At 64.1% G+C, this 55,865-nt stretch carries 56 protein-coding genes and 2 tRNA genes (1 of these 58 running past the window's edge); 44 read left to right on the top strand and 14 right to left on the bottom strand.

Annotated elements, in window-relative coordinates:
- Positions 1–945: helix-turn-helix domain-containing protein (locus NFR41_RS05195; protein ID WP_432762693.1), on the bottom strand; the 945-nt coding region annotated here is incomplete at its 3' end.
- Here NFR41_RS05195 and NFR41_RS05200 point away from each other — a divergent pair.
- The 37 genes from NFR41_RS05200 to NFR41_RS05380 all read left to right on the top strand — a co-directional run bounded on the left by NFR41_RS05200 (position 893) and on the right by NFR41_RS05380 (position 38,258).
- Entirely contained in the window at positions 893–1,075 is a 183-nt protein-coding gene (locus NFR41_RS05200; protein ID WP_251230982.1) for a hypothetical protein, read from the top strand. The genes NFR41_RS05195 and NFR41_RS05200 overlap by 53 nt on opposite strands.
- A 43-nt stretch (positions 1,076–1,118) precedes the next feature.
- Positions 1,119–2,705 carry a YfhO family protein gene (locus tag NFR41_RS05205; protein WP_251230983.1) on the top strand — a complete coding sequence of 529 codons (1,587 nt, stop codon included), beginning with the start codon at positions 1,119–1,121 and terminating at the stop codon, positions 2,703–2,705.
- A 289-nt stretch (positions 2,706–2,994) separates the two neighbouring features.
- Positions 2,995–3,222 carry a DUF4160 domain-containing protein gene (locus tag NFR41_RS05210; RefSeq protein WP_349665469.1) on the top strand — a complete coding sequence of 76 codons (228 nt, stop codon included), beginning with the start codon at positions 2,995–2,997 and terminating at the stop codon, positions 3,220–3,222.
- Between the two features lie 188 nt (positions 3,223–3,410).
- Complete coding sequence (locus NFR41_RS05215; RefSeq protein ID WP_251230984.1) at positions 3,411–3,653, top strand: sodium:proline symporter; 243 nt, start codon at positions 3,411–3,413, stop codon at positions 3,651–3,653.
- Positions 3,646–3,915, top strand: coding sequence for a sirohydrochlorin cobaltochelatase (locus NFR41_RS05220; RefSeq protein ID WP_251230985.1), 270 nt, complete (start codon positions 3,646–3,648; stop codon positions 3,913–3,915). Before NFR41_RS05215 ends, NFR41_RS05220 begins: the two co-directional genes overlap by 8 nt.
- A gap of 156 nt (positions 3,916–4,071) precedes the next feature.
- The gene (polA, locus tag NFR41_RS05225) at positions 4,072–6,699 is read left to right on the top strand and encodes a DNA polymerase I (protein WP_251230986.1); all 2,628 of its coding nucleotides are present in this window, start codon (positions 4,072–4,074) and stop codon (positions 6,697–6,699) included.
- Between the two features lie 224 nt (positions 6,700–6,923).
- Entirely contained in the window at positions 6,924–7,298 is a 375-nt protein-coding gene (rplU, locus tag NFR41_RS05230) for a 50S ribosomal protein L21 (protein ID WP_251230987.1), read from the top strand.
- A gap of 18 nt (positions 7,299–7,316) precedes the next feature.
- Positions 7,317–7,568: a 50S ribosomal protein L27 gene (gene rpmA, locus NFR41_RS05235; protein ID WP_160214241.1), complete on the top strand. Its 252-nt coding sequence runs from the start codon at positions 7,317–7,319 to the stop codon at positions 7,566–7,568.
- Between the two features lie 99 nt (positions 7,569–7,667).
- Positions 7,668–9,062: a GTPase ObgE gene (gene obgE, locus NFR41_RS05240; RefSeq protein WP_160214240.1), complete on the top strand. Its 1,395-nt coding sequence runs from the start codon at positions 7,668–7,670 to the stop codon at positions 9,060–9,062.
- On the top strand, positions 9,059–10,192 hold the full coding sequence (gene proB / locus NFR41_RS05245; RefSeq protein ID WP_251230988.1) for a glutamate 5-kinase: 1,134 nt from the start codon (positions 9,059–9,061) through the stop codon (positions 10,190–10,192). The genes obgE and proB overlap by 4 nt, the downstream gene beginning before the upstream one ends.
- 10 nt (positions 10,193–10,202) lie before the next feature.
- Positions 10,203–11,492 carry a glutamate-5-semialdehyde dehydrogenase gene (locus NFR41_RS05250; RefSeq protein WP_251230989.1) on the top strand — a complete coding sequence of 430 codons (1,290 nt, stop codon included), beginning with the start codon at positions 10,203–10,205 and terminating at the stop codon, positions 11,490–11,492.
- A complete protein-coding gene (gene nadD, locus NFR41_RS05255; protein ID WP_251230990.1) occupies positions 11,492–12,151 on the top strand; it encodes a nicotinate-nucleotide adenylyltransferase in 660 nt (219 codons plus the stop codon). The genes NFR41_RS05250 and nadD overlap by 1 nt, the downstream gene beginning before the upstream one ends.
- A complete protein-coding gene (gene yqeK / locus NFR41_RS05260) occupies positions 12,148–12,795 on the top strand; it encodes a bis(5'-nucleosyl)-tetraphosphatase (symmetrical) YqeK (protein WP_251230991.1) in 648 nt (215 codons plus the stop codon). The genes nadD and yqeK overlap by 4 nt, the downstream gene beginning before the upstream one ends.
- A 36-nt stretch (positions 12,796–12,831) precedes the next feature.
- Entirely contained in the window at positions 12,832–13,284 is a 453-nt protein-coding gene (gene rsfS, locus NFR41_RS05265) for a ribosome silencing factor (protein WP_251230992.1), read from the top strand.
- Positions 13,284–15,794, top strand: coding sequence for an ATP-dependent helicase (locus tag NFR41_RS05270; RefSeq protein ID WP_251230993.1), 2,511 nt, complete (start codon positions 13,284–13,286; stop codon positions 15,792–15,794). The genes rsfS and NFR41_RS05270 overlap by 1 nt, the downstream gene beginning before the upstream one ends.
- Positions 15,795–15,958: 164 nt before the next feature.
- The gene (locus tag NFR41_RS05275) at positions 15,959–17,326 is read left to right on the top strand and encodes a putative manganese-dependent inorganic diphosphatase (protein ID WP_251230994.1); all 1,368 of its coding nucleotides are present in this window, start codon (positions 15,959–15,961) and stop codon (positions 17,324–17,326) included.
- Positions 17,327–17,789: 463 nt separating this feature from the next.
- Positions 17,790–18,161 (top strand): 30S ribosomal protein S12, encoded by a 372-nt coding sequence (gene rpsL, locus NFR41_RS05280; RefSeq protein WP_160214233.1) that lies wholly within the window; start codon positions 17,790–17,792, stop codon positions 18,159–18,161.
- Between the two features lie 120 nt (positions 18,162–18,281).
- Complete coding sequence (rpsG, locus tag NFR41_RS05285) at positions 18,282–18,752, top strand: 30S ribosomal protein S7 (RefSeq protein WP_160214232.1); 471 nt, start codon at positions 18,282–18,284, stop codon at positions 18,750–18,752.
- An 18-nt stretch (positions 18,753–18,770) separates the two neighbouring features.
- On the top strand, positions 18,771–20,873 hold the full coding sequence (gene fusA, locus NFR41_RS05290) for an elongation factor G (protein ID WP_251230995.1): 2,103 nt from the start codon (positions 18,771–18,773) through the stop codon (positions 20,871–20,873).
- 30 nt (positions 20,874–20,903) lie between these two features.
- The gene (rpsJ, locus tag NFR41_RS05295) at positions 20,904–21,212 is read left to right on the top strand and encodes a 30S ribosomal protein S10 (protein WP_160214230.1); all 309 of its coding nucleotides are present in this window, start codon (positions 20,904–20,906) and stop codon (positions 21,210–21,212) included.
- Positions 21,213–21,226: 14 nt separating this feature from the next.
- Positions 21,227–21,847, top strand: a complete 621-nt coding sequence (rplC, locus tag NFR41_RS05300) for a 50S ribosomal protein L3 (RefSeq protein WP_160214229.1) — start codon at positions 21,227–21,229, stop codon at positions 21,845–21,847.
- 31 nt (positions 21,848–21,878) lie between these two features.
- Positions 21,879–22,502 (top strand): 50S ribosomal protein L4, encoded by a 624-nt coding sequence (gene rplD / locus NFR41_RS05305; protein ID WP_160214228.1) that lies wholly within the window; start codon positions 21,879–21,881, stop codon positions 22,500–22,502.
- Position 22,503: 1 nt separating this feature from the next.
- Positions 22,504–22,791 (top strand): 50S ribosomal protein L23, encoded by a 288-nt coding sequence (rplW, locus tag NFR41_RS05310; protein WP_160214227.1) that lies wholly within the window; start codon positions 22,504–22,506, stop codon positions 22,789–22,791.
- 490 nt (positions 22,792–23,281) lie between these two features.
- Entirely contained in the window at positions 23,282–24,745 is a 1,464-nt protein-coding gene (locus NFR41_RS05315) for a L,D-transpeptidase (protein ID WP_251230996.1), read from the top strand.
- Positions 24,746–24,978: 233 nt separating this feature from the next.
- Entirely contained in the window at positions 24,979–25,290 is a 312-nt protein-coding gene (gatC, locus tag NFR41_RS05320) for an Asp-tRNA(Asn)/Glu-tRNA(Gln) amidotransferase subunit GatC (protein WP_160214225.1), read from the top strand.
- Complete coding sequence (gatA, locus tag NFR41_RS05325; RefSeq protein ID WP_251230997.1) at positions 25,290–26,786, top strand: Asp-tRNA(Asn)/Glu-tRNA(Gln) amidotransferase subunit GatA; 1,497 nt, start codon at positions 25,290–25,292, stop codon at positions 26,784–26,786. Before gatC ends, gatA begins: the two co-directional genes overlap by 1 nt.
- Position 26,787: 1 nt before the next feature.
- A complete protein-coding gene (gene gatB / locus NFR41_RS05330) occupies positions 26,788–28,362 on the top strand; it encodes an Asp-tRNA(Asn)/Glu-tRNA(Gln) amidotransferase subunit GatB (protein WP_251230998.1) in 1,575 nt (524 codons plus the stop codon).
- Positions 28,363–28,491: 129 nt separating this feature from the next.
- The gene (locus NFR41_RS05335) at positions 28,492–28,965 is read left to right on the top strand and encodes an ATP synthase subunit B family protein (RefSeq protein ID WP_160214222.1); all 474 of its coding nucleotides are present in this window, start codon (positions 28,492–28,494) and stop codon (positions 28,963–28,965) included.
- Positions 28,966–29,083: 118 nt separating this feature from the next.
- Positions 29,084–29,656, top strand: coding sequence for a YceD family protein (locus tag NFR41_RS05340; RefSeq protein WP_251230999.1), 573 nt, complete (start codon positions 29,084–29,086; stop codon positions 29,654–29,656).
- Positions 29,657–29,834: 178 nt separating this feature from the next.
- Entirely contained in the window at positions 29,835–31,154 is a 1,320-nt protein-coding gene (locus tag NFR41_RS05345; protein WP_251231000.1) for a chloride channel protein, read from the top strand.
- Positions 31,155–31,220: 66 nt separating this feature from the next.
- Complete coding sequence (locus tag NFR41_RS05350; protein ID WP_251231001.1) at positions 31,221–32,699, top strand: ATP-grasp domain-containing protein; 1,479 nt, start codon at positions 31,221–31,223, stop codon at positions 32,697–32,699.
- 22 nt (positions 32,700–32,721) lie between these two features.
- Entirely contained in the window at positions 32,722–34,152 is a 1,431-nt protein-coding gene (locus NFR41_RS05355) for a carboxylate--amine ligase (protein WP_251231002.1), read from the top strand.
- Positions 34,153–34,204: 52 nt separating this feature from the next.
- The gene (locus NFR41_RS05360) at positions 34,205–34,984 is read left to right on the top strand and encodes a lipoprotein intramolecular transacylase Lit (RefSeq protein ID WP_251231003.1); all 780 of its coding nucleotides are present in this window, start codon (positions 34,205–34,207) and stop codon (positions 34,982–34,984) included.
- A gap of 170 nt (positions 34,985–35,154) precedes the next feature.
- Entirely contained in the window at positions 35,155–36,882 is a 1,728-nt protein-coding gene (gene argS, locus NFR41_RS05365) for an arginine--tRNA ligase (RefSeq protein ID WP_251231004.1), read from the top strand.
- Positions 36,883–36,977: 95 nt separating this feature from the next.
- Positions 36,978–37,054, top strand: a tRNA-His gene (locus tag NFR41_RS05370).
- A 76-nt stretch (positions 37,055–37,130) separates the two neighbouring features.
- Positions 37,131–37,206: transfer RNA gene (locus tag NFR41_RS05375), tRNA-Lys, on the top strand.
- Positions 37,207–37,415: 209 nt separating this feature from the next.
- Complete coding sequence (locus tag NFR41_RS05380) at positions 37,416–38,258, top strand: iron-containing alcohol dehydrogenase (protein WP_251231005.1); 843 nt, start codon at positions 37,416–37,418, stop codon at positions 38,256–38,258.
- Positions 38,259–38,315: 57 nt separating this feature from the next.
- On the opposite strand, the gene NFR41_RS05385 is transcribed toward NFR41_RS05380, so the two are convergent.
- Complete coding sequence (locus NFR41_RS05385; RefSeq protein WP_251231006.1) at positions 38,316–39,566, bottom strand: Mbeg1-like protein; 1,251 nt, start codon at positions 39,564–39,566, stop codon at positions 38,316–38,318.
- A 249-nt stretch (positions 39,567–39,815) separates the two neighbouring features.
- Here NFR41_RS05385 and NFR41_RS05390 point away from each other — a divergent pair, with 249 nt between their 5' ends.
- Positions 39,816–40,187 (top strand): hypothetical protein, encoded by a 372-nt coding sequence (locus tag NFR41_RS05390; RefSeq protein ID WP_251231007.1) that lies wholly within the window; start codon positions 39,816–39,818, stop codon positions 40,185–40,187.
- A gap of 63 nt (positions 40,188–40,250) precedes the next feature.
- Here NFR41_RS05390 and NFR41_RS05395 read toward each other — a convergent pair whose 3' ends face one another.
- Positions 40,251–40,667: a hypothetical protein gene (locus NFR41_RS05395; protein WP_160214126.1), complete on the bottom strand. Its 417-nt coding sequence runs from the start codon at positions 40,665–40,667 to the stop codon at positions 40,251–40,253.
- A gap of 112 nt (positions 40,668–40,779) precedes the next feature.
- Positions 40,780–41,406 (bottom strand): helix-turn-helix domain-containing protein, encoded by a 627-nt coding sequence (locus tag NFR41_RS05400; protein WP_160214125.1) that lies wholly within the window; start codon positions 41,404–41,406, stop codon positions 40,780–40,782.
- Between the two features lie 360 nt (positions 41,407–41,766).
- Between NFR41_RS05400 and NFR41_RS05405 the strand changes: the two genes are divergently transcribed.
- The 4 genes from NFR41_RS05405 to NFR41_RS05420 all read left to right on the top strand — a co-directional run bounded on the left by NFR41_RS05405 (position 41,767) and on the right by NFR41_RS05420 (position 45,208).
- Positions 41,767–42,864 carry a cation diffusion facilitator family transporter gene (locus NFR41_RS05405; protein WP_251231008.1) on the top strand — a complete coding sequence of 366 codons (1,098 nt, stop codon included), beginning with the start codon at positions 41,767–41,769 and terminating at the stop codon, positions 42,862–42,864.
- A gap of 207 nt (positions 42,865–43,071) precedes the next feature.
- Entirely contained in the window at positions 43,072–44,190 is a 1,119-nt protein-coding gene (locus NFR41_RS05410) for a nucleoid-associated protein (protein WP_160214123.1), read from the top strand.
- A gap of 135 nt (positions 44,191–44,325) precedes the next feature.
- Positions 44,326–44,763, top strand: a complete 438-nt coding sequence (locus NFR41_RS05415; RefSeq protein ID WP_251231009.1) for a LytTR family DNA-binding domain-containing protein — start codon at positions 44,326–44,328, stop codon at positions 44,761–44,763.
- A gap of 13 nt (positions 44,764–44,776) precedes the next feature.
- On the top strand, positions 44,777–45,208 hold the full coding sequence (locus tag NFR41_RS05420) for a hypothetical protein (RefSeq protein ID WP_160214121.1): 432 nt from the start codon (positions 44,777–44,779) through the stop codon (positions 45,206–45,208).
- A gap of 43 nt (positions 45,209–45,251) precedes the next feature.
- Here the strand turns inward: NFR41_RS05420 and NFR41_RS05425 are convergent, their stop codons facing one another.
- The 3 genes from NFR41_RS05425 to NFR41_RS05435 all read right to left on the bottom strand — a co-directional run bounded on the left by NFR41_RS05425 (position 45,252) and on the right by NFR41_RS05435 (position 47,720).
- Positions 45,252–46,343: a VanZ family protein gene (locus NFR41_RS05425; protein ID WP_251231010.1), complete on the bottom strand. Its 1,092-nt coding sequence runs from the start codon at positions 46,341–46,343 to the stop codon at positions 45,252–45,254.
- Between the two features lie 107 nt (positions 46,344–46,450).
- Positions 46,451–47,176 carry a DUF554 domain-containing protein gene (locus NFR41_RS05430; protein ID WP_251231011.1) on the bottom strand — a complete coding sequence of 242 codons (726 nt, stop codon included), beginning with the start codon at positions 47,174–47,176 and terminating at the stop codon, positions 46,451–46,453.
- Positions 47,177–47,348: 172 nt separating this feature from the next.
- The gene (locus NFR41_RS05435) at positions 47,349–47,720 is read right to left on the bottom strand and encodes a YxeA family protein (protein WP_160214119.1); all 372 of its coding nucleotides are present in this window, start codon (positions 47,718–47,720) and stop codon (positions 47,349–47,351) included.
- Between the two features lie 406 nt (positions 47,721–48,126).
- Between NFR41_RS05435 and NFR41_RS05440 the strand changes: the two genes are divergently transcribed.
- Positions 48,127–48,540 (top strand): hypothetical protein, encoded by a 414-nt coding sequence (locus tag NFR41_RS05440; RefSeq protein ID WP_251231012.1) that lies wholly within the window; start codon positions 48,127–48,129, stop codon positions 48,538–48,540.
- A gap of 593 nt (positions 48,541–49,133) precedes the next feature.
- On the opposite strand, the gene NFR41_RS05445 is transcribed toward NFR41_RS05440, so the two are convergent.
- Both NFR41_RS05445 and NFR41_RS05450 read right to left on the bottom strand, forming a co-directional pair.
- On the bottom strand, positions 49,134–50,621 hold the full coding sequence (locus tag NFR41_RS05445; RefSeq protein WP_251231013.1) for an ATP-binding cassette domain-containing protein: 1,488 nt from the start codon (positions 50,619–50,621) through the stop codon (positions 49,134–49,136).
- A 346-nt stretch (positions 50,622–50,967) separates the two neighbouring features.
- Positions 50,968–51,330, bottom strand: a complete 363-nt coding sequence (locus NFR41_RS05450) for a winged helix-turn-helix transcriptional regulator (RefSeq protein WP_251231014.1) — start codon at positions 51,328–51,330, stop codon at positions 50,968–50,970.
- A gap of 127 nt (positions 51,331–51,457) precedes the next feature.
- Here NFR41_RS05450 and NFR41_RS05455 point away from each other — a divergent pair, with 127 nt between their 5' ends.
- Complete coding sequence (locus NFR41_RS05455) at positions 51,458–52,390, top strand: radical SAM protein (protein ID WP_251231015.1); 933 nt, start codon at positions 51,458–51,460, stop codon at positions 52,388–52,390.
- 1 nt (position 52,391) lies between these two features.
- Here NFR41_RS05455 and NFR41_RS05460 read toward each other — a convergent pair whose 3' ends face one another.
- The 5 genes from NFR41_RS05460 to NFR41_RS05480 form a co-directional block, all read right to left on the bottom strand.
- Positions 52,392–52,766, bottom strand: a complete 375-nt coding sequence (locus tag NFR41_RS05460; RefSeq protein WP_251231016.1) for a DUF1648 domain-containing protein — start codon at positions 52,764–52,766, stop codon at positions 52,392–52,394.
- A gap of 1 nt (position 52,767) precedes the next feature.
- Complete coding sequence (locus NFR41_RS05465; RefSeq protein ID WP_251231017.1) at positions 52,768–53,772, bottom strand: hypothetical protein; 1,005 nt, start codon at positions 53,770–53,772, stop codon at positions 52,768–52,770.
- Between the two features lie 68 nt (positions 53,773–53,840).
- On the bottom strand, positions 53,841–54,401 hold the full coding sequence (locus NFR41_RS05470) for a YdeI/OmpD-associated family protein (protein ID WP_251231018.1): 561 nt from the start codon (positions 54,399–54,401) through the stop codon (positions 53,841–53,843).
- Positions 54,398–55,000 (bottom strand): class I SAM-dependent methyltransferase, encoded by a 603-nt coding sequence (locus NFR41_RS05475; RefSeq protein ID WP_160214112.1) that lies wholly within the window; start codon positions 54,998–55,000, stop codon positions 54,398–54,400. The genes NFR41_RS05470 and NFR41_RS05475 overlap by 4 nt, the downstream gene beginning before the upstream one ends.
- Positions 55,001–55,325: 325 nt before the next feature.
- Positions 55,326–55,865: the 3' portion of a type IV toxin-antitoxin system AbiEi family antitoxin domain-containing protein gene (locus NFR41_RS05480; protein ID WP_251231019.1), read on the bottom strand. It continues 60 nt past the right edge of the window; only the last 540 of its 600 coding nucleotides appear in the window; the start codon falls outside the window, past its right edge — the gene reads right to left on this strand; its stop codon occupies positions 55,326–55,328.

Raw genomic sequence — 55,865 nt, forward strand, 5'->3', positions numbered from 1 at the left:
CGGGAGCAGCTTTCTCAGCTCCACGTGGTTGCGCTCGCAGCGCCCCTTCTGCTGCGATGCCCGCACGTCGCAGTAGAACACGCGCGTGCGCGCGCCTTCCGAGAGCGACCTTTCCATCCCCTCGGCGTCGGCGAACTCGGGGCCGTTGTCGGTGAGGAGGGGGTCGAACAGGCGCGAGAACACGGATGCGCCCAAGGCCCGCTCCAGAGAACCGAGGGCGCGCGCCGTCTCGTCCGCGCTCTTCCTCTCGAGCAGCATGACCAGCTGCAGCCGGCACGGTCTGAGCAGCAGCGTGAGCAGGCAGCGCTCGTCGGCGGCGCGCCCTATGACGGTGTCCATCTCGCAGGCCCTCGCGCACGCCTCCTCGCCCAGGGCGCAGAAGGCCGCATAGGAGCGCTCGGGACCATGGGAGGTGGGCTTGGGGGCGGTGCGCTCCTTCCTCGGCTTGTAGCCGACCTTGCGGCGCAGGTCGAGGTTGGACATCCCGAAGTAGCCGCGCCCGATCCAGCGGTAGAGGGTGGAAGGCGCCAGTCCCAAGTGCGGGTGCGCCATGCAGATCTGCTCCGGCGACATCCCGCGGCAGACGTCGTCGCGTATCGTGAAGGCGATCCGTTCGAAGTCCTCTTCGCGGGCGTTGATGCCGCGTCTGGCATCCGAGAGCGTGGAGTCGGCCAGCGCTTGGGCGAAAATGGCGGAGTACTCGCAACGGTGCTTTCTGCCGCATGGGCGCGGGAAGGCGGAGCAGCCGTTGCACACCCACGGCCAGCGCAGCAGATGCTCGCATCTTCTCTGCTGCTCGGGGATGGAGCCCGCGCGCATGCCCCTGCAGTCCTTGTGCGCCCAGGTCCTGTTGCGACGCACCTCGTCTGTGACGGTGGAAGGGGAGCGCCCTATGGACGCCGCTATCTCCCGGCATCCCTTCCTCGCGCGAAGCCCTGCCTCGATCGCGCGCCTGTCGGCTTTGGTGAGCCTGCCGTATCGTTTCGCGGCCATGCTCTTCATCGGCCTCCTCTCGTCGATGGGGCCGCCGCACGGTCGCTGCGGCCTCCATGCTCAACCGTACGCGTTCGGCTGAGTATGGGAAAAGATGTCGAAAAGAGGCAGGTGTTCGGCTGACAATGAGAATTAACGCTGACTTTTTTAATCTGACCACCTATGCGACTTTCGTGTCGATTGCGACAATCCCTCAATTATGGGCGCTTTCGAATCTCAAATTGAGAAGGAGGATTGCCTCTGTCGGACTTCTATGTGCGCTCTCGGTGCTCTTCCCCGTGGTCGCTTGGGTGTTCAACGGTTTCAGCGATTTCTCTTATCGCTGGCTGTTCGTCTGGTCTCCCATAGTTTCGCTGGCGACAGGCATGGGCCTTGATCTTGTTTTAACCAAAAAGCGATGGAGCTGGAAGGCTACGGCCTGCGTGTGCTCCCTGTTCGCCCTTGCAAGCGTGGCGACGCTTCCTGTCTTTTTGCCTGTAGGGGACGACTCCGTCTTCGGGCGGGCGAAAAGGGTAACATTTGCGCTGCTCGTGGTGGTCTCCTATGCGCTTCTTCTCAGTGGGTTGATTTTTACGCGAAAACAGACGGGCTCGCATGCCCGAAGGGGTAGTTTGGCGGCGTGTCATTTTGCCAAAGCGGCGCTTCTCTCCTTTGCAGCCCTTTTGTTTGTCCTTGAGATGGGCGTTGCGTACAGGAACTGGCCCGATTCGAGAAGCTATTCGGAGCAGTTTTCCAACATGGTCGAGAACGGGACGGGTTTTTTCGACTCGGATTTGGAGACTGTTCGTGGCATACGCCTTGCCGATGATTCGTTTTACCGAATCGAAAAGGACCACGGTTCGGTTGTTGTCGATTGGGGCGTACCGTACGAATCAGACAACGACTCCATGGTTCAAAACTATTTTGGAACGCATAGTTACAATTCCATGAACTCATCAGGCGCTATAGACTTCTTGCGTGCAGCGGGCGTCTTCGTTGCGTTTCCTGCAGCAGACCTCTCTTTGTGCGAATCGCCCTACGACGTAAGCGGTCCGAATCTAAACTACATCAATGGGGTTGGGAATCGTTATAAGCTTATGGCTCTGCTGGGCGTCAAGTACTACATTACCATAGGCGGCGCGCCTGATCTGCCCGATTACTTTGCTTTCGACGAAGACCTCTCGAGCGAATCGCGCTCTGTGTGGAGAAACAAGGGGTCCTATCCCTTTGCATCCTTCTTCGAAAGTGCGATTTTGGAATCTGATTACAGGATGATGTCCTACGAGGAAAAGGACGACGCGCTCCTTTCGTCCGTCGTACTTGAGGATAACGCCGCGCTTCTTTCGGAGCTGCAGCAAGCTGGCGAGGGTGATCTGTCTGATCGGGATGTCGTCGACAGTGCTATAAAGCAGAACGACATCGTGAAAATAGAAATGCTAACCGAAGGCGACTACGTCGTCGATCTCGATGCTCCCAGCAGGGGCGTCCTGCTCGTCGCGACTCCCTATGAAAAGGACAATTGGTCGATACTGGTCGATAGTGAACCTGCGGAGGCGATTTGCGTTGATTGTGGGCTTCTCGGCGTTGCCGTTGATTCTGGCGAGCACGTCATTCGGGTTCGGTACCTTCCTCGATGGTTCGGTATGGGGGCGACCGTGTCTTGTGTTTCTCTGATCGGGTTGCTCCTCTACGGTTTGCGCTGCAGGTTCTTTTGTGGGAGCGGTTGTCCCTAGCAATTGACCCGCTTTTTGCGGCTCCTTGTGCCGCACCATCGCGCTCGGATCTGGCTGGAGGAGCTCGTCTGGCGTTGCTTCCCGACAGAGCAGTGCATGTGCGGTGTGTTGTTTTCAGCTGTCTTTTCTTGCCGACACATTAACCAAAGCAGGCTGTCATTGCTTTCGCTTCTGTGGTCGCTGGCATCTCGTTGCTTTCGCGTCTGTTGCGTCGGTCTGGTATGATTGAGGCAAGCAACCGATTGCCGGAGGGCGATGTGCTGGAGACGCCCTTTTCGTGGGCGTTCGTGTGGCCATGTGTTACGGCAACTGTGGTCCGCTCCGTTTCCATGCCGAGTGCGCCAGGTGCAGGGCGCTCGTCGACATCATGTGCGGCTGCCTGTTCGAGGGTATTCTCTCAAACAGGCAGTTTAAGTACGTGCTGGCATGGGCGAAGCTGCACAAGGACGAGCTCATGCAGGATTGGGGGCTTGCTGCGGACGGCCGTCCTTTGAATTCCATTGCCCCTTTGATGTAGGGGGCTCTCTTTGGCGCCATGCAAGACTCCTTCTGGGAGAACGCATGGGTTTCGTGTCTGCGAGTCGGGTTGTACATGCGGGGGACTCGTGCTATTCTACCCTAATAAAGCACCTAATTCGGTACTAGAAAGAGGTAGCCATGAAGGCAATATATCCGTCGACCGCTTTGAAGACGAGGCAACGCGAGATGAAGGCGCTTGCCGACGAACAGATCGTTTACATCACCGAGAACGGCCATGGCGCCTATGCGTTCATGTCCGAAGCGGTGCTCGACCGCTATGTCGCCGATGCGGTGGAGGAGGCGCTCTACGAAGCCCGCATGCACGAGGCGCTTGCGCAGTCGCGGGCGGATTTCGAGGCAGGGCGCAGCTATGACTCGCTCGAGGGGCTGCTGAGCGCTGTCGAGAAGAAACGCGCCTCCCGTGGCTAGGCTGCTTTTCTCGGAGCGGTTCGCCGACGATCTGTCCCGAGTGGAGACCGCGAAGCTGGAGCAGCGCGTTCTAGAGAACCTGAAGAACATCGAGCGCTTCAGCGATATCGGGTCGAGCCTCGTTCCGAAATCCATCAAGAGGGACTTCGGGAGCAATGTGCGCAAAATCGCGGTGAATCCCTTCGACCTTGTCTACACCTACTACCCCGAAAGCGATACGGCTTACATCGAGGCCCTCGTCCATCAGCGCGCCGCGTTCTGAGCGCTTCGGGTGACCAAGGAAATTGCAAGGGTATTCGGGCTTTGGGGCACCTGGGATAGCCGTGCCCGCTATCATGGGCGGAAAGTGTGAAAGGCTGGTTGCCGGGCTCCTTGCGAGGGGCGGCGGCCGTGCCGACGCGTAGGCAAGGAAGCACCTATGACCAAGAAGATCGCCGTTATCGACGGAAACTCGCTTATGCACCGGGCGTTCCATGCGGTGCCCCCCACCATGAACGCACCGGACGGCACGCCCACCAACGCCGTGTTCGGCTTCATGTCCATGTTCATGAAGTTTGTCGATACGGCCCATCCCGACGCGGTCATCTGCGCCTTCGACGCGGGGCGCCCGGCGTTTCGCATGGAGGCGCTCGAGCAGTACAAGGCCCAGCGTCCGCCCATGGACCCCGACCTGAAGGCGCAATTTCCCATCATCGAGGAGCTGCTGGAATCCATGAACGTGCCCGTCATCCGCATCCCCGGCTGGGAGGGCGACGACATCCTGGGCACCATCGCCGCGCGCGACGAGGAGTTGGGCTTCGAGACGCTGCTGGTGACCGGCGACAAGGATGCCTATCAGCTGGCGAGCGACCTTACGAAGATCGTCACCACCAAGAAGGGGATCACCGATGTGGCCATCATGGGCCCGGCCGAGGTCCAGGAGCGCTACGGCGTGCGGCCCGACCAGGTGACCGACTTCCTAGGGCTTAAAGGCGACCCTTCCGACAACATCCCCGGCGTCCCCGGGGTGGGGGAGAAGACCGCCGCCAAGCTGCTGGCCACCTACGGCACGCTGGATAGCCTCTACGCCCACACCGACGAGCTGAAGGGCAAGCAGAAGGTCAACATCGAGGAGAACAAGGAGTCGGCCTACCTCAGCAAGAAGGTGGCCACCATCGTGCGCGACCTGGATTTCCCCCTCGATTTGGAGGACGCGAGCTTCCCCGACTTCGACCCGGTGAACGTGGAAGCCGCCTTCAAGCGCATCCGCTTCGATTCCCATCTTGCGCGGGTGCTGGCGCTGCAGGGCGCCCAGGCCGTGCGCGAGGAGGCGAAGCTGGTGCTCGATCCGGTGCTCGACGGCGCCGAGGCTGCGGCATCCTTCGAGGGGCTGCTTGCCTCGGGCACGCGGGTGGGTGTATCCGCCGCGGCCCCGGCCCAGCAGTCGCTGTTCGAGCCCGAGCTGTTCCTGGCCGTGGCCTCCGAAGAGGGAGTGCTGCTGTTCCAGGGTGACGAGGCCAAAGGCGCTCTTGCCCGCCTCGTGGCTGCGGGGTCCATCGCTACGCTGGATGCGAAGGCCCTGATACGGCACGTGTTCCCGAACGATACGTCCCTTGATGCCTTGGTGAAGCCCGAAGAGGTGCTGGGCGCGGACGTGCTCGACCTGTCGCTGGCCGGCTACGTGCTGGACTCGTCGGTGTCCGAGTACAGCTACGACGTGCTGCTCGACCGCTACGTGGGAGGGGTCCTGCCCGAGGCCGCCGACGCCCCGCAGGCTGCTATCGCTCAGGCTGCGGCGGCTTTCGCCCTGGCAGAGCCGTTGCGCGCGGCCCTCGAGGCGGACGGGGCGCATAAGCCCTACTTCGGCATCGACCTTCCCCTGGTGGGGGTGCTCTGCCTTATGGAGCGCGTGGGCGCCGCCATCGATTTTGCGCACCTGAAGCGCATCGGCGAGTCCACCCAGGCGGACTTGGCCGAGCTGCGCAGCCAGATCTTCGCCATCGCCGGCGAGGAGTTCAACCTTGACAGCCCTAAGCAGCTGGCCGTCATCCTGTTCGAGAAGCTGGGGCTCAAGCCCCTCAAGAAGAACCAGCGCGGCTACTCCACCAACGCCGCCGTGCTCAAGGAGCTAGCTTCCGACAACCCCATCTGCGACCTGGTGCTGAAGTACCGAGAGCTCGCGAAGATCTCGTCCACCTACATAGACGCGCTGCCGCGCATGAAGGCGGGCGACGGGCGGGTGCACACCACCTTCAACGAGACCGTCACCACCACCGGGCGCCTGTCGTCGTCCGATCCGAACCTGCAGAACATCCCGGTACGTACCGACTTCGGGCGCCATATCCGCGAGTGCTTCGTGCCTCTGGCGGAGGGCGAGAAGTTCTTGGGGGCCGATTACTCCCAGATCGAGCTGCGGCTGCTCGCGCACCTCTCCGGCGACGAGCATCTGGTGGCCGCCTTCAACTCCGGTGCCGACTTCCATGCGGCCACGGCCTCGCACGTGTTCGGCATCCCGGTGGACGAGGTTACGCCCCAGCTGCGCAGCCGCGCCAAGGCGGTGAACTTCGGCATCGTCTACGGTCAGCAGGCCTATGGGCTGGCCCAGAGCCTGGGCATTCCGTACCCCGAGGCCAAGGAGATGATCGAGCGCTACTTCGAAGCGTACCCCGGCGTGCGCGCCTACCTGGACTCCACGGTGGAGCAGGCCCGCGAGACCGGATACGCGCTCACCATGTTCGGCCGAAAGCGCCACGTGCCCGACATCCGCTCGAAGAACAGCGCCACCCGTGGCTTTGGCGAGCGCACCGCCATGAACCATCCCATGCAGGGAAGCGCCGCCGACATCATCAAGTTGGCTATGAGCGAGGTGCAGCGGCGGCTCCTGTCCGAGGGCTTTGAGGCCAAGTTGCTCCTGCAGGTGCACGACGAGCTTGACTTCAGCGTCCCCGAGGCCGAGATCGAGCGGCTTTCCGCCATGGTGCGCGAGGTCATGGAGGGCGTCGTGGAGTTGAAGGTTCCGCTTGTGGTTGATGTGAACTGGGGCGACAACTGGGCTCAGGCCCATTAGGCGCCGGGTGCGTGCTCGCGGCGGCTCCGTGGACGATTTGTGAGTGCGCGCCCATGGGAAAAGCAAACGCTTGATTCGCGAACGGGTTCTGATACCATGTATCAAGTTGCGCCCAAAAGGGCGTGACTCAGGAATAAGCGCGATGATACGCGTCGGTCGTGCGGATAAGCGCCATGACCACGCCTACAAGCTATCGCCTTACGTTTATTCATAGGAGAGCAAGCATGTACGCAATCGTGAAAACGGGCGGCAAACAGTACAAGGTTGCCGTCGGGGACAAGCTCAACGTGGAGAAGCTTCCCGTCGAGGTTGGCCAGAAGGTCGAGCTCACCGCCATCTGCGTGGTGGACGGCGACAAGGTGGAGGCCGATCCCGAGAAGGCGGCCAAGACGGTCGTGACGGCTACCGTCGTCGAGCAGTTCAAGGGCCCCAAGCAGATTGTCTTCAAGTTCAAGAAGCGCAAGAACTACAAGCGCCTGCGCGGTCATCGCCAGCAGCTGACCCGCATTCAGATCGATTCCATCGGCAAGAAGGCCTCCAAGAAGAAGGCTGCCGAGAAGCCTGCCGCCGACGCGGTTGTCGCCGCCGACGCCGAGTAGAACGAAGGAGGAGCTTCAATGGCACACAAAAAAGGTCTCGGATCTACTCGTAACGGCCGCGATTCCCACGCGCAGCGACTGGGCGTGAAGATGTTCGCCGGCCAGAAGGTCCGCACGGGCAACGTCATCGTCCGTCAGCGCGGCACCCACTTCCACCCCGGCGAGAACGTCGGTCGCGGCAAGGACGACACCCTGTTCGCCCTGTGCGACGGCACGCTGAAGTTCACCCGCGGCGTGAAGCGCAAGATTCACGTCCTGCCCGAGGAGTAGGGAAGACGTATTCATCGCTCGGCTTCGGCCGGGTGCCCGGATACGCAGCCATGGTGCCCTCTGATTGCCAGAGGGCACTTTTGTATAGGTGGTGAGGCTATGTTCATCGACAAGGTACGCATCCATGTGAAGGGCGGCGACGGCGGTGCCGGCTGCATGTCGTTTCGCCGCGAGGCCCACGTGCCCAAGGGCGGTCCCGACGGCGGCGATGGCGGTCACGGCGGCAACGTGGTGATCGAGGCTGACGCCAGCCTGTCGTCGCTGATCGACTACCGTTTCAAGCATCACTTCAAGGCGGCCCGCGGCACCCACGGCAAAGGCAGCCGCATGCACGGCGCCACCGGCGAGGACCTGGTGCTGAAGGTGCCTGTGGGCACCGTGGTGCGCGAGTACTTCGAGGAGACGGGCGAAGTTGGCGAGCTTGTAGCCGATCTGACGCGGGACGGCGAGCGCGTGGTGGTGGCCGAAGGCGGCCACGGCGGGCGCGGCAACATCCACTTCGTCACCTCCACGCGGCGTGCCCCGGCCTTCGCCGAGCTGGGAGAGCCGGCTCAGGAGGGCTGGGTTGAGCTCGAGATGAAGCTCATGGCCGACGCGGCGCTGGTAGGCATGCCCTCGGCGGGCAAGTCGTCGCTGATCGCGAAGGTGAGCGCCGCGCGTCCCAAGATCGCCGACTACCCGTTCACCACCTTGGTGCCGAATCTGGGCGTGGCGCGGTCGGGGGATTTGTCCTTCGTCATCGCAGACGTGCCCGGGCTCATCGAAGGGGCCCACGAGGGCCGCGGATTGGGCCATGAGTTTTTGCGGCACATCGAGCGCACGGCTCTTATCGTGCACGTGGTTGACCTGACCGGCGACTGGGAGGGCCGCGACCCGCTGCAGGACTACGAGATCATCAACCGCGAGCTGGCCCTGTACGACGACGCACTGGCGAAGCGCCCCCGTATCGTGGTGGCGAACAAGATAGACGTGGCCGGCACCGAGGAGGTGGCCCGCAAGCTGGCCGAGCGCGTGAAGGCCGATTCGGTGGCGGCAGCCGGCGGCGACGAGTTCGCTCCGAGCCCCATCGACCCGAAGCTCTACCGCATCAGCGCCCTTACGGGCGAGGGAGTGGAAGGTTTGAAGGCCGCCATAGCCACCAAGGTGCACGAGCTTCGCGAAGAGGCGCGCGACCGCGAGGCTGCAAACGTGCAGTACGAGCACGTGTGGGAGCTCAAACGCGAGGAGCGCGACAAGCGCTTTACCGTCACCCCCTTGGGCGGCGGGGTGTTTCGCGTGGAGGGCGCCCAGGTGGAGCGCTGGGTGGTGCAAACCGACTGGGAGAACGAGGAGGCGGTCACCTTCCTGCAGCACCGCTTCAAGCGGGCGGGCATCGACACCGCCATCGAGAAGGCCGGCGCCAAGGACGGTGACGAGATCCGCATCGTGGGCCGGGCCTTCCAGTTCGAATCGCCTACGGCCCACGAGGACGTTTATCAGGAGCTCGACCTATGACGGGCGAAGGCGCTGCTGGGCGCCGCTTGGTGGTGAAGATCGGCTCGTCCACGCTTACCACCTCTGAAAGCTCCATCGACTACGCTTTTCTGGACGACCTGGCGGCGCAGGTGGCCGCGGTGCGCGAAGCGGGCTGGCAGCCGGTTATCGTGACGTCGGCCGCCATCGCCTGCGGGTTGGAGGCCTTGGGCGTGGCGAAGCGCCCGACCGACATGCCCAGCCTGCAGGCGGCGGCTTCGGTGGGGCAGAGCGCGCTCGCCACCGCCTACGCCGAGGCCTTCGCCAAGCAGGGCATCGTCACCTCCACGGTGCTGCTCACCCGGCGCGATACCGCCGACCGCACGGCCTACCTGCATGCGCGGGACACCTTCGGCAAGCTTCTGGACTGGGGCGTTGTTCCCGTCGTCAACGAGAACGACACCGTTTCCGTCGAGCAGATTCGCTTCGGCGACAACGACACCTTGGCGGCCCTTGCGGCCTGCCTCATCGACGCCGACCTCATGGTGATCCTCTCGGACATCGACGGCCTGTACACGGCCAACCCTGCCCGCGACCCCGATGCCAGGCTGGTGGAGCGGGTCGACCGCATAGACGGCGCCATTTTGGCGTCGGCCGGCGGCGCGGGCTCGTCGGTGGGGTCGGGCGGCATGCAGACCAAGGTCAAGGCTGCACGGGTGCTCATGGCGGCCGGCATTCCCATGGTCATCGCCTACGGTCGCCGTCCGAACGTCGTCGTCGATGCCGCTGCAGGCAAAGGTGTCGGCACGCTGTTCGCCGCCCCCGAGCGGCCTCACGAGATAACGCCGCGCAAGCTGTGGATCGCTCTTGGCGATTCCGCCCGCGGTACTGTGAAGGTGGACGAGGGGGCAAAGAATGCCCTGGTGGAGCACGGGAAGTCCCTTCTGGCTGTAGGCGTTCGGTCCGTGGAGGGAAGCTTCGGGCTGGACGATATCGTGGACGTGGCAGACTTCTCCGGGCATGTGTTCGCCCGCGGCCGGGCATCGGCGGGAAGCGATTTGCTGGAGCTTGCGGCCGGGCGCACCCGGGAGGAGATCGCCGCCAACGCCATCCTGGCCCCCTTGGCGGACGGCCCCGTCATCCACCGCGACGAGCTCGTGCTCTTCGAATAGGAGGTTCGCTATGTCTTTGCAGGAAGAGGTGCGCGCCATCGCCGAGCGGGCCAAGGAGGCCTCGGTCGCCCTGGCCGGCGCGTCCGGCGAGCAGCGCAACGCGGCTTTGCGCGCCATGGCCCAGGCACTGCGCGACAACGCCTCGGCCATCGTGGAGGCCAACGAGGCAGATGTGGCCTCCGCTCGCGAGGCGGGCACCAAGGAGAGCCTGATCGACAGGCTGTCGCTTGATTCGGACCGCATCGCCGCCATGGCCGACGCGCTGGACGACGTGGCGGCGCTGCCCGATGCGGTGGGGCGCACTCTCGAGCGACGCACGCTGGAAAGCGGCATCGAGCTCGAGAAGGTGAGCGTGCCCTTGGGCGTGGTCGCTGTCATCTACGAGGCGCGGCCCAACGTCACCGCCGACGCGGCCGGCATCTGCCTGAAGTCCGGCAACGCCGCCATTCTGCGCGGCGGTTCCATGGCAGGCTGCAGCAACGAGGCCGTCGCCGGCGTGCTGGCCGACGCCGTGGCCTCCGTCGGGCTTCCCCGTGCCTGCGTGAGCTGCGTGCCCTTCGCCGACCGTGCCGCCACCGACGAGCTCATGGGCTTGCGCGGTTTGGTTGACGTGCTCGTTCCCCGCGGAGGAGCCGGGCTCATCCAGCATTGCGTGGAGCATGCGAAGGTGCCCGTCATCGAGACCGGTACCGGCAATTGCCACGTGTACGTGCACGCCTCGGCCGACCGCGAGATGGCGCGGGCCATCATCCGCAACGCCAAATGCCGCCGCTACGGCGTATGCAATGCTGCGGAGACGCTGCTCGTGGACGAGTCGGTGGCCGCCGAGCTGCTGCCGCCCGTCCTTCGCGACATGGCCGACGAAGGGGTGCTGCTCCATTGCGACCCGCTGGCCTTGGCCGTAGCCGAGCAGGCGGGGCTGGCGGTGACCGGCGAGCGTGCCCAGGCGGTTTCCGCTACCGAGGCGGACTGGGCCACCGAGTACCTGGGCCCGGAGCTTGCGGTGCGCTGCGTCGGGTCGGCGGACGAGGCCATCGCGCACGTGAACCGCTACGGGACCAAGCACTCCGAAGCCATCGTGGCTATGGACGAGGCGGCCATCGACGCCTTCCTCGCCCAAGTGGATGCTGCTGCCGTCTACGCCAACGCTTCCACCGCCTTCACTGACGGCGGCCAGTTCGGCTTGGGCGCGGAAATCGGCATTTCTACTCAGAAGCTCCATGCGCGCGGCCCCTTCGCTGCCGAGGCCCTCACCTCCTACAAGTACGTGCTGCGTGGCAGCGGGCAGGTGCGCTCCTGATGGGGGAGGCTTCGACCAAGGCGTCCGGCGCCCCTCTAGCCGACCGCCCGCTTCGCCTGGGCATCATGGGGGGTACCTTCGATCCTCCGCATCTGGGGCATATGCTCGCCGCCGACCAGGCGCAGCAGGCACTCGGGCTCGATCGGGTGGTCTTCATGCCGGCAGGCACGCCGTCCTTCAAGCAGGACAGCTGCCGCGTTCCCGCTGACGACCGCCTGGTTATGACGCGCCTGGCCGTGAGGGACGTGGAGGGCTGGGAGGCAAGCGATATCGAGGTCGCCCGTCCCGGCATCACCTACACGGCCGACACCCTGCGCCAGCTGCGACAGACGTTGCCCGCCGACGCGCGCCTGTTCTTCATCGTGGGAACCGACGCGGCCGCCTCCATGCCGCAGTGGAAGGAGCCGGAGGCCGTGGCGCAGCTGGCCGAGGTCGCCCTGGTGCAACGCCCGGGCCAGGCCGACGCCCAGGAAGTGGCCGAAAGCTTGGAGGCCGCGGGCTTTCGCGTGTCCGTGGTGCCGGCAAGTACCGTTGACGTTTCGTCGAGCCAGGTGAGGCAGCGCTTGGCCGAAGGCAGGACCGTGCGCTTCCTGGTGCCCGACGATGTTATCGCCTACATCGAAGACCGGGGCTTGTACCGAAGCGAAGGAGATGCATGATGGGCTGGCAGGAGAAGGACCTCTTCACCCTCGATGACGCGGATGCGCTGTCCGACGAGTTCTTCCGCGCGCGCAAGGATGACCTGTCCCGCCGCGTGGGCAAGCGGCGCTTCCGCCATAGCGAGGGCGTGTCGGGTACGGCCGTGCAGCTGGCGCGCGCGTACGGGGCCGATGTCGCCAAGGCGCGGCTTGCCGGCATCCTGCACGATTGGGACAAGGGCTACTCCGACGAGGAGGTGACCCAGCGGGCGCGCGACCTGGCGGTGGACGTCGACCCCTACGTCTTGGAGTCGATGCCCAAGGTGCTGCACGGCAAGACCGCCGCCGCGGCCCTGGCCCGCAGCTACCCCCAGATTCCCGCCGACGTCATCCAGGCGGTGAGCCGCCATACCGAGGGTGCCTGCGACATGACCGACCTTGACATGGTGGTCTACGTGGCCGACGCCATCGAGCCGGGGCGCGACTATCCCGGAGTGCAGGAGATACGGGATGCCGTGGGGCGTGCGAGCCTGGAGGAGCTTTTCGTCATGACCATGCGCGAGGTGCTCAGCTCGCTGGTGCTTCGCAGCAACCGCGTGCATCCGGCGAGCGTGAACGTGTGGAATCGCTACATCGAGCGGGCGCGAAGGGCGTCTGCGTACTAAACTGTGCAGTCCGAAAGAACACGATAGGAGAGAGCTATGGCTGAGGATATCCTGGAGGAGGCGACCGACGTCCGTCCACTGACGTCGAGGGAGTGCGCGCTCATCGCCGCCCGTGCGGCCGATTCCAAGAAGGCTACCGACATCATGGTGCAGGAGGTGCGCGAGCTCATCGGCGTGACCGATTACTTCGTTATCGCCACGGCGGCCAACAACCGCCAGGTCGACGCCATCATCGACGAGATCGAGGAGCAGTGCCGCGTGAAGGGCCACATGAAGCCCGTGCACCGCGAGATCTCCAAGGACGGCACCTGGTCCCTTCTGGATTACGGCAGCTTCGTCGTGCATGTGTTCCAGCCCGAAACCCGCGACTACTACCGCCTGGAGCAGCTGTGGAACGACGCCCCCATCGTCGATTTGGCCGCCGAGGAGGGCTTCGACAACCTGGAGTACTCCGAGCGCATCGCCGAGTTCCTGGAGCGCAGCCGATAATGGCCATCGACCTGGAAGGGCTCAACACTGCCCAGCGCGAGGCCGTGGAATGTACCGAGGGCCCGCTTCTGGTGCTGGCTGGGGCCGGCAGCGGCAAGACGCGCGTGCTCACCTACCGCATCGCGAACCTCATAGAGAACAAGGGCGTGGCACCCTGGCAGATCCTGGCCATCACCTTCACCAACAAGGCCGCCGCCGAGATGCGCGAGCGTCTGAGCAGCCTGGTGGGGCCGCGCTCGCGCGGCATGTGGGTGTCAACTTTCCACAGCATGTGCGTGCGCATGCTGCGCGCCGATGCCGATCGGCTGGGCTTCTCGCCGTCGTTTACCATCTACGACACCGACGACCAGAAGCGCCTGTACCGCGAGATCATGGCCGAGCTTGACATCAACCCCAAGGTGTTCCAACTCAACGCCGTCATGGGCCGCATCTCCCAGGCGAAAAACGAGCTGCTGACCCCGGCGCGCTTCGCCGAGAAGGCAACCGACCCTTTGGGCAAGGCGGCCGCTCGGGTGTACGCGAAGCTGCAGGAGCGCCTGAAGGCGGCCAACGCCTTCGACTTCGACGATCTGCTGCTGTACGCGTTTCTGCTGCTGAAGCACCATCCGGACGTGCTCGAGGCCTACCAGGAGCGCTTCCGCTATCTGCTGGTGGACGAGTACCAGGACACCAACCGCGCCCAGTACGCCATCACCCAGCTTCTGGCCGATAAGTACAAGAACATCATGGTAGTGGGCGACGACGACCAGTCCATCTACAGCTGGCGCGGCGCCGACCTGCGAAACATCCTGGAGTTCGAGCAGGACTACCCGCAGGCCCACACGGTGAAGCTGGAGGAGAACTACCGCAGCGTGGGCAACGTGCTGGCCGCGGCCAACGCCGTCATCGCCAACAACCGCCAGCGCAAGCAGAAGAAGCTCGTTGCCACCCGCGAGGACGGCGAGAAGCTTCAGGTGTACGCGGCTTCCGACGAGCGGGACGAGGGCCGCTGGATCGCCGGCGAGATAGAGAAGCTCACCGGCGCTGGCTTCAGCTACAACGACATGGCGGTGTTCTACCGCACCAACGCCCAGTCGCGCATGCTGGAGGACATGCTGCTGCGCGCCGGGGTTCCCTATCGCATCGTGGGGGGCACCCGCTTCTTCGAGCGCGCCGAGATCCGCAACGTCATGGCGTATCTGACCTTGGCGGTGAACCCGGCCGACGACATGGCCGCCACCCGGGTGATCAACGTGCCCAAGCGCGGAATCGGCAAAACCACCATCGAGCGCATAGCACAGAACGCGACCGAGTGGAACATGACCTTCCTGCAGGCCGCCGAGCAGGCGATCGTGGATCCGGAGATCCGGCCTGCCACCCGAAACGCCGTGGCGTCGTTCGTGCAGCTGATCAAGGAAGCCCACGACTACGGCGGGGACCTGCGGCGTGTGGTGGAGACCATCGTGGACAAGAGCGGTCTTCTCGAGGAGCTGCGGGCCCAGGGCACCGACGAGGCCCGCGGGCGCATCGAGAACATCCAGGAGTTCATGGGCGTCGTCGACGAGTTCACCGACACCCACAGCGCCTCCGATACCGAGTTCGCCGCGCCGACCGCGTCGGATGGGGCCGAGCAGGACGCGGACGCCGACGGGGGGCAGCCGCCCGTGCGCGTGCTGCGGGGCGACTCGCTTGCGGACTTCATCGAGTGGGTGCGCCTGCGCACCGACCTTGACACCGTGTCCGAGGACGGCCAGGCGGTCACGCTCATGACCGTGCACGCCAGCAAGGGCCTGGAGTTCGACTGCGTGTTCGTAGCCGGCATGGAGGAGACGATCTTCCCGCACCTTACCTTCAACAGCGACCCCTCCTCGGTGGAGGAGGAGCGACGCCTTGCCTACGTGGCTATCACCCGTGCGCGCAAGAAGCTGTATCTCACCTGCGCGAACACCCGCCAACTGTACGGACAGACCTCGTCGAACCCCGTCTCGCGCTTTATTCGCGAGATCCCCTCCGAGCTGCGCCAGACCACCGGTTTGGGCTCGGCCGGCTTCGAGGGCACCGGCTGGGAGAAGCGCGGCAGCCGCCGGGGCATCTCGGGCAGCGGGTCGGAAGCCGGCGGCGGGCGCGTGTTCGACCGCTCCAGCAACGCGTTCACCGCCGGCCGGGCCGACGGACGCCGGTCGGGCGCGGCTGGCAAGAGGGGAGGGTCGTTCGCCAGCTTCATGGAGGAGGACTCCGGCCGCGTGTTCGGCTCGTCGGGGCGTGAGGGCGCTTCCGCATCCGAACGCAGCGGATCGTTTGCAGCTGGCTTCGGCAGCGGCTTGGGCTCGAAGGCAGCCGCCCGTTCGCGGCCGCAGCCGCCCAAGCAGGCATCGGCAACCTTCGCTGCGGGCGACAAGGTGGACCACAAGACCTTCGGCCGCGGGCTGGTGGTGAAGGTGGACGGCGACACGCTGCATGTGCGCTTCGAGAAGTCGGGCCAGACCAAGAAGCTTTTGCGCGACTATGCGCCCATCGTGAAGGTGGGCTAGGCCGCAAAAAGCCGCTTGCGGGTGCTTTCTGGGGTTTCGGCGATAAGGCACGGCGCCTGTCGGCGAATCGTTTCGGGGACGCTATACTTGTTCGCTGGTTTTCAGCACACCCATAGATTACGAAAGGACCTGCCCTGTGCAGGTCCTTTGGCGAAGGAGCTTTCATGGCGGCACCCATCATCGTCGTAGGGCACAAGAACCCGGACAACGATTCCATCTGCGCCGCCGTGGGCTACGCGTACCTGAAGAACCGCCTGGCCGAGCGCGAGGCGGAAGGCGGCGAGCCGGCGGCGGTCTACGTGCCGGCGCGGTTGGGGCCTCTGCCCCCGGAAAGCGCCTGGGTGCTCCAGCAAAACGGCATACCGGCGCCCGAAGTGCTGGCCCACGTCCACGCGCGGGTCTCCGACGTCATGACGTGCGATCCTATTTCCATCGGCCATGACGACACGTTGCTGTCGGCGGGTCGGCTGCTGCGGCAGCACAACGTGCGGGCGCTCGTGGTCACCGACGACGACGGCGCCTACCGCGGGCTCATCACCACGCGCATGATCGCCGAGCGCTACATCTCGGCCACCGACATGCTGGAGGAGGGCGCCGCCAACGAGATGGCGGTGGCCGGCAACCTCATCGCGTCGCTGGGCCAGAAGGTGAGCGAGATCACCGAGACCGACGTGCTGGTGCTGGACAAGGAGGGCCTGCTCAAAGAGGCTGTGGAGGACCTTATGGCCAGCGCGCTGCGCGAAGCGGTGGTCCTCGACGACGAAGGGCACGCCATCGGCATCGTCACGCGCTCCGACGTGGCGGTGCATCCCCATCGCAAGGTGATCCTCGTCGACCACAACGAGACGCGCCAGGCGGCCAACGGCATCGAGGAGGCCGAGGTGGTGGAGATCGTGGACCATCACCGCATAGCCGATGTCATGACGGCCAATCCCATCAAGTTCCTGAACCTGCCCGTGGGCTCCACCGCCACCATCGTGGCCATGGAGTTCGACCGCCACGGGGTGGAGCTGCCTCCGAACATCGCCAGCGTTCTTCTGTCGGCCATCATGACCGACACCGTCATCCTGAAGTCGCCCACCACCACCTACGTGGACCGCGACCAGGTCGAGCGCCTGTCGCGCATCGCGGGCGTCGACCCCATGGAATTCGGTCTGGCGGTGTTCAAATGCCGCGGCGGCGAGGACGACGTCCCGGTGGAGAAGCTGGTGGGCGCCGATGCCAAGGAATTCATCATCGGGGATGCCACCGTGCTCATCGCCCAGCGCGAGACGGTGGACCTGCCGGCGGTCATGCATCGCGAGGCCGAGATCCGCGAGCACATGCGCCGGCTGCTTGCCGACCACGGCTACGAGTTCGTGCTGTTCATGGTCACCGACATCATGGCCGAGGGCAGCCAGTTCCTCTGCGAGGGGAACCGCCGCATCGTCAACCGCGTCTTCGGAATCGACTGCAAGGGGGAAGGCGGCACTTGGATGCCCGGCATCCTGTCGCGCAAGAAGCAGGTGGCGGCCCGCATCCTGGGCGTGTAACCAGGTTCGTGCGCTTGCATGCACGAGCGTGTTGCAGGTGCGCATCGCTTCGAAGGCTTGAGAAGCCCGCATAATCGGCAGGTTGGGGAGGAAAAACGCGCGAACCTGCCGATTTTGCGGGCTTCCGTTCGGCGCCGGCCTTCGGGCCTCCTCAATTATCGAGAAGCTGTGGAGGTTTCGGCGACGCACGTTGCGACCGAACCGGACGCTTGTAGAAATCCCAGCTCAACCTGTATTTTTCTAAGGAGTGCAAGTATAGATACGCCCGGATGCGTGGCGTTTGACACCCCTGGTGAGCGCTGGTATAGTTCCACCTCGCGCCTTGAAACCGAGGTGCATTGCTCGTGCGCGTTTCAGCTGGACGCACACGCGCGAATGCTGACCTTGTCAGCGGTAAGGCAATGGTGTCGTCGCCAATCTCACGCGGCGGCCGGCACCGAGGTACGAAGAAGGAGATAGAGCTTTGCCTACTATCAACCAGTTGGTCCGCAAGGGCCGCAAGCGGTCGGTGGACAAGAAGAAGACGCCGGCTCTGAAGGGCAACCCGCAGAAGCGCGGCGTGTGCACCCGCGTGTACACCACCACGCCGAAGAAGCCGAACTCGGCCCTGCGCAAGGTGTGCCGTGTTCGCCTCGTGAACGGCATGGAGGTCACCGCCTACATCCCCGGCGAGGGCCACAACCTGCAGGAGCACTCCATGGTGCTCATCCGCGGCGGTCGTGTGAAGGACCTCCCCGGTGTGCGCTACAAGGTGATCCGCGCCGCTCTGGACTGCTCGCCGGTGAACAACCGCAAGCAGGCCCGCAGCCGCTACGGTGCCAAGCGCCCGAAGTAAGTAAGCCGTTAAGCCGCGCGGGCTTGCGCGACGCGGTTCGCTGAAGGAATGCGAACCACGGCAAGCCTAATGGGCGGGTGAGAGCCGCCTCGAAGCGCGCAGGAGAAGAAGGAGACGTAAATGTCCCGTCGTGCAGCAGCAGTCCGTCGCGAGGTTCAGCCGGACGCGAAGTACAACAACCGCCTTGTCACGCAGCTGATCAACAAGATCCTGCTTGACGGCAAGAAGTCCAAGGCCGAAGACATCGTCTACGGCGCCTTCCAGATCGTGGAGGAGAAGACCGGCCAGGACCCCCTGACCGTGTTCAAGAAGGCCATGGACAACGTCCGCCCCACGCTGGAGGTCAAGCCCAAGCGCGTCGGCGGCGCCACCTACCAGGTGCCCATGGAGGTCAACGCCCGCCGCGCCACCACGCTGGCCATCCGCTGGATCGTGGACTTCTCCCGCAAGCGCAAGGAGCACACCATGAAGGCGCGCCTTGCCCAGGAGATCATCGACGCTTCCGAGAACACCGGCGCCTCGGTGAAGAAGCGCGAAGACCTGTACAAGATGGCCGAGTCCAACCGTGCGTTCTCGCACTATCGTTTCTAAAGGAGGGCAGACGCTACAATGGCAAAGACCCCTTTGAGCCAAACCCGTAACTTCGGCATCATGGCCCACATCGATGCCGGCAAGACCACCACGACCGAGCGCATCCTGTACTACACGGGCAAGACGCACAAGATCGGCGAGGTGCACGACGGTGCGGCCACCATGGACTGGATGGTTCAGGAGCAGGAGCGCGGCGTGACCATCACGGCTGCTGCCACCACCTGCTTCTGGAAGAAGGACGGTGTTGAGTACCGCTTCCAGATCATCGACACCCCCGGCCACGTGGACTTCACCGCCGAGGTGGAGCGCTCGCTGCGCGTGCTCGACGGCACCGTGGCGGTGTTCGACGCCGTGGCCGGCGTGCAGCCCCAGTCCGAGACCGTGTGGCGCCAGGCCGAGCGCTACGGCGTGCCCCGCATCGCCTTCATCAACAAGTACGACCGCGTGGGCGCCGACTTCTTCCACGCTATCCAGACCATGCGCGACCGCCTGGGCGCCAACGCCGTGGCCGCCCAGATCCCCATGGGCTCCGAGGACCGCTTCTGGGGCATCGTGGACCTGGTGACCATGACCGCCTGGGACTTCAAGGCCGACGACAAGGGCATGACCTACCCCGAGCCCATGGACGCCATCCCGGCCGAGTTCGCCGAGGATGCCGCCCTGTACCACCAGGAGCTGCTGGAGGCCGCCGCCGACTGCGACGACGACCTCATGGAGAAGGTGCTCATGGAGGAGGAGGTTTCGGTCGAGGAGCTGAAGGCCGCCCTTCGCAAGGGCGTCATCGACTGCAAGATCAACCCCGTGTTCGTGGGCAGCGCCTACAAGAACAAGGGCGTGCAGGAGCTTCTCGACGCCGTGGTGGACTACCTGCCCAGCCCGCTGGACATCCCTGCCATCAAGGGCGTGAACCCCGAGACCGGCGCCGAGGAAGAGCGTCCCGCCGATCCGAAGGGGCCGTTCTCCTCGCTGGCGTTCAAGATCATGACCGACCCCTACGTGGGCAAGCTCACCTACCTGCGCGTGTACTCCGGCTCGCTTGACGCCGGCAGCTACGTGCTCAACGCGGTGAAGGACAAGAAGGAGCGCATCGGCCGTTTGCTGCAGATGCACTCCAACCAGCGCGTGGACGTGGATTCCTGCTCCGCCGGCGACATCGTTGCCGTCGTGGGCCTGAAGGACACCACCACCGGCGACACCCTGTGCGCCGAGAACGCGCCGGTCATCCTGGAGTCCATGGAGTTCGCCGACCCGGTTATCGACATCGCCGTGGAGCCGAAGACCAAGGCCGAGCAGGACAAGATGGCCGTGGCGCTGCAGAAGCTGGCCGAGGAGGACCCCACCTTCCGCGTGTCCACCAACCACGAGACCGGCCAGACCATCATCGCCGGCATGGGCGAGCTGCACCTCGAGATCATCATCGACCGCCTGCTGCGCGAGTTCAAGGTGGAGGCCAACGTGGGCAAGCCCCAGGTAGCCTATCGCGAGCGTCCGGGCCACGAGGTGCTGGGCGCCGAGGGCAAGTTCGTCCGCCAGACCGGTGGTCGCGGCCAGTACGGCCATGCGGTCATCAACATGTACCCGCAGGAGCCCGGCGCCGGCTACCTCTTCGAGAACAAGATCGTGGGCGGCGTGGTTCCCAAGGAGTACATCCCGTCCATCGACAAGGGCATTCAGGAGGCGCTGAACTCCGGCGTTCTGGCCGGCTACCCGGTCGAGGACGTGCGCGTCGAGCTGATCGACGGCAGCTACCACGACGTCGACTCCTCCGAGGCGGCGTTCAAGGTGGCCGGTTCCATGGCCATCAAGGACGCGCTGCGCAAGTCCAACCCGGTCATCCTGGAGCCTGTGATGGCCGTCGAGGTGGAGACTCCCGAGGAGTACACCGGCTTCGTCATGGGCGACATCCCCAGCCGCCGCGGCATGATCCAGGGCCAGGAGAAGCAGGGCAACGCTATCGCCATCCAGGCCAAGGTGCCCCTGGGCAACATGTTCGGCTACGCGACCGACCTTCGCAGCGGTACGCAGGGTCGTGCGACCTACACCATGCAGTTCGACTCCTACGAGCCGGTTCCCAAGAGCGTGTCCGAAGAGATCATCAGCAAGGCCGGCGGCAACGCGTAAGCGCGCAGGCGAAATTTGGAGGTATGACAAGTGGCTAGTCAAAAGATTCGCATCCGCTTGAAGGGCTATGATCACGAGATCGTGGACCAGTCCACGAAGCTCATCGTGGACACCGCCCAAAAGACGGGTGCCAAGGTTTCCGGACCTATCCCGCTGCCTACGGAGCGCAACATGTACTGCGTCATCCGCGGGCCCCATGTGAACAAGGACTCCCGCGAGCAGTTCGAGATGCGCACCCACAAGCGCCTCATCGACATCCTGGAGCCCACGCCGAACACGGTTGATTCCCTTATGCGCCTCGACCTGCCGGCCGGCGTCGACATCGAGATCAAGCTGTAAGGGGTGTAGTAGATATGATTAACGCCATTTTCGGTAAGAAGATCGGCATGACGCAGATCTTCGACGAGAACGACCGCGTGATCCCGGTCACCGTCATCCAGGCCGAGCCCAACAAGGTCTGCCAGGTGAAGACCAAGGAGACCGACGGCTACGAGGCCGTTCAGATGGGCTTCGGCGCCGTGAAGCCCAAGAAGGTGAACAAGCCCATGGCGGGCCACTTCGCCAAGCTCGGCACCGAGCCTACCCGCTACCTGCGCGAGGTGCGCGTGGAGAACGCCTCGGAGCACTCCGTGGGCGACCTGCAGACCGTGGCGGCCTTCGCCGACGTGAAGAAGGTCGACGTGACCGGCACTTCCAAGGGCAAGGGCTTCGCCGGCGTCATGAAGCGCTACGGCTTCGCCGGCGGCCCCGGCGGCCATGGCGCGCACTTCCACCGCGCTCCCGGCTCCATCGGCCAGTGCGCCACGCCCTCCCGCGTGTTCAAGGGCCTGCGCCTTCCCGGCCACATGGGCTGCGACACCGTGACGGTGAAGAACCTGGAAGTGGTTCGCATCGACGAGGATCAGAACCTCATCCTGGTGAAGGGCGCCGTACCCGGCGGCAAGAACGGCATCGTCCGCGTCCGCATGGCCTAAGCGCCGGCAGGACCTGTAAGGAGTTACTTTCATGACGACTATCGAGATCAAAGACGCGAAGGGCGAGGCTGCGGGTACGCTCGAGCTTCCCGCCTCCGTGTACGGCATCGAGCCGAACGTGCCGGTCATGCACCAGGTGGTGCGTTCCCAGCGCGCTTCCTGGCGTGCCGGCACCCATGACACCCGCACCCGCGGCGAAGTGCGCGGCGGCGGCAAGAAGCCGTGGCGCCAGAAGGGCACCGGCCGTGCCCGCCAGGGTACCATCCGCGCTCCCCACTGGACCGGCGGCGGTGTGGTCTTCGGCCCGCATCCCCGCTCCTACGCCTTCCGCGTGAACAACAAGGAAGTGAAGCTCGCCATGCGCAGCGCCCTGTCCGCCAAGCTGGCTGACGGTCAGCTGGTGGTGGTGAAGGACTTCGACTTCGAGAAGCCCCGCACCAAGGACGCCGTGGCCGCTTTGAAGGCTCTGGGGCTGGACCGCCGCACCACGGTGATCATCCCCGACGACGCGGTGGAGACCTTCCTGTCCTTCCGCAACATCCCTACGGTGAATGTGATGCCTGTGTCGGCCATCAACACCTACGAGCTGATCGACAACAAGGCTCTGGTCATCTGCGAGTCTTGCCTGAGCTACATCGAGGAGGTGCTTGCTTAAAATGCAGAAGGATCCCCGCGAGGTCATCATCCGCCCCATCATCACCGAGCACAGCTACGACATGATGGAGCACAACGTCTACACCTTCGAGGTGGCCAAGGACGCAAACAAGATCGAGGTGCGCCAGGCTATCGAGGCGATCTTCGGCGTGAAGGTCGAGAAGGTCAACACGCTGAACGTGAAGTCGAAGCCCAAGCGCGTGCGCTACCAGCTGGGTCGCACCCGTACCTGGAAGAAGGCCATGGTTACGCTCAAGGATGGCGATACCATCGAGCTGTTTGCCAGCTAGAGAAGGCGGCAAGCGACATACCGCGCTGACGTTGGGGCCCTGCCGAGTTCGGCGGGGCCCTTTTTCGGTTCGAGCGAGCGGAAACGGCGGTAGGAGGAATGGCGTTTCCGCGCGCACGGGCTATAATGCGCGGATAAGGTATATGCGAGGGGAAACGGACGGCATCTTGTACACGAACGAGCAGGGGAATGGCAGCGCACCGCGTGCGCGCTATCCGCAGCGCGAGCCCGGGCGCGCCGGCGCTGGGCAGGTTCATCGGCGCCCCTCGGTCAACGACCGCGGTCGCCGCTCACCCGTAGCGGCTGCGGGCAGCGGGACCCCGAGGAGGCCCGGCGGTGCGCCTGCGCCAGGGCGGGCTGTCGCCGCGCCCACGGTGGGACGAGCCGCCGATGCGGCGGGTGCCCGCCGGGGCGGCCCGGGGCCGGTAGCGGGCGCCCGAGGCCGTGCCCACGGCTCCTCCCGCGCCGACCGGGAGGAAGCAATCCTGCGCATGCGGCGCGCGAGCAGGATGTACACGCTGCGCATCGTGGCAGTCGTTGCGGCCGCCGTGCTGCTGATCGCCGGCTACGGGTGGGGGACGGCGAAGTATCGCGGCAGCTTCTATCCTGCGACCAGCGCTTACGGGGTGGGCTTCGGCAGCGTGGACGTGCAGCAGGTGCATCCGCTTGCGCAGGAGGCGCTTTCGGCGTACTCCCTCCACGTGAGCGGGCAGGGGCTCGACCTGACTATCCCGGGCAGCGACATCTCCTTGGCGTTCGCCTCGGACGACATCGGACAGGACGTTCTCGACGCCCAGGGGACGCTCCTCTGGCCCGTGTCGGCCCTGCTGCCCCATGACGCCTCCGAGTTCTTCGAGGTGGTTTACGACCGCGAAGCGCTGCTGGACATCCTGCGCGAGGCCGTCGCCTCGGGAAACGAGGCGGCGCAGCAGGCCGCAGACCCGGACATCGCGTTCGACAAGGCCCGGGGCCAGTGGGTGTACGAACCGGCCGAGGCCGGTGCCGTGATAGACGCCGACGCGTTGGCCGCGGCGTGCGAGGGCGCGATCTCGTCCTACCAGCCCGAGCTTGCCGTCCCAGCGGAATGCGTCGCGCAATCGGAGCTTTCCGCCGATGCCGAGAAGAAGCGGCAGGCCGCGCAGCGCGCCAACGAGCTGTGCGCCGCCTACGATGTGAGCTTCACGTTGGGGGACTCCGCATCGTTTCGCGTGGGGGCTGCTCAGGCGGCGCAGTGGATAACCTTCGGCGAGGACTACGAGGCGAGCATCGACCAGGGCAAGGTCGACGAATGGCTGGACACCCTGAGGGGGCTGCTGTCGGGAGCGAGCACGCGCACCTACGTGCGGCCCGACGGCAAGGTGTGCACGGTGGAGGGAGGCGACTACCTCTGGCGCGCCCAGGACGCCGACGGGGCCGTGGAGGCCGTGCGGGCGGCGCTTGAGGGGGACGCTTCGGATACGAGCATCCCCTGCAGCGTCGTCGGCAACGGCTTCCTGGGAATTCCCGGAGCGGACTGGGGTCCCCGCTACGTCGACGTCGACATGACCGAGCAGCATGCGCGCTTCTACGACGACGGCGGCGATCTGGTGTGGGAGAGCGACATCATCACGGGCGTATGGGGCACGCAGTACGAAACCCCCACCGGGGTGTACACCGTTACCGAGAAGCTCAGCCCCGCCCAGCTGCGAAGCGTGGGCACCTTGGAGTACATCGACGAGAACGGGAATCTGCAGGTGGAGGAGGACCACCTGTTCGGGCGCGACGTGGACTACTGGATGCCCTTCATAGGCACGTTCATCGGATTGCACGACGCCTGGTGGCAGACCGAGTTCGGGGGCGAGCTGTACAAGGACGGCTACTTTGGCAGCGGCGGATGCGTGAACCTTCCCACGGAGAAGGCCGCCGAGCTCTACGGGATGTTGGAGCCGGGGGACGTGGTGGTGACGCACTACTAGGTACTTGCTGAAGGCAGGCTGCGAGCCGACGCGGGAGGACCTGTGCGAGACGGCTACCTGCGGATGCGCACCGGCGCCCATGCGGCGAAGTGCCGCAATTCTGCTCTTAGGGGGGAGGGGCGGCGCGAAGGCGGCCGCATTGCAGCGCATGAGCTATCATGGTGCCTGACTTCGTCTGGGGCGCAGGCAAGCGCATTGTCCTCGCCCGTCCAACCGGAAGGAAAGCGAACCCCATGGCCGACCAGCTAACCGCCCACGACGTCCGCGGTATCGCGGAGTACGTGCGCATCGGATTGACCGACGAGGAGGTGGCCGCCATGACGCGGGACCTCAACGCCATCATCGAGAGCCTCTCGCCCATCACCGAGTACGACCTGGAAGGGGTGGAGCCGACGTTCCATCCCATCGGAAGCCTCTCCAACGTCATGCGCGACGATGCCGAAGTGCCCGGCTTCACCCAGGCCGAGGCGCTGGCCAACGCGCCGCGTCAGCAGGACGGCAGCTTCCTCATCCCGTCGATCCTGGGAGAGGGGGGCGACAGATAATGACGAGCAAAGCCTTTGCGGAGATGGGCGTGGCCGAGCTGCAGCGCGGCTTGGCCGCCAAGGAGTTCAGCGCCCGCGAGGTGGCCGAGGGCTCCCTTGCCCGCATAAGCCTGGCCGATCCCAAGGTGCATGCGTTCTTGGAGGTTACCGAGGAGCTGGCCCTCAAGGCCGCCGACCGCGTTGATGCGGCCGTGGCTGCCGGGAACCTGGCGTCGGCGGGTGCGCTGGCCGGCGTCCCCGCGGCGTTCAAGGACAACATGAACCTGGTTGGCACCCGCACCACCTGCAGTTCTCAGATGCTGGAGAACTACCGGTCGGCCTACACGGCCACCTGCGTCAAGCGCATCATCGACGCGGGCGGCATTCCCCTGGGCAAGCTGAACATGGACGAGTTCGCCTTCGGAAGCTCCACGGAGACTTCCGCTTTCGGACCCACCTGCAACCCGTGGGACGCCGAGCGCGTGCCCGGAGGCTCCTCGGGCGGAAGCGCCGCTGCAGTTGCCGCCGGCCTTGCTACGGTAAGCCTGGGGTCGGACACGGGCGGATCGATCCGTCAGCCCGGCAGTTTCTGCGGACTGGTGGCCGTGAAGCCCACCTACGGCGTGGTGTCCCGCTATGGCGTGGTGGCCTTCGGCAGTTCCCTTGACCAGGTGGGACCCTTCACCCGAAGCGTCGAGGACGCGGCCTTAGCCTTGAACGCCATGGCCGGCCACGACCCCATGGACTGCACGAGCCAGGCCGTCACCACCGATTTCACCGCCAACCTGGCCGAGGGCGTTTCCGGCATGCGCTTGGGCGTGGTGCCCGCCTTCATGGAGGCCGAGGGCCTGCAGCCCGAGGTGAAGGTCAAGGTGCAGGAGGCCATCGAGCAGCTGCGCCGCCTGGGGGCGCAGATCGTGGAGGTGGACCTGCCCAACGCCCAGGCGGCCATGAGCGCCTACTACGTGCTGGGCCCCTGCGAGGCGTTCTCGAACCTGGCGCGCTTCGATTCCGTGCGCTACGGTTACTGCGACGCGGGCCACGGCGACCTGAACGGCCAGTACGAGGCCAGCCGCGCCAAGGGCTTCGGCCCCGAGGCGCGTCGCCGCATCATGCTGGGAAGCTACCTGCTGTCCGCCGGCGTCTACGACACCTACTACTACCCGGCGCAGCAGGTGCGCACCCTGATCACCCGTGATTACCAGCACGCCTACGAGCAGGTGGACTGTATCGTGGCTCCGGTGAGTCCGCGCACGGCTTTCCGCTTCGGCGAGGTGACCGACCCTACCGAGATGTACTTGTCCGATATGTTTACCATCTCCATCAACATCGCCGGCAACGGCGGCATGTCCATGCCGGTGGGCCTGGGCGCCGACTCGAAGCTGCCCGTGGGCGTTCAGCTGATAGCCCCGCAGTTCAAAGACGAAAACATGCTGCGGGTTGCCGCGGCTTTGGAAACGGTGTACGGCCCGGCTCCCGTGGCCCCGGCCTTCGCCGACGGAAAGGTGGGGAACTGATATGCGCTCCCTGGAAGAGGTGCTCAAAGACTGGGAGGCGGTCATCGGCCTGGAGGTGCATGCCGAGTTGACCACCTTGAACACCAAGATGTTCTGCGGCTGCAAGCTGGAGTTCGGCGCCGCCCCCAACACCCATACCTGCCCGGTGTGCCTGGGGCTTCCCGGCGCCTTGCCAGTGCCGAACAAGGCCGCCATCGAGTCCATCGTGCTGGCGGGTCTTGCCACCAACTGCGACATCGAGAAGCACTCGATGTTCTACCGCAAGACCTACATGTACCCCGACATGGCCAAGAACTTCCAGACCACCCAGGGGCCGGTGGCCTTCTGCATGCGCGGCTGGCTGGATTTGGACGTGGACGGCAACGCAGCCAAGGAGCGCTACAACCTGGGGGCGCTGTCGGTGGGGGAGGCCTTCGAGAACATCGAGCGCACCGAGGCCGGCTACAAGGCCCACGTGGGCATCACCCGCATCCACATGGAGGAGGACGCGGGCAAGATGGTGCACATCGGCGGCGAGGAGGGCCGCATCGCCGGCGCCACCCACAGCCTGGTGGACTACAACCGCGCCGGCACTCCGCTCATCGAGCTGGTGACCGAGCCCGACCTGCGCACGCCCGAGGAGGCGCGTCTGTTCATGCAGACCCTGCGCCAGATCTATTTGGCCATAGGCATCTCCGACTGCTCCATGGAGGAGGGCTCCATGCGCTGCGACGGCAACATATCCCTTCGCCGGCGCGGGTCGAAGACGCTGGGCGTGAAGACCGAGCTCAAGAACCTGAATTCCTTCAAGAGCCTTCACGACGGGCTGGCCTACGAGATCTGCCGCCAGGCCGAGGTGCTGGAGGAGGGGGGCCAGGTGTACCAGGAGACCCGCCACTGGGACCCCTCCGCCAAGCGCACCATCGTCATGCGCGTGAAGGAGACCGCCGACGACTACCGGCTGTTCCCCGACCCCGACCTGGCGCCCTTCGACCTGTCCGACGAGTTCGTGGAGCGCGTTCGGACCAAGCTGCCGGAGCTGCCCCATCAGAAGGCGGCGCGCTTCGGCGAGCAGTTCGGGCTGTCCGCCTACGACGCGCGCCATCTGGTGGACCATCGCAGCACTGCCACCTTCTTCGAGGCGGTCATGGCCGATGCGGGCGGCGACGCCGCGTCGCTGGCCAAGCCGGTGGCCAACCTGATCATCAACGAAGTGAGCGCCTACATGAACAGCCACGAGGGCTTCAATGTGAACGAGAGCCCCTTCACGCCCGAGCGCTGTTTGTCCTTGGTGCGCCTGGTGGCCAGCGACGCCATCTCGTCGAAGCAGGCCAAGCAGGTGTTCGCCGCCGTGATGGCCGAGGATGCCGAGCCGGAGGCCATCGTGGAGGCCAAGGGCATGCGCCAGGTGTCCGATGCAGGCGCGCTCGAGGCCGTGGTGGATGCGGTGATCGCCCAGAACCCCGACAAGGCGGAGCAGTACCGGGGCGGCAAGACGGGCCTCATGGGATTTTTCGTGGGGCAGTGCATGCGCCAGACCGGCGGCCAGGCCAATCCCAAGTTGCTCAACGAGCTGCTTTCGGCAAAGCTTTCGTAACGGGTTTTGGTCATTGTACGAACGGTGCTTGCAAACAAGGCGCCCATGATACAATAATGCGACTTATGCGCGCCTAAAAACGCCGCCACACACAGCACAAACGCAGCAAGGTCGGTTGGAAGGAACAACATGGACGAAACAGGAGTCTTGGGTCTGCTCGAGGAGCTCACCATTCTGCTGGAAGACTCTAAGCCGGTTTTTGGCAAGAGCAACATGCGCCAAGTGGACATCTCCCAGGTCTTCGAGATCATCGACGAGATGCGCGAGACGTTCCCCTCTGAATTCGCCCAGAGCCGCCAGATCGTCCGCGAGCGCCAGGTGCTGCTCGACGACGCCCAGGCCGAGGCCAACCGCATGATCGAGGATGCGCGCAGCCAGGCGCTCATCATCGCCTCCGAACAGGAGATCGTCCGCATCTCCCAACAGCAGGCCGACCAGCTGATTGCCGATGCGCGCGAGACCGAGCTCATGACCCGCGCCGGTGCCGAGGACTACGCCGACGAGGTGTTCGGCCATGTGGAGCAGAGCCTGGACACGCTGCTGAACAACGTGCGCCGCTGCCGCGACCGCCTGAACGCCAACTCCATGGCGGCCGGGCGCTAGTCACGGCGTCGGCCCTTCGCCAACCTGCACCCCGAAGCGCGCCCAGCTCATCGCCGGGCGCGCTTTTTCCTACCGGCCCTTCCGATTCGGCCAACCTCTACGAAAGGAGGCCCGTGCCATGGACACGACGCTTCGAATCCCCGTTCCCTACGAGCTGTTCTCCCCGACGGAGACCGCGCATTTCGAAGGCCATGCGGACTTGGGCGTGCTTGCCGCCGGCCCCGACGAGTACGTGTTCGCAGAACCGCTTTCCTACGCGGTGGACTTCACCAACACCGGCGACGCCGTTTTGGTCGCCGGCACCGTGGACGGGGTGGCGACGACCGCCTGCGCCCGCTGCCTCGAACCTGTGGAGGTGTCCCTGCGCGGAAGCGTCGAAGGGTATTTCCTGCTGGCGCCCGACGCGGCGTCCCAGGAGGGCATGGAGGGTGACGAGTTCGACGTGCTGCCCGCCGACAAGGTGATCGACCTGGAGCCGCTCATCGTGGCCGCGCTGCTGGTGGAGGTGCCGCTGGTTCCCCTGTGCTCCGACGACTGCAAGGGCATTTGCCCGGAATGCGGCGCTAACCGAAACGTCGAGCAGTGCGCTTGCGGCACGGCCGTCGCCGACGACGCGCCCTACATCATGGCCGACGGCCGCCCGAACCCCTTCGCGGCTTTGAAGGACTTTCCCTTCGGCAAGCAGGAGTAGGGGATGTCCGTCGGCGGCACGAAGCGTTTTCCCTTTGCGAGCAGCGCCTACGGGCGCTGCTTTCGCGTTACGCCCCGTTAGCATGTCCGTTACAGGGGGCTTGGGCCCCGCAGCTTCGGCGTGATTGGAAACTACCATGGTTGCAGCAGCGGACCGATGAGGCGGAAGGCAGGTGGCTATGGGCGAAGATCGCAAGGGATCGGACGGTTCCTTGGACGACGAACCGTCGCCGGTCACCTTCTCCACCTTCGGGCAGTGGATCGGCACTCTCGACTGGGGCCAGGTGGCCCGCCACTGCCTTTTCGCCCTGGTGGTAGGTGTTGCGGGGGCTGCCGGCTCAATCGTGCTGTGCCTGGTGGTGGATGCAGCCGACCGATTTGCGCTCTCCCATAGATTCGTGCTCTTCGCGCTGCCGGTTCTGGGCGTGCTGGGGCTTTTGCTGTACAAAGCGCTCAAGATACCCGCCCACGAGTCCACCGACGACGTGGTGCGAACGTTTCGGGAGAACCGGCCCGTGAGCGCGAAGCTTGCCCCGGGCATCCTGGCGGGCACCGCGCTCACGGTGCTGGGCGGCGGGTCGGTGGGCAAGGAGGCCGGCGCGCTGCAGATGGGCGCATCGCTGGGCGAGCTCGTCTCGCGTCCGTTCGGCTTGCGGGCACTGCATCGGGAAAGCCGGGCGCGCCTGAACGGCTACGCGGCCGCCTGCGGCATGGCCTCGTGCTTCAGCGCCCTGTTCTTCTCGCCCCTGGGGGCCACCATGTTCGTGTTGGAGCTGTCGCGCTTCGACCGCACTGTGGTCCATCGGCTGCCCACCATGCTGGTGGGGGCGTTCATCGGCTGCGCCATCGCGCGGGCTGCGGGTATCGGGGACGTCATCCCCGCCGTGGCCGTGCCGGAGGTGTCGGTGGAGCTGCTGGGCGGATGCGTGCTCGTGGGGCTTGCCTGCGGCGTGGCCGGCACGGCGTTCTCCTGGGGCATCAAGGGCGTGAAGCGATTTCTTCGCTCGCGGGTGGGAAACCCCTACCTGGCGGTGTTCGCCGGAGGTGCGCTGTTCGCCGCCTTGGTGTTCGCCTTCAGGTGGTTCGGTTACATGGGCACGGGGGACGCGCTCATGGGCCGGGCGCTGGCCGGCGACGTCGCCGGCTGGGATTTCGCGGTGAAGCTGCTGCTGACGGTGGTGGCGCTGGGCTTCGGGTTCAAGGGCGGCGAGATCATGCCCATGTTCTGCATCGGGTCGCTGCTGGGGTGCGCTTTGGGGGCCGCCGTGGGGCTTGACGCACCGCTGCTGGCCGCTGCGGGCTTGGCCGGGTTCTTCTCTGCTGCGAGCCGCTGCCCGCTTGCGGCCTTCCTCATCGGTTGCGAGGTGTTCGGGTGGCTGGCGGCCCCGTATCTGGTCGTGGCGGTGGCCGTGGCGTTTCTGTGCGGCGCCGATGCGGGCATCTACGGGCATGGGGCCTTTAGGGGCATAGTTCGTCTGAAGAATGAGCGCCGTTCCTAGAGCGCTTCGGGCTTTTATGTCACTATGGGCTGAATCATCAGCGAATCGAGCGGTCGGGAGTTGAGCATGGCGAAAGACGTCGATCTTACCGAGGAGTACCTGGGCTACATCGCCGAGCTTGGGGGCGATAGCCAAGGCCGTGCCGACGCGCGCGACTACATGGACCATTCCACGGCCACCTATGCCGGCAAGGTGGTGAACACCTCCTACATCCCGAAGCTGTTCGACCTGCGCACCCGCGAGGTGATGCGCCAGGCTGCCGAGACTATGCACGGCATACTCTGCAAGGTGGTGGAGCACTACCGCGCCGATGCGGGCTACCGCGCGCTGTTCGACATGGACGAGCGTTTGGAGGCGCTCATGATGCTTCCGAGCGGCTACGCCCAGCCCATTCCCTTCGCTCGCTACGACGCCTTCGTGAACGAGGACACCGGCGAGGTGCGCTTCTGCGAGTTCAACACCGACGGCTCCTCGGGCATGAACGAGAACCGCGAGGCCACCAACTCGCTTTCAGGCTGCGAGCCACTGCGCCGCTTCAGCGAGCGGCACATGGTGCGCGATTGCAGCCGCCGGCTCTTCGAGGGATGGGTGGAGGAGTTTTTGCGCATCTACCGCGGCTCCGACTACGCCGCTCGGTTGCGCCGCGTAGCCGAGCAGGCGGCCGCAGGCGATGCTCGGGCGCTCTCGCAGCCTGCGGACAAGGCGGCGGGTGTTGATGCTGCCGAGCGCCCCCATGTGGCGGTGGTGGACTACCTGGAGAACTCGGTGGTCACCGAGCTTGCCATCTACGCGCGCCTGTTCGAAGACGCCGGTTGCGCCTTTAGCGTCTACGACATACGCGACCTGCGATTCGACGGGCAGCGCTTGAGCTGCCCGAAGGCTCATCTGGGCCACGAGGGGCTGCCCGTCGACGCCATCTGGCGGCGCAGTGTGGCCTCCGACGTGCTGGCCCATTGGGACGAGAGCCGCGCCTACCTGGACGCGGTGCGGGCGGGCGCCGTGTGCCTGATCGGGCCCTTCGCCACCAACGTCGCCCACGACAAGCAGATCTTCGCGCTGTTGCGCCATCCCGCCACCCAGGAGCTGCTCACACCGGCGGAGCGCGACTTCGTGGAGCGCACGGTGCCCTTCACCGCGGTGCTTTCCGACGACCTGCCCAACTTCGGCGACATAGTGGCGAACCCGGCGCGGTGGATCGTGAAGCCCACGGACATGTACGGGTCGCTGGACGTGTTCGCCGGGCCCGACTACGCCCGCGACCCTGCGGCCTGGGAGGCGGTGGTGAGGTCCCATGTGCGGGAGCGTGTGGAGAAGCCCTACCTGGTGCAGGAGTTCGTGACCCCGTGGAAGAGTCCGGCCGTGGCCCTGCGGGGCGAGCCGGGCGATGCGACGGCGCCGGTGGAGTTGTACAACAACCTAAGCGGCCTCTACGTGATCGACGGGCGCTTCTCGGGGGTGTTCAGCCGTTTGGGGCCCGAGCCCATCATCCTGGGCTCCCACGGGGGGCTGACGGCGGCGAGCCTGTGGGTGGACGATGTGCAGTGATGCGAAGCGGAAGGGCGGTGCGATGACTGGCGGAACCGAAAGCGGGGCCGGTACGGCTACCGGCAATCGACGATTGACTGCGGAGTACCTGGACGTCGTCCGCAGCCTCGGCGGGGACGTGCCAGGCCGGCGCGCAGCTGCGGCGTTCATGGAAGCGTCCACGGCGGTGGTGCACGGGACGGTTGTGGAGAGCTCGTTTCTGCCGAAGCTCTTCGACGACGCCTCCTTCCGCATTCTGCAGCACGCTGCTGCGACCATGTACTCGATCATGGCGAAGGTGACCCGTCGCTACGTGGACGACCCGTCCTTCCGGGAGCTCTTCCGGCTGGACGCGCGCCTGGAGGAGCTGATCGCGCTTCCCCGGGGCTACGACGCGGTTATCCCTGTCTGCCGGGTGGACGTGTTCTTCGACGAGGACGCGGGTACGGTGAAGTTCTGCGAGCTGAACACCGACGGCACCTCCGGCATGAACGAGAACCGCGAGATCACGCTCTCGATACTGCCTTCGGAGAGTCTGCGCGAGTTCGCAAGGCGCCACAGGGTGGAGCCTTGCGAGCTGGTGGATTCATGGGTCCGCGCGTTTGCGGAGGACTACCGGCAGTGGGCGGTGAGCCACGAGGGGGCGCCCGCGGTGCCCGCCATCGCCATCTGCGACTACCTGGAGAAGGCCACGCTTTCGGAGTTCGAAGTGTACCGCCAGGCGTTTCGCGAAGCGGGGTTTTCCTGCGTCATCTGCGATATCCGCGATCTTCGCTTCGAGGGCGGGCGGCTGCTGGACGCCGAGGGCGGCGTGGTGGACGCGGTATGGCGGCGCGCGGTCACGTCCGACGTGCTGGCCCGCTGGGACGAGTCCCGTGCGCTGCTTGAGGCCGCAACCTCCGACGCCGTGTGCCTGATCGGCAGCTTCGCCGGCAGCCTTACCCACGACAAGCAGGTGTTCCGGGTGCTGCACGACCCGCGGGCTAAGGCCATCCTCACCGACGAGGAGCGCGCCTTCGTGGAAGCCACGGTGCCCTTCACGGCGTTTCTGGCTGCGGATTCGGTGGACCTTGCCGCAGTGAAGGCGAGCAAGGACCGATGGGTGATCAAGCCGAGCGACCTGTTCGATGCCACAGACGTGTTTCTGGGCTGCATGCAGGACCAGAAGACGTGGGAGGCGCTGGTTGACCGCTTTGCCGACGGCGCTTCGGGCGTCCCCTTCCTGCTGCAGGAGTTCGTGACGCCCTTCAAGACCGAGGTGCTGCCCCCCGACGCGGGCATCCTGGAGGCCGACGAGGCGCAGGCGGCCCGCGTCTGCCCGCAGCTTTGGAACAACCTGAGCGGGTTGTACCTGTACAACGGCGAGTTCGCGGGGGTGTTCAGCCGCCAGGGGCCGCGCCCCATCATCACGGGGAACATGACGGCGGCCACGCTATGGGTGGACAGGTGCAAGGGCGCCTCCGAGGCGTCGTAAGCGAAAAGGGTAGGGCTCGCTTGGCGGGCGGATGTCGAAGGGAAGGTGCCCTATGGGCGTTGCAGGACGAATAGCTGCGGTGGTGGGGACGGTGCTTCTGGCCGTGTGCCTGGTGGGCGGCGGCTATGCCGTCGTGGCCATGACCGACGGGCCCACCGTGCTGCTTTCCACGGCGTTCTCGGGCAACGACAACCCGCACACGCCCTTCAGCAAGGACGAGCTGGTTTCCATGGCCGTGGCGGGGAAGCGCTACTCCTTCGACGACAACGACCGCGCGGCCCTGGATGCGGTCCAGCGCTCGATCAACGAGGCCGCTGCCGCGGACGGACGCGCCGGGGAGGGCGCACCAGACTTCGCGGAAAGTTCCGGCTCGGCCGATGCCGCCCTGGCCTCGGCTGACGAGGCCTACGTGCTGACGCCGGACGCCCTGTCCCATCTGGATGACTGCTACGCCGTGGCGTCGACGGCGCGCACGGTGCTGCTCGCGTGTCTGATAGGGGCCGTGGTCTGTCTGGCGCTTGCCGGCGCGACCGGGGGGCGGCGGCGCGTGGGCGCCATGGCCGTTGCGGCCGGATCCGCGGTGCTTGCGATCTTCCTGGCGTTGGGGCTGTGGGCGGCCCTTGACTTCGGCGGCTTGTTCGCCGCCTTCCACGGGCTGTTCTTCACGGCGGGCACCTGGACGTTTTCCTGGGAGAGCCTGCTCATCACCATGTACCCCATCGCCTTTTGGATGGGCATGGGCGCTATCTGGGTGGGTGTCACCGCGCTGCTGTCGGCACTGGCCATCGCCTGCGGCGCGCTGTTGCGCCGCCGCGCCAAGCCCGCCCGCTGAGCCGGCGTCGGCCGCCCCTGCCGCCCTGCGCATCCACGTGTGGAGTAGGTGCAGGTGGTGACGGAAAAGCTGCGACGGTGGTACAATCCGCGGATATGCACAGGGGCGCCCGTGCGCCTGCCAGACGGATTCTGGCTCTGCTGAGCCTGCATGGAAGGATGAGAGACACTATGGAAATTCGCGAGCAACTCGAGTCGTTGGTCGGCGCGGCCCTGACCGCCGCCGTGGAGGATGGCTCCCTTGCCGTCCAGGAGATTCCCGATCCCTCGCTGGAGCGCCCCCGCGACGAGAGCAACGGCGACTGGGCGTCCACCGTGGCGCTGCGCCTGGCCAAGCAGGCCCACAAGGCCCCGCGCGACATCGCCCAGGTTATCGTGGAGCATATCCCGGCCAATACCGTGATCGCCTCCACCGAGATCGCCGGCCCCGGCTTCATCAACTTCCGCCTGAGCGACAGCGTGCTGCAAACCGTCGTGCGCACCGTGCGCGAGGAAGCCGAGGGCTACGGCCGCGGCACCGTGGACGAGGGGATGCGCAAGGTGAACCTGGAGTACGTTTCCGCCAACCCCACCGGGCCCTTGCACGTGGGCCATGGCCGCTGGGCCGCCCTGGGCGATGCCATGGCCCGCGTCATGCGCCACGCTGGCTACGACGTGTACGAGGAGTTCTACATCAACGACCACGGCACCCAGATGGACGTGTTCGGCAACTCCGTGTCGGTGCGCTACATGCAGCAGCTCGGCCATGACGTGGAGATGCCCGAGCAGTGCTACGGCGGCAGCTACGTGGGCGACATCGCCGCCGAGATCATCCAGCGCGACGGCGACAAGTACGAGTCGATGTCCGACCAAGAGCGCATGGGGGCCTTCCGCGAGATCGCCTACCGGGAGATGCTGGACCTGCAGAAGAACATCCTGGGCCGCATGGGCACCACCTTCGACCGCTGGTTCTCGGAGCGCAGCCTCTACGTGCCCGACGAGACCGGCGAGACGGCCGTGTCGCGCAGCCTGGCCGCCATGGCCGACAAGGGCTACGTCTACGAGAAGGACGGTGCCACCTGGTTCAAGTCCAGCGCGCTCGGCGACGAGAAGGACCGCGTGCTCATCAAGGCCAACGGCGAGATGACCTACTTCATGAGCGACGTGGCCTACCACTACGACAAGATGCAGCGCGGCTTCGACCATCTGATCGACCTGTGGGGCGCCGACCACCACGGCTACATCAAGCGCTGCGAGTGCATGCTGGAGGCCTGGGGATGGCCCGGGGCCCTGGAAGTGGTGCTGGGCCAGCTGGTGAACCTGTACCGCGACGGCGAGGCCGTGCGCATGTCCAAGCGTACCGGCGAGATGGTCACGCTGGAGGAGCTCGTGGACGAGGTGGGCGTGGACGCCACCCGCTACCTCATGCTCTCCCGCAGCTCCGACCAGCCCATCGACTTCGACATCGAGGTGGCGAAGAAGAAGGACAACTCCAACCCGGTGTACTACGTGCAGTACGCCCATGCGCGCATCTGCTCGCTGCTGCGCAAGGCCGCCGACCCGGCCGACGCCCGCGCCGTGGAAGCCGGCGAACTTTCCATGAACGAGCTGGCTAAGAAGCTGGTTCCCGAAGGGGCCGACCTGTCCAGCCTCACCCATCCGGCCGAGCTTGCCCTTATGCGCAAGATGGACGAGTTCGCCGCGCTGGTGGCCCAGGCCGCCCGCGACCGCGCGCCCTTCCGCCTGACCCACTACGCCCAGGACCTGGCAGCCCTGTTCCACTCCTTCTACACCAGCTGCCATATCCTAAGCGAGGAGGAGCCCGTGCGCGGCGCCCGCTTGGCCCTGGCCGACGCCACCCGCATCGTGCTGGCCCTCAGCCTGAACCTGCTGGGCGTGTCGGCTCCGGAGAAGATGTAGGCGGCGTAGTGAAACGTTGAGGGAATATGGCATCTTCGGAAAATTGCATCTTGTGCAGGCTTTCAGGATGCCATATACTATCTCCTTGCGTTATGGTGGGTGTGGCCTAGTTGGCTAAGGCGCCAGATTGTGGCTCTGGAGATCGAGGGTTCAAGTCCCTTCACCCACCCCAGCTTTTTTGACAATTCATCTTGCGAAGGCATTGCATGTTGGCTATACTAGTCAACCGCTGCTTGAGCAAGCGAATCGCTCCGTTAGCTTAGTTGGTAGAGCAGGGGACTCTTAATCCCAAGGTCCGGCGTTCGAGTCGCCGACGGAGCACCACGAGAAGACAGCCCGACGGTTACCCGCCGGGCTTTTTCGTTGCATGTTGCAGCCATGCTCGGCTTGTGTTCTTTGCCGCCCATTCTTTATCGGTTTGGTCATGTTCCTTATATTGTTGACAGCTCAACAATATAAGGAGAAAGGCTGAAGATGGAAGATGTTCTAGAAGGGGAGTTCGACGTATCGCCGGCGAAATCCCAGGGCGGGCCGTGCGCGCGGCCAAGCCGAAGAAGACGCTGGGGCAGGTGAAGGGCATCCTGCGGGTGCACTGCCGCCTGCCGCTGCTCATGGCGGTGCCCACCACCGCCGGCACCGGCAGCGAAACCACGCTGGCTGCGGTCATCACCGACGTCGAAACGCGCCACAAGTACGCCATCAACGATTTCCCGCTCATCCCGCGCTACGCGGTGCTGGACCCGGACGTCACCTTGAGCCTGCCGCCGGCGCTTACCGCCTCCACGGGCATGGACGCGCTCACTCACGCGGTGGAGGCCTACGTAGGCCGCTCCACCACCAAGGACACTCGCGCCGACGCGCTCGAGGCCGTACGGCTCATCTTCGAGAACCTGGATACGGCCTATCGCGACGGATTGAACGAGCAGGCCAGGCGCAACATGCTGGTCGCGTCGTTCAAGGCCGGCTGCGCCTTCACGAAGTCCTATGTGGGATACGTCCATGCCGTGGCCCATTCCCTGGGCGGCGCCTACAACGTGCCCCACGGCTACGCCAACGCAGTCATCCTGCCGCTTATGCTGCGCCGCTACGGCAAGGCGGTCGAGAAGCCCCTGGCCGATCTTGCGCGGGCGGCGGGCGTGGCGACACAGCGCGTTGGCGACGGGTTCGCAGCCCGGGCCTTCGTCGACGCCATCGACGCTATGAAGCACCGTTTCGCCATAGGGGACACCTTCCCCGAGCTTCGCCGCGAGGACATCCCGAAGCTCGCGCGCATCGCGGCAGCGGAGGCGAACCCGCTCTACCCGGTGCCCGTGCTCATGAGTGCCGACGAGCTGGAGGCGATCTACGAGCAGCTGCTGGACCTCCGGGCGGCGTAAGGGTCGGAGCACCCGGTACGAACGGGAGGCGGCCCTCTTCGGAGAGCCGCTAGCCCTCTACTCGCTGCTGTCCGAGACTGCTTTGCGCGCGAACATCTCGGGCACCTTCTTGCCTCCCAGCACCACGAGCTCCTTCACCGCCTGCAGGATGAGCGCGCGCGGCTCGTCGTCCATGCGGATGGCGCTTGAGATGATCTCGGGCACGGCCTTCTGCCAGTTGTCCCGCATGCCGGCCATGGTGGTCTGGCCGGCAGATTCCACCAGGGCGTAGACCGAGTCGACCACCTGCTCGCGCTCCCGGGCGGAAAGCGACTGCACCCATTCGTTGAGCGTGAGGTCCAGGTACTTCGCCGCCGGGGTGAGCGAGCCTTCCGCCACGAAGGCGCCGTCTTCGACCACCCAGGAGTAGGGGTCATGCTGGAAAGCGCTGAAGGTGGAGCTGCGGACCACCTGGTAGTCCTCCTGATGCTCCAGCAGCATGCCCACGATGGACGACTGGGGCAGCGTCTTGCGCACCCGATTGCGCACGCGCTCGATCGAGCCGTCCTGGAAGACGGATTCGGGAAAGCCGGGTCCGTCGTGGGAGAACACGCGCTCGATCCGGGCGCGCACGGGCTCGTTGCAGGAGAAGGCGGCGTAGACGGCGAGGTTGCCGCCCTTGGAGTGGCCGCCCAGCATCAGACGCCCGCGCGCGTGCCCCGCGGCTTCCTCGAGGTAGCGGCAGGCCTCTTCCTGGGAGGGCACCGGGTAGCGGAAGGCCATGTTGAAGTCCTCCTTCCACCCCAGGATGGTGTTGTCGGTGCCGCGAAACGCCACGAATGCCTCCTCGTCGGAAAGCTGCAGGGTAAGCGCGCCGAACTGCTTCTCCTGGGCAGGGTCGCTGCGCACGCGGTAGCCCATGACGCGGATGTCGCGGAAGCGCGGGCTGGCGGCCAGGGCGGCTAGCAGCCGGGCGCTGGAATCCGGGTCCCACAGCATACCGTACATGTCGTCGAAGCAGTCGGCCCGGTAAAGCTCCACCAGGCGCATGCCCTCCCAGCTGTTGGTCCGAGCGAGGCGTTTCGGCAGGTGGAAGTAGGAGAGGACGGACAGCACCAGGCTGTCAACGTCGGAGAGAGGCTTCTGGCTAAACATGGCGAACTCGGTCTGCACGTAGTCCACGATGTTCGGGGCGCGTTTGCCCGTCTTGCGGGCGGACTGCTTGTCGGCAGAAGCGGCAGGGGCTGCCGGAAGCGCTGCGACGGGCGCCTGCGGGGGTTTTGCGGCGGCAGGCGTCTCGTATGCCTCGGTCTCGGTGCGCTTGCTCACGGCGGCTCCTGGCTGTAGCGGGTGTTCGAACTGCGAAGTCGCAGTTCGCGGACCGTTCGAGTATAGCAAAGCGCCTGCGAGGCGGAAGGCGCGGGTCGGTGCGTTGCGAAGGCGTTGACCCGGCAGCGGCTGCCAAGGTTGCGCTTGGCTGACGATACGGTGCCGGCGGACGGTGCGGGTCTATGATGGGCGCAGTCGAGGAAGCGGGCCCAATCCCTTGCGGCCCGCAGGAGAAAGGAGGGTGCAGCCATGGCCCAAAGCAAGCAGGAGTCGCGCAGGGAGCGCAGGGCGCACGAGTCCTTCGCCGAGCGCGACCCTCTGGCCGCCGAGCAGCCCGACGTGCTGGAGTCGTCGGCAAGCGATCCGGAATTCCCCGCCATGCAGGAGTTCGAGGTAGACAGCGGCGGCCCTGAGGGCAGCACGAGCAAGCATCCCGGGCTCATCTGGCTGTTGCTGGCCGCCGTGGCCGTGGCGGCGCTCATCTTCGGGATGATGGCTCTGGGCGACTGGATGACGCCGTCGGCCGCCGAGCGCCAGGCCCAGGTGCAGTTCGACGAGGAGACCATCCCCGAGGACATGGGCGCCAGCGAGAACCCCGAAGCGGAGAAGAGCCTGCCCTAGCAGGAAAGTGGTTTGCGGGAGCGCACCGGTTCTCGTCCGGCGGGCGTTGTCTTCCCGGCGGCCTTACTGGCGGTCGAAGTAGTCGCGGTCGGCGAGGTAGTAGGTGCGCAGGTGTCCGTCGGGGGACACCACGGCGAACTCCCCGGTGCGCTCCAGGAAGTAGGCGGTGTCGCCGTCTGCCTGGGTCTTGCTGAGGGCCTGCTCGTTCGCCACCAGGTCGTTCGCGGCTGCCAGGTACTCCTCGGCGGTGGAACATCCCACCTCGGCGCCGTGCTTCTCGAAGTGGTCCTGTAGCTTCGAGGCGCTGCGGAAGGCAAGCTGCGGCTGATTCTCGCCGCCTATGCTCGCGCTGGTGCCGCCTTGGTCGGGGCTGTCCGCCTGGGGGATGCCGGCGGTGCCGAATCCGATGCCCAGGCATAGGACGAGCGCGGCCAAGAGGCCGAGGACGCTGTTTCGGGTGCGGGGGCGAAGGTCGGTCATGGCGTCTCTCCCGGTTCACGGCGGGCGCTTCGTGAGCAAGGTCATCATAGCCCTTTCGGCGCGGGGCTGCCGGTTCGTTTCCTAGCGGTGGGAATGCGCCATGCGGCGGCCGTTAACCGAGATGCTGCACGACCGCATCGGCTACCAGGAAGAACGCGAGCGCGATGCCTGCCGACACGGTGGCTTTGAGGGCCATGTCGGCCCAAGGATGCTTGCGCGAGAAGTCGGTGGAGCGGCGCTCGATCTGCGAGCCGGTCCTGCCTTCCATGAACTCGCTGATCTCGCGGTAGGTGACCACGTTGTTGCGGCGCTTTATGCGCTCGACGGCGCAGGCGGCCCCCAGGCTTGCGGCGTAGAGCGGCACGAAGACGGCCACGGCGGCGATGTTGCCCATGCTCATGCGGCCGATGCCCGAGGGCTCCTGCCATGCAAGGGATAGGCCTAAGGCGAACAGCGCTCCCAGCGCGACGCCTCCCGCCATGACCCAGGCGTAGATGTTCATAGCCCGGGAGTCGGCGAGGGCGGAGGCTCGCATTTCGGCCATGTCTCCCTGCACGAGCTCTTCCACCGTGGTGTCCAGCGCCTCGCTCAGCAGGATGAGGCTCTGCACGTCGGGGTAGGTCTTGCCCGTCTCCCAGTTCGAGATGGTTTGCCGAGATGCGTAGATCGCCTCGGCCAGCTGGTCTTGCGAGAGCTGCTTCGCCGTCCGCTTCAGCCGTATCTGCTTGGAAACCTCCATCGGTCCTCCGGTGCTCGTCTCGTGCTGCGGCCGGGCGATCCGGGCCGCTCTTTCGGCGCAATCCTACCATCGCTTGGGGCCGGCGGTGGTCGCGGTGGCAGAAAAGTCGCTGCCGAAAGGTTTTGACACGGCGTTGATCTGGCATTCCGCTCGGCGTCTGTTGCGGGGGGCGGGAAGCGCGGCCGTTTCTGGCGGTTCGGTGGGCCTGTGCCGGGCGGCGCTGCGGAGGCTTGGTTGCCGAAGCGCAACGGAAGGGAAACGAACCTTGAACCTACGGCGGCGCCCTCGTGGCTATAATCGAGCTGAAGGCGGCAGGGCGGCGCATCGGCGCGCCCGGGTGATTCGTCGGGAGGTGGGAGCATGGACAGGGAGCGGCAGATCGTCAAGGGCAGCCTCATCGGCATCGCCGGCAACATGGTGCTGGTGGCCTTCAAGCTGGTGGTGGGCTTCGCATCCCATTCCATCGCCATCGTGCTCGACGGCGTCAACAACGCCACCGACGCGCTGTCGTCCATCGTCACCATCGTGGGCACGAAGCTCTCGCTGCGCCAGCCTGACCGCAAGCATCCCTTCGGCTACGGGCGCATCGAGTACCTGACCTCGGTGGTGATCGCGGTCGTCATCCTGGTGGCGGGCCTTGTGTCCCTGCGCGAATCGGTCGTGAAGATCGTCGACCCGGGCGAGCCCAGCTACTCCGCCGTCACCATCGCGGTCGTCGTGGTGGCCATTATCGGCAAGATCGCCCTGGGCATCTGCTTCAAGCGCTACGGCGAGAGGACGAACAGCGAGGCGCTCATCGCCTCGGGCATCGATTCGAACTACGACGCGGTGCTTTCGGCGGGCACGCTGGTGGTGGCCGTCGTGCAGAACGTTTGGGACGTCAACATCGACGGCATCGTGGGCGTGGTCATATCGCTGGTGGTGTGCAAGGCCGGCGTGGACGTGCTGCGCGACGCGCTCGGCCCTATCATCGGCTTGCCAGAGAGCAGCAAGCTGGTGGACCAGATAGGGGACTTCGCCCGCAGCTTTCCCCCTGTGCTCGGCGTCCACGACGTGGTGCTCGACGACTTCGGCCCCCGCGAGACGTTGGGGCTGCTTACCGTGGAGGTGCCCGACAATCTGACCGCGCGGCAGATCCACGGCATCACGCGCGCCATAGCCGAGGGTCTGAAGGAGAAGTTCGGCATCCTGGCGGCGGTGGCCATCTACGCGAAGAACACCACCGACGCCTTCGAGCCCATGCGCGCCCTGCTGCGCAAGACGGTGGCCGAGGACCCCTCCATCCTGTCGGCCCATGGGTTCTACGTCGACGAGCAGGAGAAGCGCTGCTACTTCGACCTGGTGGTCGATTTCAAGACCGACGAGCAGGCTGTTCGCAACCGGGTGGTGGGCGCCATGGCCAAGGCGTATCCGGGCTTCGACTTCAACGTGCAGCTGGAGCGCGACTACGAGCGGTAGATGCCATCATCCCCGTCCCCTTGACATGCGCCCTTGGCATGCGGCATGCCGGACATGCCAAGGGGACGGGGATGATGGCATGGGCTGTCGTGCTCCTGTGGCTTTCGGGCGAGGGCCTGTGTTTGCCGTCGGTTGCCCTATAATGGCTGCAGCGTACGTTCGCGGTTGCGCCTTTTTGGGCAGCCGCGTTTTCGTCGGAAGGGCCCCATGAACATCAACAACGCCATCCTTCACGTGCTGGACTTCGAGTCCTGCGCCAACGTGTTCGCGCAGACGCCGCTTTCCCTGGCGAACAAGACCGCCAAGCGCTACGTGACGTCCCAAGCGAAGCGGACGCTGTCGAACATGGACCGGCGTCGGGGAACCTTCGAGGAGGGGAGCAGCTTCGAGGCGCAGCTTCGGGCCTACCTGCGGGGTGAGCGCGACTTCGTGGGGCTGTCCACCGACATCGCGCAGTTTCTAGCCCGCGAGCTGGGGTCCATGGAGAAGACCCCGTCCACCGACGTGCTGGTCGTCGACTTCACGGGCGACGCGGTCTGCGAGGCGCTGCCGTGGGAGGACGAGCCGGAAGAGGTTGAGCCGCAGGATGCCGCAGACGGCGGGGCGTCGGATGTGCGCGAGGCGGCCGCCCGCGCGAGCGAGGGCGTCGGTCCTCGGTACTTTGCCGTCATCTTGCTGGAGAGCCATCCGGCCTACATGCACGAGGTGGGCTCGAACGATTTCGGCGACGTGGCCACCACCGTCGCCCGCCATCACGCCATCCTGCCGAACCCTTCCCAGAAGGTGGCGTCGTTTGCGCTGGTTGAGCTTGACGCCATGAGCGTCTGGTTCGTGGACAAGGTGCGCGAGATAGCGGGGGAGAAGCGGCTCCTTCTGCCCGACGGGCTGCTGCAGTGCACGTCCCAGGCGTCGAGCAAGGAGGTCATCCAGGCGGTGACCAGCGTGGTCGAGGAGGTGGCCGAGCAGTTCGGTGCGAACAGTGCCGTGGCCCTTTCGAAGGCGAAGGCCTACGTGGCCGAGAGCGCTTCCGACGACGAGGAGCTGGACGTGCGGGAGCTGGGCGAGCGCGTGTTCGCCGATCGCCCCCAGGTGCGCGAGAGCTTCGAGCGGGCCATCGAGGAGAAGGCAATGCCCGAGCAGGTGTCCGTGGAGCGCGAGGTGGCTCGCAAGGTGACCCGCAACCACAAGATCCGCACCGACACCGGCATCGAGGTGACGTTCCCGGCCGAGTACGGCGACAACTCCGACTTCATCGAGTTCTTCAGCACCCCCGACGGCCGCATAGAGATAGCCCTCAAGAACATCGGCGCCATCGAGAACCGCTAGGGCTTTCGCGCGGGAGAGTGGGCGTCGGGGCGCGTGCCTGTGCAGGCCGGAGCCTTCGAATTGCAACTTGTCTCCTATGCCCTTGTGCCTGCGGCGCGCTCCTTCCATACTGGTCGCAAGAAAGGAGCGTGGCCTATGAGGCTGAGCGTTAGGGAAGATCCCGCCCTGGACGACATCGAGGTGACCATCGCGTGCCCGCAGGTGGACCGCCGCGTGAGGCGCATCGTCGAGGCGGTCGAGATGGACGGCATGCGCCTTGCCTGCACGGTTGACGGGTACATGCGCATGGTCGATGTCGGTCATGTGCTCTACGCAGAGACGGTGGACGGGCGAACCTTTCTCTACCTTGAGCGCGACGTGGGCGAAACGGGGCTTTCGCTGGCGCAGCTCGAAGAGGGCTTGGCGGGTACGGAGTTCGTGCGCGCCTCGCGCCAGGTGCTTGTGAACCTGGCCCATGTGCGGGGAATTCGCCCGTACCTCAACGCACGGCTGGAGCTGCTGCTTTCCAACGGCGAGCGGCTTGTGGTCTCCAGGCAGTTCGCGCCTTCCGTCAAGACGCGCATCGGATTCTAGGAAAGGAACCGGCATGAACGGGTTCGTTAAGAAGATCGCTCTCTCCGCTTGCGTGATGTTCACCATCTGCATGGTTGCTGGCTGCGTTGCGGCCATGGCCTTTGTCGGGCCCCAATACGGGCTGGTGATGACGCTGACGCTGCTTGCGGCCTCGGTGGCGCTTTCGGCTCTGCGGGGTCTGTGGTTCACCGACGGGATTATCCGCAGGCTGGCCTATCCGGCGCGCATCCTTGGGTTCGGGCTGACGGCGTTTGCGGTGCTTTGCCTGTGCGCGTGGTTGGGCGGGTGGTTCCCGATGGACAACGTCTGGGCCTGGGCGAGCTTCGCCGCCATCTTCCTGGCGATCCTTGGGGTGATCTGCGTTATCTACCAGGTGTACTTCAAAGCCACGGTGGGCAGCTTCGACGCAGCGCTGCGCAAGTACCACGAGCGCATGGGCCGCTAGAGGTCAGGCAAGGGGCGGCAAGGGTGACAAAGGGTCACGTCTTTTATGCCGGCTCCTGCTCGGACCCGAGGTCCGTCGGTTCGGGGGCGGGGTCTGGCTCGGCTTCCGTTGCTGGGACGAGGTCGTAGGGCATCTTGCGGGCGACCAGGTAGAAGAGGGCAAGCGGCAGCGCGGTGTAACGCAGGAAGGCCATCAGCGCGAAGAGAACCGCGGCGCGGGCGACGTAGAAGGTGGCGCGGCAGCTGCCCGCTCGCGCCGTCGATTCGCAGGACATCCGGTAGAACATGCCGGCCGGGGTGCATCCGTCGTGCCTCCAGGGAACGACAACCTCCACGACGGCGAAGGCGATGACGAAGCAGACGGTGGATATGGCGAAGTTGAGCTGGTGGAGGAGGGGGTCGTCGGGGGCGAACCCGTCCCCCAGCGCCACCTTCATGCCCGTGGCGATGACGATGCGCGGAGCCACTGAGCAGACGTCGATGATCACGAAGTCCGTCAGCAGCGCCACGAACCGCCTTGCGAAACCGGGATTGCGGGTGACGGGCGGCAGCTCGGTGTCCTCGCGGCCCACAAGCCTTACGGCCAGCTGCCCCAGTCCCCAGCCGACGACGCCGCCCAGCGTGTTGCAGATGAGGTCGTCCACCTCGAAAGTTCGGTAGGCGAAGGGGTAAATGCCGAAAAGGCCTGTGAGCTGCGCTGTCTCGATAAGAAGCGTGACGGCGGCGGAAAGCGCAAGCGATGCGGGGAACCCAAGCCGCAGCAACGTTTTAGCGATGAACCCCAGCGGCACAAACAGCACCACGTTGAGCAGCAGCTGGGAGATGGCGTAGGCTCCGTCGCGTTGGATATCGCCGATGAAGTTCAGCGGGTCGAGGATCGGCGGGATGCCGTAGGTGATGCCCGGGCCCGAATCGCCGGTGGGGAGCGGGTACAGCGTGAAGCAGACAAGCCCGGCGGCGTAGAGCACGCTCGCGTAGACGGCGAAGATGGTGGAAAGCGGCAGCCATCCGTCGCGACGGTAGAGGATAACCAGGACGGGCAGGCAGCACAGCAGCGAGAACAGCGGCCACACCAGCACGGCCGCGCTGAAGCTGCCGCTGAAAGAGCCGATGTATCCGTCGATCAAAGCCTGCATAGGTCACAGGATACCACAAGGTGCCATCTGGTGTGGCCCTTTGGCACTCTGCGAGGCAATCGCGCAGCTGAAAGCCGCTCGCTAGCTGCTGCCAATCTGCGGCGGCCTTACCAGGCGATAGGCAGGAACGTGAGGAGCGGCGCGACCAGGATCGCCGGCAGCATGTTCGCCACGCGAATCTTCTGCCCCCATACCAGGTTCACGCCGACGCAGAAGATGAGGATGCCGCCGACCAGCGACAGCGACGCGAGCGCCTGATCGGTCACAAGCGGGCTGATGAACACGGACAGCGCCGTGATGGACCCCTGGAACAGCCCGACGGGGATGGCGGAGAACGCGCATCCCTTGCCGAGCGAACAGGTCATGGCCAAGATGATTACGAAGTCGAGGACCGCTTTCGTCGCGAGGATGGAGTAATCGCCCGTCAGGCCGTCCTCGACCGACCCGACGACGGCCATGGCACCGATGCATACCGTGACCGACGCCGCGACGAACGCCTGGACGAAGGAGCGGTCGCCTTCGTTTCCCGTCTTACGTTTCAGCCATTCGCCGAATCGCCTCACCAGTCCGTCGATGTCCACGGCCTCGCCGATGAAGGTGCCGACGACGATGCTGATGACGATGAACAGCGACATGCCCGAGGCAAGCGACCCGTCGGTTACGGTTAGCATCCCCGAGAGGGCGCCCGCGATGCCGATGAACATCACGCAGACGCCGCAGGCCTTCTCGAGCCCGTCTTGCATGCGCTCGCCCACGAGCCGTCCGCCGACCATGCCCAGAAGCCCGGCCGCGACGATTGCGACGACGTTGATAAGGGTTCCTATGCCTGGCACCGAATGATCCCTTCTCTACATGAGCCGTTTTCTTGGTGATTTCGCAATTATAGAAGAGAACCGGCGGCTTCGCGGAGTGCCGCAGCAAAAAACGGACGCAAGTCAGGGCATGTCAGGGGGACGGGGATGATGGCAGACGCATGTCAGGGGGACGGGGATGATGGCATATTGTCTAGCTGAGGGTTGCTGCGACCTTGGCCGGAAGCGCGTCTTCCGGAACCTCCGACCATCCGACAACCCCGCGAATCGGCTGAAGATCCAGCCTCAGGAAGGCATTTTGCCGCAACTCTCTATAGGTGCCGAACTCTATCTCAGCTCTATCGCCCTTCGCGTTGATCGCCTCAAGTTTGTACAGGTACGGCTCGCTTGATCCAAAATTGATGACTCCGCCGTCCGGTTCGTTCTTGGAAACATGAGCATTATCAATCTTGACATAGTAGTCTCCGGCCAAGAGTAGATTCGCCGTCGAAGCGGCGAAAAGAAGAGCCGCCGTCAATCCAATGACGGCAATTGCCGCAATCGTTATCGCTTTCCTTTTGCTCATGGGGTGTTCCTCTCGGTTGCTTTTGGCTATGAGACGATGATGCCGCTCGGACGCTGCGGCAGCCATCGATTTGCCTTACCGCTTGCTAACGGTCTTGAAAGGTAGGGCGATATGTCTTTCAGGGAGTAGCCGTTAGGGCGCCGAGAACGACAAGCGGACTTGCGATTTGCAGAAGACCATGCCATCATCCCCGTCCCGCTGACATGGGACGACGGCGGCTCAGCAGCCTTGGGAGGCGGCGGACATCTCGAAAGGTTATTTCTAGAGCGCCAGGAAGAACACAGAGAACCGTCCCCTGTGCTGCGCCCTGTGCTAGCTCAGAGGTTGCTCCAAATGTTGCGCAATGGATTTCGCAAAACATTTGGGATAATCGAGCGAGGTGATCACCGCATTGAAAGGAAGCAAGATGAAATCAAAGCTGCTCAAAGCTGGAATACTTGCGGCAATAGTTGCGCTAGCGTTTTGTATGGCGGGATGTTCGCAAGAGCCAATAGTGGGGAATTGGGAGCGTGAGGACGGCGCAGAAAAAATGCAAGTCAGCGAAGACGGCACTCTTATCGCAATTGATAATGAAGTGACAACGTGGACATGGAAGAAATCTGAGCTAACGCCCTTCGTCACAATAAATGGGTCGCGTTGGGATGTTTATTATGTTGTAAACCCCGACGGAACGCCCCAGGAAGCATGCCTCTTGGTGAACGGAAACCGCTTGGCAGTGCTCAGTATTAACGATGTCAACAATATATACGACTTAAGCGATAGCCATGCGATTGAAAGCGATATGGAGGTACTGGCGCTGGGATTCATGAATCGAGCATAGGTGTTATTCCAGAAAAGGGAGACTGTGGCCGGAGAGAAAACTATGACAAGGTTGTCAACGCCCGTGAATACGTAGTCCCTATGTAGGGGAAGATGCTCCGCTTAGCGCTGGTGATTTGGGTGTAGTGGGTGGATTTCTCAAGGAACCCCCTGCTTAACTGCTCTTCGAGAAACGAGGTCACTACTTCTTTGACTGTTGGGTCTTTCCGTGGCCCATCGGACGCGTTGCCGCGCCACGCTTCGTCTGAGCCCCCCAGCCGCGAAGCTCCTTCACGGCATCGCGCTTCTTCTTCGCCATTGCGGTCTTCGACACCTGGCGACGCTTACCTTGAGCATCGTAGTAGTACATATAGCCTATGCGCTGCCCCCCGACATGCCACGCGTCGGAATTATGCCATCATCCCCGTCCCCCTGACACACGTCGGGGGAGTGGTTCTGCTCGAGATGGCGCCGAAGCATGCGTAGCCGTCCGTCAAATCCGGCACGTCATCACCTGCAAGCCTCTCGGAACGATCCACGCGGAGTAAATCAACGATTGTGAGCAAAAGCGTCATTTCCGCCATGACAAGAAGGCTCTTCTTCAAGCCCCAAGACTTAGATGATCTGCAATCTAGCCAGTCTCTCGCCCTGAATCGTCTCCCATGCAATCTGCGTGACTGCCTCCGACAGCAGCCTATCGTGCGTTACCAATAGCAACGCGCCAGGAAAGTCGATTAGCGACTCTTGCAACGCTTCGATGGAGCCCAAATCGAGATGATTCGTCGGTTCGTCGAGCACAAGAAAATGAGGGTTCATGACAAGCTGCTCGGCGAGCATGAGCTTGCGGAGCTCGCCTGGGCTCAGGTCATCACCATCGAGCAGCTTGTCGGGATCGGAGTTCAACCTCGCTACAATGGAGAGGATGCGCCCTTTCATCCCCTGATCCTGATCTCGGAGATGCTTCAAGGCCCGCTCTCGTTCCTCGGGCCCGACACTCTGGGGAATGAACGCTGTCTTCACGGTTTCGGGAGCAGACTCAACGACGCTCTTCACGACGAGGCTCTTTCCTGTTCCGTTCGCGCCGGTCAGCACCACGTGCTCCGTTGGCGCGATCCAAATCTCCGGCACGTCGATCGAGAACTCGCCAGCAGATAGTCGCGCCGCCTCCAGGTGCGCCACGTAGCTTGAACGAGCGACGTCTCCGAACTCGCCGATGCGATGATCGTATCGCTTTGCGACGGCCCTTCTCGAAAGCTCGTCCTCGGCCTTAGCGAGTCGTGCGCTCATATTGGACGAGAGCTTCCCCGCAACGCCATCCTTTCCAGAAACTATGGCGCGTCCGATTCTCTCGCGAGCGTCGCTGTCCCCTTTGCTCAAACCGTGCTTGCTGCGCTTTCCCTTCTGACGCGCCGCCTCTTCGCTCCGACGCTGGGCTTCCGCCTTCAGGCGCTTCGCTTCATGAGCAGCCTTTTCGCGTTCCTTGATCGCAGAGGCACGTTCACTCGCTGCCTGATCGCACGCCTTTGAGTACCCACCGGGTCGCATAGTCCAACGCGTGCCCTCGCACATCAGGCTCTGGCCCACGAGACCGTCCAGCAGATCTCTGTCGTGCGAAATGAGGATGCCGATGCCGTCGAACGAGGCCAGCGCCTCCTTTACGATGTCACGCGTAGCGCCATCGAGGTCGTTCGTCGGCTCGTCCATGACGAGGACGTCGGGACGCGCATAGAGAGCGCATGCAATCTGAATCCGCTTCTGCTGACCGCCCGAGAGCGTGTCATAGCGCCAGAACCAGTCGTCCTCGATGCGAAGTAGCGTTCTTGCCCGTTGCGCCTCTTTACCCCAATCCGATGCGAGACCGAAGAGGTTCTCCGGCTCCTGGGTTGAGTCCTGCTGACAATACGACGAGAACAGGGTTGGGTTCACCGTTCCGGAATCCGGCACAACGATGCGGGCGGCAATATGCGCGAGCGTGCTCTTCCCGCATCCGTTGTCACCGATGATGCCCGTCCATCCCGACGGGAACGTGGCGCTGACGCCATCGATGGTGGGCGATACCGCCCCGGGGTAGGTATAGTTGATGCGAGTGAGATTCAGTTGCATGGCGAGCTCCTTCGAGAGGAGGTCGCGCAGGGGCCAGGCACGCGATGTATGGATTCGGAACGAGAAGACACTGAAGCGATGCGGCACCCCGAAGCGCGACCGTCGTATGGAATGGTCGTATGGGCACCCTTACGGGCATCGCTAGTTCCTCATCAAACCCGACCTAACTCGAAGCGTCGCTTGCCAAAGGCTCCGCTGATTGACTGATGCTAAGGATTATAGCATTCGAGTATTTTGGGGATCGTTCGAAGCTGCAAAGTATGCACATCAAGACTCAAACGGCAGCTCAGGCCTAACTGAGGCAAATTGCCCCAGTTAGGCCTGAGCTGCCGTTATACTTTAAATGCTAACATTCGCGGGTATCTCGCTTGTCGCAGAGCCACTGCTGGCTCCAGAGCATCATGTCAGCGAGGATGGGCACGAAGCTCTGGCCGAGATCGGTGAGGGTGTATTCGACCCTCGGGGGAATCTCTCGATATATCTCACGATGGATCAACCCGTCAGCCTCCAGCTCGCGCAACTGCTTGGTAAGGGTGGATTGGGATATGCCGTCTATCCTTCGCATGAGCTCGCCGAAGCGCTGCACTTTATAAGTGGCGACATACCAGAGGATGAGTATCTTCCACTTCCCGCCGAGCACGGCTTGCATCCGGCTCATGGACTCGCAGCGAGCCATCGCCCTCTCGTCAGTGAACTTGTTATCGGCCATCTGCAAACACCCCGCATGATTCCATTAGTGCAATTTTGCGTACTACAACCATATAAGATCAGTACTAGCAATTCAAACGCTACTTGGTCATCCTTGTGCAAAAGCCACGAATGCAAGGAGGACAGACATGCACTACACCGGAACGATCTGGAGGCCGCCTTACGAGACGGGCTCTCTCATAGTCGAGGCGACGGCGGGATGCACCCACCACAAGTGCAAGTTCTGCACGCTTTACGAGGATCTGCCCTTCAAGTTCAAGCCAGCCCCAATGGAGCACATCGAGGCCGACTTGCTAGAGGCGCAGGCGTGGTATCACGACCCGCTCCGCAAGGCGGAAGAGCGGCTGTTCGAGATCGACAAAGCGAGCTACAATCGCGTGTTTCTGTCTGGGGCAAACCCCTTTGGACTCAAAGCGAAGCATCTGCTTGAGATCGCCGACCTTGTCCACGAATACTTCCCAGAATGCGAAAGCATTGGGTGTTTCTCGCGCGTGACCGACGTGACGTGCAAGTCCGATGCAGAGCTGCGCGAGCTTGCTGCTGCTGGATATGACGGCCTTACCCTCGGAATTGAGACCGGCGATGATGACGCGCTCGCGTTCATGAACAAAGGGTACGAGGCGAAGGACATCGTCGAGCAGTGCGCACGCCTTGATGCGGCTGGGATCAGCTATGCGTTCTTCTATCTGGCTGGCATATCAGGGAAAGGACGGGGCATCGAGGGGGCTCGAAGGACCGCCGCCGTTGTGAACCAGACCAACCCTTGGCTTGTGGGGGTGAATATGCTCACCATCTACCCAAGCTCGGAACTCTATGAAGAGATCGTCGCTGGGAGCTGGCAGGAGGAAATGGAGGTCGAGAAGTACGAAGAGGTGAAGGAGCTCGTTGCGAACCTCACCATCGAGACCGAGTTCGCAATGTTGGGCGCATCGAACCCCGTGATGCTGAGAGGGAGGCTACCCGAACGCAAAGAGCAGATAACCTCTGCGCTCGATTCCATCATCAACGACATCGGCGAAGAGAGACTGCGGAGCTACAGATCGAATCTGAGGCATTTGTGATTCAGGAAAGAGCGGCTTGTGCGTTAGCCGCCCAGCAAACGAGGATTATTACCATGGCGGCTGCCAGCACCACTGCTGTGCCGCACAGAAACGGACGAACTGCTTTTCGACTCACGCCATGAACGAGCCCCATGTTGTACAGCTTGTCGCTGAAGCAATACATCAGTCCCATCAGCGCGTTCGCTCCGCACATAATCAAACTGGCAGGAAGCATGGTTATCGAAGAGCCCCACCTATCGATTTGCCCCGAGGCATTCCAATGCAACGGCACTTCTACATCTGGCGGAAATTGCGCGACAACGAAAAGACACGCAAGAGCTGGAGCAGCGATAACCGCGATCCAGAAGAGAATAGAAAGTATCGTTTTCTTCTTCATCTCACGGATTAACGCTTTCCTGCATTGCCTGGACGAACATTTGCGGATCGTCGAGACTCAGGCCAACGGCCCGAACGCGCTTCTTGCCGAGCATCGTGCGAACCTCGAAGGGCCGTTTGGCCACGACCCAGGCGTTCGCCTGATAGAAGGTCCCGTAGTTGAGCTTGTCCGCTTTATCAAGAACGCCGGTGTCGCTTTCAGAAAGGCACACCTTCTCGATATCGGAAAGCGGAATCACTGCTTCCATCTGGATGCCGCATTCCAGACGAACGCAACCAGTGCCTATTGCGGCAGGACGCATCACGCGCGCCCGCGCATCGCCTATGAGCCAGATTGCCGCGTAGATCGAAAGCACCGTCACGATAGACGCAGCGACGACGCTCCACTGTGATACGAGGATATGAACGCCGACAATCTCCACCGGGAACGCGAGCGCGAGGCCGAGCATCATGCTCATATAGCCACCGGCGTTGTGGTAGCTGAAAGACTTCTCTCTTGGCAGCACGTAGGGCTTCTTTCGCCACGAGAGCAATGCGTAGTACCAGACGCTGAGCTCGGCTGCCGCCATGCTCGCGGGTGCATCCTTCCTCACGAGATAGAGCATCGTCTCTTTGAACCAGACCATGGGGTCTGCGCTGGCTTTTCTCGCCGACTTGTAGGCATTACCCACCTTCAGACACTCCTTGACCGCGATGGCAATCTCGAAAGGCACCAACGCAGCGAGCAGATACGGCAGCACACCAGCATCGGTAGACCCGAGCGCGAAGACGCTCAACCCGTACCCGACCCAGATGACGGGTATGACTGAGAGCAGCGTGAGCCTTCGCGGCCTTATGACGAAAAGATAGAAGCCGAGAGGTATCCCGACCATGAAGTCGAGCGGCAAAGCGATGCTCTCGATGTGACTTGGTATGTATGGAGCGGAGACTACGCCATAGGTGTAGAAAGCGAGACCCAGCGTGCAGAAGCCGATCAAGCTCAATCGCTGTCCTCTTACAGCATCCATCTCTTCTCCCCCCTTGCTTCACTGAGACAAATTGTCCCAGTGTTTTTGAACCGGTATTTCTTTGCCGATTACATCGGCTTCAGGTTCTGGTTCAGCCTCTCCACCATCCACGCAAGGCGCTTCTCGCGACCGGCGTCGGTCTTGGCATCAAGGTAGGCCCTCGTGTAGGTCTTCATCACAGAAGGCGACATGCCGAGGAAGTTCGCGTGCGCCGTCTCATAGGGTTCGAGTATCTGCGCTATGCGCTCGATATCCTCTTCGGTGATGCCGGGAGCCTTCGGGGCATCCCACTGTCCGTTGGCCTTCGCCTCCTCGATCTTCGCGCGCCCATGCTCTGTCATGAGCCCGCGCTTCTCAAGCTCGGCTACGAGCTTCTTGTTCTTCTCGGACCACTTGCTGTTGGGTCTCCGTTGCGAGAAGTACTTGCGATAGGAGATATCGTCGATTTTCTGCATCTGCCCGTCGATCCAGCCGAAGCACAGCGCCTCCTCAAGCGCTTCGGACGCCTTGAGCGTCTTGGGGCCTCCGGGTTTGCCGAAGACGAGCCAGACACCATCGTCGGAAGATGCATTGCCTTGCAGCCATTTTCTGAATTCGCCCCTGTCGGCGAATCGCAATTCCCCGCTCATGCTTGCCTCCTGCCTACAAGGCAATACGCCCTTCCATCCATAATGGGCTTGATTTGAACTGTAAAGCCCGCGTTCTCTGCCGCCGAAACAACCTCTTGTTCTGTGCGCATCTTATAGCCGAACTGGGTGTGAGGGTAGGATTCAAGGGCTTGGTTCGTGTAATGGGTGCCGATGAAGATGCCTTCAGGTTTGAGCACGCGAGCAGCCTCCTCGAAGCCAGACGCCAGCTCCTCCCAGAAGTAAATCGTGTTGATGGTTAGAGCCTTGTCGACTGTCGCGTCTTCGAGTGGCATATCGTCAGCCGGACAGCGAAGGAGCTCCACGTTCGTTCCCACAAGCCGACGCTTCGCGATCTCAAGCGCATCTTCCGAGATGTCGGTTCCTATCAAGCGGCAATCACACGCATGGGCGATCCGCTCCAACATGATTCCGTTGCCACAGCCTATGTCAAGTACGGTGTCGTCGTTTCGAGGATGAAGGAGCCTCTCTGTCGCTTCGTACATCCGCGCGTTCTGACGGTTCATGACGGCCATCACGATGCGCCCGCCTATCCCACGGGGGTTGGCGAACTGCTTGGCAATGTGCTCGTTAATGGGCATCCTATTCTTTCCTCGTTTCACCGAGACAAATTATTCCGGTTGCTCTGAGCTGGCATTTCATCGTGAAAACGGCTAGTCGGCGGTTTTGGCGTCCTTGACCGCATTGACCATAATGCGAAGAGACGCAAGCGCGTCTTGCCAACTGACGGATTCGGCGAAGGGGCTTGTCGCCTGATACCGGCTCCAGCGGCCCTCCATCATCTCGCTTCTCTCAAGCAGGCCGATCACCTCGTCGCTCCGGTCGAGCGGCACCGCATCTGCGACTTGGCGCTATCGCCCTCGGCACGGTTTCGGATGAGGTCCTTGATCCTTCTTGCGCCGGTTATCACAGCGCCACCTCCATAACCTCGAATACGCGGGACTCCATGTTCATCGCGCGAGCGCAGGACGACAGGCGAGCGAGGTCCTTGTCCTTGGAACGTGTGTAGTCGCGTATGGCCTGCCTGAACACCGCAGAGTCGACGGTCGCTCTCTTGCGAACGAGGTCGCAGATGGTGCGCTCCTTGTCGTACGCCCGCACCTTGATCCCGCCCGGCGTCTCCACCTCCGTGAGCCCGAGCTCGTACCACTCCGGCTTCACGTAGTAGATGCGCACGCTCTGGTCCCTCAAAGGGCCAGCGTTGTAGTTGGAATCCACGGTGCCAGAGATCGGCATCGGCTCCCGGTCGGTCAGGTCATGGAGATAGAGAGCCGAATCGTGCGAGAAAACGGCCTTCGGGAAGCGCTTCTGGAGGAGCGCCATCTCGTCTGGGAAGACATCGGGGTCGACGTAGACCCCACGCGACGTCCGCTCAAGACCGCGCCTGCGGACATAGTCTGAGAACGCAGGGCGCGTAGCTCCCGCCTCCTGCGCCTCCGCCGAAGT

The organism is Adlercreutzia aquisgranensis (assembly GCF_943193145.1).
GTDB classification, from domain to species: domain Bacteria; phylum Actinomycetota; class Coriobacteriia; order Coriobacteriales; family Eggerthellaceae; genus Xiamenia; species Xiamenia aquisgranensis.

Coding starts and splice junctions, on each gene's coding strand:
- rpmA (WP_160214241.1), top strand. CDS start 7,317: ATGGCACACAAAAAAGGTCTCGGATCTACTCGTAACGGCCGCGATTCC.
- rplD (WP_160214228.1), top strand. CDS start 21,879: ATGACGACTATCGAGATCAAAGACGCGAAGGGCGAGGCTGCGGGTACG.
- rplU (WP_251230987.1), top strand. CDS start 6,924: ATGTACGCAATCGTGAAAACGGGCGGCAAACAGTACAAGGTTGCCGTC.
- NFR41_RS05400 (WP_160214125.1), bottom strand. CDS start 41,406: ATGGAGGTTTCCAAGCAGATACGGCTGAAGCGGACGGCGAAGCAGCTC.
- NFR41_RS05390 (WP_251231007.1), top strand. CDS start 39,816: ATGGCCCAAAGCAAGCAGGAGTCGCGCAGGGAGCGCAGGGCGCACGAG.
- NFR41_RS05355 (WP_251231002.1), top strand. CDS start 32,722: ATGACTGGCGGAACCGAAAGCGGGGCCGGTACGGCTACCGGCAATCGA.
- NFR41_RS05435 (WP_160214119.1), bottom strand. CDS start 47,720: ATGAGCAAAAGGAAAGCGATAACGATTGCGGCAATTGCCGTCATTGGA.
- obgE (WP_160214240.1), top strand. CDS start 7,668: ATGTTCATCGACAAGGTACGCATCCATGTGAAGGGCGGCGACGGCGGT.
- NFR41_RS05445 (WP_251231013.1), bottom strand. CDS start 50,621: ATGCAACTGAATCTCACTCGCATCAACTATACCTACCCCGGGGCGGTA.
- rplC (WP_160214229.1), top strand. CDS start 21,227: ATGATTAACGCCATTTTCGGTAAGAAGATCGGCATGACGCAGATCTTC.
- nadD (WP_251230990.1), top strand. CDS start 11,492: ATGGGGGAGGCTTCGACCAAGGCGTCCGGCGCCCCTCTAGCCGACCGC.
- NFR41_RS05470 (WP_251231018.1), bottom strand. CDS start 54,401: ATGAGCGGGGAATTGCGATTCGCCGACAGGGGCGAATTCAGAAAATGG.
- gatA (WP_251230997.1), top strand. CDS start 25,290: ATGACGAGCAAAGCCTTTGCGGAGATGGGCGTGGCCGAGCTGCAGCGC.
- gatC (WP_160214225.1), top strand. CDS start 24,979: ATGGCCGACCAGCTAACCGCCCACGACGTCCGCGGTATCGCGGAGTAC.
- NFR41_RS05440 (WP_251231012.1), top strand. CDS start 48,127: ATGAAATCAAAGCTGCTCAAAGCTGGAATACTTGCGGCAATAGTTGCG.
- NFR41_RS05455 (WP_251231015.1), top strand. CDS start 51,458: ATGCACTACACCGGAACGATCTGGAGGCCGCCTTACGAGACGGGCTCT.
- NFR41_RS05205 (WP_251230983.1), top strand. CDS start 1,119: ATGAGAATTAACGCTGACTTTTTTAATCTGACCACCTATGCGACTTTC.
- NFR41_RS05270 (WP_251230993.1), top strand. CDS start 13,284: ATGGCCATCGACCTGGAAGGGCTCAACACTGCCCAGCGCGAGGCCGTG.
- polA (WP_251230986.1), top strand. CDS start 4,072: ATGACCAAGAAGATCGCCGTTATCGACGGAAACTCGCTTATGCACCGG.
- argS (WP_251231004.1), top strand. CDS start 35,155: ATGGAAATTCGCGAGCAACTCGAGTCGTTGGTCGGCGCGGCCCTGACC.
- proB (WP_251230988.1), top strand. CDS start 9,059: ATGACGGGCGAAGGCGCTGCTGGGCGCCGCTTGGTGGTGAAGATCGGC.
- NFR41_RS05350 (WP_251231001.1), top strand. CDS start 31,221: ATGGCGAAAGACGTCGATCTTACCGAGGAGTACCTGGGCTACATCGCC.
- NFR41_RS05250 (WP_251230989.1), top strand. CDS start 10,203: ATGTCTTTGCAGGAAGAGGTGCGCGCCATCGCCGAGCGGGCCAAGGAG.
- NFR41_RS05345 (WP_251231000.1), top strand. CDS start 29,835: ATGGGCGAAGATCGCAAGGGATCGGACGGTTCCTTGGACGACGAACCG.
- yqeK (WP_251230991.1), top strand. CDS start 12,148: ATGATGGGCTGGCAGGAGAAGGACCTCTTCACCCTCGATGACGCGGAT.
- NFR41_RS05450 (WP_251231014.1), bottom strand. CDS start 51,330: ATGGCCGATAACAAGTTCACTGACGAGAGGGCGATGGCTCGCTGCGAG.
- NFR41_RS05425 (WP_251231010.1), bottom strand. CDS start 46,343: ATGCAGGCTTTGATCGACGGATACATCGGCTCTTTCAGCGGCAGCTTC.
- fusA (WP_251230995.1), top strand. CDS start 18,771: ATGGCAAAGACCCCTTTGAGCCAAACCCGTAACTTCGGCATCATGGCC.
- gatB (WP_251230998.1), top strand. CDS start 26,788: ATGCGCTCCCTGGAAGAGGTGCTCAAAGACTGGGAGGCGGTCATCGGC.
- NFR41_RS05215 (WP_251230984.1), top strand. CDS start 3,411: ATGAAGGCGCTTGCCGACGAACAGATCGTTTACATCACCGAGAACGGC.
- NFR41_RS05200 (WP_251230982.1), top strand. CDS start 893: ATGGACGCCGCTATCTCCCGGCATCCCTTCCTCGCGCGAAGCCCTGCC.
- NFR41_RS05475 (WP_160214112.1), bottom strand. CDS start 55,000: ATGCCCATTAACGAGCACATTGCCAAGCAGTTCGCCAACCCCCGTGGG.
- NFR41_RS05410 (WP_160214123.1), top strand. CDS start 43,072: ATGAACATCAACAACGCCATCCTTCACGTGCTGGACTTCGAGTCCTGC.
- NFR41_RS05465 (WP_251231017.1), bottom strand. CDS start 53,772: ATGGATGCTGTAAGAGGACAGCGATTGAGCTTGATCGGCTTCTGCACG.
- NFR41_RS05405 (WP_251231008.1), top strand. CDS start 41,767: ATGGACAGGGAGCGGCAGATCGTCAAGGGCAGCCTCATCGGCATCGCC.
- NFR41_RS05415 (WP_251231009.1), top strand. CDS start 44,326: ATGAGGCTGAGCGTTAGGGAAGATCCCGCCCTGGACGACATCGAGGTG.
- NFR41_RS05420 (WP_160214121.1), top strand. CDS start 44,777: ATGAACGGGTTCGTTAAGAAGATCGCTCTCTCCGCTTGCGTGATGTTC.
- NFR41_RS05335 (WP_160214222.1), top strand. CDS start 28,492: ATGGACGAAACAGGAGTCTTGGGTCTGCTCGAGGAGCTCACCATTCTG.
- NFR41_RS05340 (WP_251230999.1), top strand. CDS start 29,084: ATGGACACGACGCTTCGAATCCCCGTTCCCTACGAGCTGTTCTCCCCG.
- rpsG (WP_160214232.1), top strand. CDS start 18,282: ATGTCCCGTCGTGCAGCAGCAGTCCGTCGCGAGGTTCAGCCGGACGCG.
- NFR41_RS05460 (WP_251231016.1), bottom strand. CDS start 52,766: ATGAAGAAGAAAACGATACTTTCTATTCTCTTCTGGATCGCGGTTATC.
- NFR41_RS05275 (WP_251230994.1), top strand. CDS start 15,959: ATGGCGGCACCCATCATCGTCGTAGGGCACAAGAACCCGGACAACGAT.
- NFR41_RS05360 (WP_251231003.1), top strand. CDS start 34,205: ATGGGCGTTGCAGGACGAATAGCTGCGGTGGTGGGGACGGTGCTTCTG.
- NFR41_RS05395 (WP_160214126.1), bottom strand. CDS start 40,667: ATGACCGACCTTCGCCCCCGCACCCGAAACAGCGTCCTCGGCCTCTTG.
- NFR41_RS05315 (WP_251230996.1), top strand. CDS start 23,282: ATGCGGCGCGCGAGCAGGATGTACACGCTGCGCATCGTGGCAGTCGTT.
- rplW (WP_160214227.1), top strand. CDS start 22,504: ATGCAGAAGGATCCCCGCGAGGTCATCATCCGCCCCATCATCACCGAG.
- rsfS (WP_251230992.1), top strand. CDS start 12,832: ATGGCTGAGGATATCCTGGAGGAGGCGACCGACGTCCGTCCACTGACG.